The sequence below is a fragment of the Neoactinobaculum massilliense genome (assembly GCF_900604955.1).
GTDB classification, from domain to species: domain Bacteria; phylum Actinomycetota; class Actinomycetes; order Actinomycetales; family Actinomycetaceae; genus Neoactinobaculum; species Neoactinobaculum massilliense.
Map to the genome: position 1 here is coordinate 57,672 of NZ_UWPE01000002.1, position 57,671 is coordinate 115,342.

Sequence of the window (57,671 nt, forward strand, 5' to 3'; positions counted from 1 at the left end):
ACCGGCTTCACCGGCAGCGCCATCGCGATGGACGCGCTCAGCCGCGGCTGGGAAGTCCAGGGTGTTGCCCGCCACGACGCGGGCATCTCGGGCGCCACCACCATCGTCGGTTCCGTCGAGGACACCGCGGTTCTGGACCGGGCAATCGCGGGAGCAGACGTCGTCGTCGGTGCGCTGTCCATCCTGGGTGGCATGCGCGGAAAGCTGACCGCCGTGTACCAGCATGTTGCGGACACCATCCAGGGCAGTGACACGCGGTTCATCCTGGTGGCCGGCCACATGAGCCTCAAGGATGCGGACGGCAACTATCTCGCGGATTTGGCCCGCGAGCAGAACATGGATGCGCCCTGGGCTTACGAGGCGCTGGAGAACGTCCGGATGCTGCTGGCTACCTCGGGCGTGCAGTACACCATCGTTGCGCCGCCGGTCACGTATGGCGCCATGGCTCCCGCACTGCCGGCCACCGGTCGCTACGTGATTTCGAACGACGTCGCCAAGGATCAGCCGGAGTCCATCTCCGGCGCGGATTTCGCAAAGGCGGTCAATGACATCGCCTCCAGCGGATCGCACCCCGGCGAGATCGTGGGCATCCTCGCGGCGGAGTAGCCCCTACTCGCCACGTACTCCGGGAACCAGCTCCTCAATGGTGCGCGCAACGCCGTCGTCCATGTTGGTAGGGGCAATGCGATCCGCGGACGCTTTAATTGCGGCGGACGCGCTGGCCATCGCCACACCGATGCCGGCCGCGCGGATCATCGGCACATCATTGAGGCCGTCCCCGAACGCCAGCACGTTGGCCTGGCTGGCACCGAAGGACTCCGCGTACCACGTGACGGCGGCGGCCTTTGTGGAGGTGGCGGGCGAAATCTCCACCACCCCACCGCCGGATTCGGACACCGCATAGTCCGGGCCCAGCACGTCTGCCACCGGTGCCACCAAACCCAGCGGATTCGTATTGTGGCGCGCCAGCACTAGCTGGTGGACGCCGTCGGCGGGGAATTCGCGGGCGGCGCCCATGTCCGTGTCGCGCAGTACGCGTGGATCCTGCGCAATCTCATTGAATGCGGCATCACCCTCGAAGTGATCACCGAGTTCCCAACCGAAACCGGCGTCCGGGAACACGCCACGAAGCGAGCTAATGACCCGGGTGGCCTCCGCCGGATCCAGTAGATCCTCGTGGAGCGCAGCACCCGTGGCCGCGTCCAACACCACCGCCCCATTGGATACCACCATGACGTCCAGTACGTCCCGCAGGTGTCCCACGGCCGCGAGCGCCAACCGTGCCGGCCGCGCCGTCGCTATGCCTACGCGCACGCCGGCCGCCCGCGCCGCCTGTAGCGTGGTACGCGTTCGTGCTGAAACCGTCTTGTCGTCGCGGAGCAGCGTGCCGTCCAGGTCGCTCATAATCAGTCGAATGGTCACCCGCGCAATTTTAGGGGCATGCGGGTGGGCCGTGAGTGAGCGTGTCAACGCGGGGCGCTACTACGTTGGCTGGCGATAATACCGGCTTCTGCCGGCGGTGGCATACCGGGCTTCTGTCAGCGGTGGGGCGGGCTGCTACCGGTGGTAAAGCGGGCCGCCGGTGGGCGTGCTAGGTTCAGCAAGCAGGGGCCGCCACCTCCACCCAAGTGTCTTGTCACCTATCTTGACACGTTGTACGCTCACCCTGACGCCGGTCCCACCGCAAGGACGCGGACGGCGGCCGCACTACAAGGAGGCAGCATGATCGATCCCGCCACACTCAAGCTGGATATGGAGCCGCGCATTCTCGCGGCCCTCCGCGAGGACATCAACGGTGGCGACGTCTCCACCAATGCCGTCCTCCCCACCGCGCAACCCGGCACGGCCACGCTGCTCGCCAAACAGCGCGGCGTCGTCGCCGGCCTCCAGGTGTTTGAGCGTACGTTCCAGCTCCTGGACCCCGCCACACGTGTGACGTTCTTTGTGGACGACGCCGACGTGGTGGCACCTGGGGACACGCTCGCCACGGTGAGCGGAGATTTACGCGTCATCCTGTCCGGGGAGCGCACGGCCCTGAATTTTCTGCAGCGCATGAGCGGCACGGCCACGCTGGCCCACGCGATGGTGGAAACGCTTGCCGGCACGGGTATCCGGCTGGTGGATACCCGCAAAACCACGCCGAATCAGCGGGTGTTTGATAAGTACGCGGTGCGCGTGGGCGGGGCGGGGAATCATCGCTATAACCTTTCGGACGGCGTACTCCTCAAGGACAATCACATCGCCGCTGCCGGCGGCATCACCGCCGCCATTCAGGCCGCCCGGGCCTACGCGCCATTCGTGCGCAAAATCGAGGTGGAAACGGAAACACTTGCGCAGGTGCGCGAGGCCGTTGCGGCCGGCGCGGACATCATCATGCTGGACAACATGGACCGCTCCACGCTCGAGGCGGCCATCGCTGAGATCGCGGGGCGCGCAGAAATCGAGGTATCCGGCAATGTCACCGCCGCTTCCGTTGCGGCGCTACGCGGACTCAAAATTGACTACATCTCCTCCGGCGCGCTCACGCATTCGGCGGGCATCCTTGACCTCTCGCTCAAAGTGGCGCCGGTGGAACACGAGGCCGAAGAATGAGTGCCACGCATGGCGGCCGGGAGCGGCGCGCGGTTATTCTCCATACGCTCAAGCGCGCCTCCACGCCGATGTCCGCCACACGGTTGGCTGCGCAGTGCGGGGTTTCGCGCCAGGTGATTGTGCAGGACGTGGCGCTACTGCGCGCCGCCGGTCATGAGGTTCTATCAACCAATCGCGGCTATCTCCTCGCGCCCACGTCCAAGCCGCGCCTCGCGGCTGTGCAGGTGTTCAAGTGCCACCACACCTCGGAACAAATCCGGGACGAACTGTACGCGGTGGTGGACAACGGCGGCGTCGTCGAGGACGTATTTATTTACCACCGCGCCTACGGTACGGTGCGGGCAGAAATGAATGTGGCGAGCCGGCGGGACGCGGACGCGCTGGTGGCGGCGCTGGCCACCGGCGCCTCGAAGCCACTCATGCTCGCGACGGGCGGCTACCACTACCACACGGTGAGCGCCGGTACCGAACCGGCCCTCGCCGCCATTGAACAGCGGCTGCGCGAGCTGGGATTCCTGGCGCCGCTGCGCGAATTTGAACCCGACGCCCTGCGTGGCGAGGTGTACCCACTCCACGCAGACCTCCCGCCGCACCACCCCGAGGGAGAATCCCACAAATGAATGCCGCAGAAATTCTGGTGGCCGCGGCCATCGTGGTCTCGATCGGCCTGGGGTATGCGCTCAAACTTAACGTGGGCCTCATCGCGATGAGCTTCGCCTACCTTATCGGCGCCTTCGTCATGGGGATCAAGCCGGCAGACGTAATCGCCTCCTGGCCCGTTTCCCTGTTTTTCGTCATCTTCGCCGTGGGCCTGTTCTACAACTTCGCGGTGGTCAACGGCACCATGGATGCGCTGGCAAACATCCTGCTCTACCGCTTCCGTCGCTTCCCGAACGCCATCTACATCGTGCTTTTCCTCATCGCCGTGATCCTGGCGGGCACCGGCGCCGGGTTCTTCACCACGATGGCCGCGTTCTGCCCGATTGCCGTGCGCGTCACGCAGAAAATGGGCAAGAACATCCTCATCGGCGCACAGGCGGCGAACTGGGGTGCATGCGCGGGCGCGAATCTCATGACCTCCGGCGACGGCGTGGTGTTCCAGCGCCTCATCGCCACCTCTGGGTTTGCCGGACGCGAATTCTCCCTCGGCATCCCGATTTTCCTGTTCACCCTCATTTATCCGCTGCTTGCGCTGTGTTTCCTGTGGGTGTGGGAGCATCTGCGGTCCCGGCGCTTGACCGTTCAGCACGGTACCGCGGGTTCCGCTTCTTTCGCACCTCTGTACGACGCCGCATCCACGCGCGCACAAGCTCTCCTAGCTGCGGGGCCGAGTAGCACCCCAACCGAACCGGCGGGAGCGAACGGCGTCGTACTCACACGCGGCCGCGCGAGCGCTTCACAACCGGACCGGGTGAGCACCGCACCGCCGGCGCCGCTCACGCGGAAGCAAAAACAAACCCTTGGGCTCATCGCGCTCACGTTCGTCCTGGTGCTGATTTTCCCGCTCCTAGCGCTGTGGCTGCCCAGGGTGTCCGTCATCGAGGCGGTGAACGCGAATATCAATATTGGGCTGATCTGTGTGCTCATGTCCGTGGTGGCGCTGCTTATGGGGCTGGGCGAGCAGAAGGAGGTGATCGCCCGGGTCCCATGGAACACGATCATCATGATTTGCGGCATGGGCATGCTCATTGATGTGGCCACGAAGGCGGGGCTGGTGGATACCCTCTCCGGTTTTCTGGGCGGCGCAATTCCGGACTTTTGGCTGCCGGTGGCGTTCTGTCTTGTTGCGGGAATCATGAGTTTCTTCAGTTCCACACTCTCGGTGGTGACACCCACACTGTTCCCGGTGGTCGGTGCACTGTGTGCAGCGAATCCGGCGCTCAACCCGGCGCTGCTGTTTACGGCCGTGGCGGCTGGCTCGCTCTCCACCAACATTTCACCGTTCTCCAGCGCCGGCTCGCTCATGCAGGTGAGCTTCCCGGCCGAGCGGCGCCTCGACATGTTCAATAAGCAGATTTTCGCCGGCCTGCCGGTCACCTTCGCCCTCGCGCTGGTGAGCGTGCTGATCCTGACCGTGGTTGGGTAGGGGTAGGCCGTATGCTGACACCATGAGTTTCGATGACGTGATGCACGATCTCAATGATTTCTATGACGAGCGAGAGTGGGATCAGTTCCACTCCGAAGCGAATCTGGCAAAATCAATTTCTATCGAAGCAGGAGAACTACTCGAGTGCTTCCAGTGGTCAGATACCTTTGACGCTCACGAAGTGATTGAAGAACTGGCTGATGTGCTCACCTACGCCTACACTCTCGCAGCCAAGTTAAAAGTTGACCCCGAAGCAATCATACGGGAGAAGCTTGAGGTCACGCGAAAAAAGTATCCGGTCGAAAAAGCGCGGGGAACGGCGACAAAATATACGAAACTCTAGCGAGCTCCGAGCCGAATACACACATTAGGCGCACCAGCCTCAACGTTTGATCACGGTAAAACATGGCCTACGTGCGATCAATCAATTCGACGAGCCCGTCCCTCTACGGTCCGCCTTCAGAAGAACGTCACGGAGGGCCGGATCCACGGCATAGATGTATAGGCCATGAACCCCTCGGGTCAACAGCACGTTCAGATCGTTCTCCAACAATTCCTCGGCGTGAGAGACCTTGTTACCATCCTCGTGCTTACGTCTGTTCGTAGCCCAATGGTTCTGCGACTTACTCTCGTCAATCACCACATGCCCATCACGGTATGTGATGGAGGGGCCCAAAATGACTCCGGCGTAGTTTAGATCAAAGCCCTGGATGGTATTGGTTGATCCAACCTCGTTGATCGTTTGCGGCTGTTCTGCCCACGGCAAGTTCTTGATAACACGAAGGTCGGTTCTGTTACCAGAAGCAATGCTACCGGGGCGTTGCCGGAGATTCTCCCCATTCCACGGCAATTTCAGACCATCCGCATTCACAAACCAGATGCCCTCAGGATCATTACTGTTTGCGCTCTTACCCGAGTACTTCCAGTCGTAGGTCGCAAGAAGTCGAGACAATCCTCTATTGATGTCACTCGCAGATTCAATATCTCCCAGGGAATTCCAATTCTCATCATTCTTGCGCGCCTTAGCGCCCAAATTGTTCTTTCTTTTAATCGCGGCATACATCTCACGCACCGAGGAGAAAATTCGGAGGTCATAGCGACGATCAGTTGGAACTTGTTTCACGACGCGTTGATTGACAAAATCATGAACCCACGAGATTGTGGGCTCCTCAGCATCCATTCGCATCTGATTCTTGAGAAGAATCGTAGTCTTATGCGACCCAATGTAAGAATCGACTTCTCTGCGGATACGAGGCTCAACCACTTGGTTATAGTCCCTAGTCTGATTCTCGTCATACACAGCTACTACAACACGTGCTCGCTTAAGTAAATCAAGCCACTGATTGTTTCCTTGATACGACTGCTTGCCGGTGGTGAGTAGCAAGTGAGCCTCGTCAACCAGTACTACATCCACTTTGCTATTCTCTGCATGCTTCTTAATGAAAGGCGTCGGCTTCCATACGCGACACTCACCACGCTTCAGCAACCCGAGTTTCCTAATAACCCCCTGATACACTTTCAATTGATCGTTCTGATTCACAAGAATGTGGGCGTCTAGCGACGCATCGTCTGATTCCGCAGGTAGGTCTTGAGCAGATTCCTCATCATCCTTAGCCTTCCTGCTGCCATCCGCCCCCATCTGCAAGAGATCAAGGAACAGCGTACTCAGGAGAACAGTTTTTCCACTTCCAGCTTCTCCCTTAACAAGGATTAAATGCCCCGATTCATCCGACTCAAGCGCCTCTTGAATACTCTCGAGTATCCGTTGTCGGGCGTCCAGCTGTTCTTCCGTAAGCTTGTGAAATGGCGACGCCTTGAATAGGGCCGAATCACGGATTAGCTGCTCAGACGGAAACAACTTCGGATTAAGCGAACCCAGCTTCTGCCAGATTTTCGCGAAAATCTCATCAAGCTCATCTCGCGTGTAGTAGTTTCCCTGCGGATTTAGCCTACGGTTGTTGAGGCTGGCTACGGCATCATCCGCAAACAGATAGAGGATCAGCCTATTTTCTATGTCCAGGGTTAACGACTTGTTGAAGTGCGGATTGGCGATCACATGCATCTTTGTATCCGCTGCCTCTAGGAAGGCACGCCAGTATTCCTTGTTTGGTGACTTGGGATCGTTTTTAAGATGCTGCTTAGTACGGGAATAAATATCGCTGGTCTCTCCTACATACACAGAATATTTCGGTGACCTCCGATGGTTCGCGCCCCTGTTAAAACCACCATCATCTTCCCTTGCAATCACATAAACGGTCGGGTAGTCGAATATGTACTTTCGCCGGCCTTCGCGAGGTTCCCGCTGCTTTTCCCTAAGCCCAATAAGCCCAATAAGCCCAATAAGCCCATCCTTATCGAAGGGCACCTCCACAATTTGCGACCTAGGAATTCGCGATGTGCCTCGTGTCATTTCTGCTCCCGTCCACACTTTTACCCATTATGCGGTCCCCAGCCCACGCATTACTAACACATCCAGCCAGCGGACGGCTGCCGGCTCCTACCCCGCCAATGCGCACATACGCCTCGCGATCACCCACGTCCTCAGGACTTCCCCTTATTACTACGCGCACTGACGCCATACCAAGGCGGCGTCGCACACGGGGGTCGAAAAACTCACAAAAGATTGGATGCCAGTGAACGAGCATCAAAACGCGGATGCCTGGCCTGGAGACATTGAGTATTTCCGAATGCCGTGGATGAATTGGCGCCTCGGTCCCCAAGCATGCTTCCTATTGCACGGATCCATGAATCGCTCGACTATTCCACCGGACCAGCCCGCACACAGTAGGTCCGTTAGATCCTCCCACACTCGCGACTCGGCTACCTCGACCCGACAGAGTAAAATCGAGGATGTACGCAGCTGTCAGACGATGTGGAATCGACCTCCAGGCGAAGTTGAGCTTCCCCGTGCAAAAGCCACCTATTCACAACCCGCCCGCAAAACAATAGTTGCGACGCGAGAAGCACGTGTAGCTCAACCGGGCACAAAAGAATGACCGGGGAGATCCCCGGCCACTCGTCAGCATTCCTTACCACCCGCAGCGCCTTTCGGAAGCCGCGAGCGGGTGCCTATCAGCGGAACACCATGCCACCGTCGGTGAGGATCGTCTGACCCGTAATGTAGTCAGAATCCTCGGACGCCAGGAAAGACACGAGAGCGGCCACGTCCTCAGGCTGCTGCGGGCGGCCCGCCAAAATACCAGCCGTGAATTCCTCCCACGCCTGCTTCGGCTTGTAGCCCTTGTGCTCAACGAAGGCGGCGTCGATACGCTCCCACATCGGGGTGTCCGCCACGCCCGGACAGTACGCATTCACGCGAATGTTGTACTTAGCGAGCTCCTTGGCCGTCGAATGCGTGAACGAACGCACCGCATGCTTCGTGGCCGAGTACAGGCTGAGCATCTCGTAGGACTCGTGACCAGCAATCGAGCAGGCGTTGATGATCTTGCCAATCGAATCCTGCTTTTTCATCTGGTCCGCTGCCGCCTGCGTACCCCACACGAGACCCTTGACGTTGATGTTAAACAGGCGATCGAATTCGTCCTCGCGGATGCTTTCAAACGTGCCGACGGACTCCACGCCCGCGTTGTTGACCCACACGTCGATCCGGCCGAAGGCCTCCACGGCCTTCTTTGCCGTGTTGAACTGGCTCTCGCGGCTGGACACGTCGCCGACCACCGCGATCGTTTCGTATCCGGCGGCGTCGAACTCCTTCTTCGTTTCGTTCAAGCGATCCTCCACGACATCGTGAAGAACAACCTTGAAACCATCTTTAGCGAGCCGGACGGCAATCCCCTTACCAAGTCCACCTGCCGAGCCGGTGACAACTGCAACCTTGCCGTTTGCCATAAGAACCTCTTCTCGTAACAGTGTCGGGAAACTCCCATATTCAATTTTACTGACACCATGTCACGGACCTGCCCCGAACGTCCCTATCCGCTCCATGCCGCAGTGCCATGCGGACAGGCAGGCGACCGCACCGGACAACTCCCGGCAACTTCCCGGCCGCCCGCGTCCCCGCTTCTAGCCTGAAAGGGTAGTTTCCGGGGCTGGACCCGCGGTGCCACACGGCGTCGTATCCACACCCGGGCCGATTCCGGGCCGAGCGCATGGCGCCCACGGCCCCACAGAAGCAAGGATGCTAATGAGCGAGAATCAGAACGCGGGCACGAAGCCTGAAACGTCGAGCGCTTCCGAGCGCCCCTGGATGAACACGTCCCTCAGCCCCCGCGAGCGCGCCGAAGCGCTGGTGGCGGCAATGACGCCGGAGCAGAAGGCAAACCAGCTGGGCGGCGCCATGGAGACCATCAATATTTACGATCTGGACATTAATGATCCGGAAACCCAGAACCTGCACATGTGGCGTCACGCAGATGCCGTGGAAAAACTGGGCATTCCGCGTTTCAACGTGACCAACGGTCCGGTGGGCGTGGGCCAGGGTGACGGTACGCCGTCGCCGGCAGCCACCGCGCTTCCCGCCACCATGGGCCTGGCGGCCACCTTTGACCGTGACCTCGCCTACCGCTACGGCGAACTGGCCGGCAAAGAATCCCGCGCACTCGGCCAGCATCTGCTTGAGGCGCCGGGCATGTGCCTGGCACGCGTCCCCGTGGGCGGCCGTAACTTTGAGTACTTCTCCAAGGATCCCTACCTCTCCGGCGTGATGGGCGTGGAGGTCACCAAGGGTGTCCAGGATCAGGGCGTCATTGCCGAAGCCAAGCACTTCGTCCTCAATGATCAGGAGAAGGAGCGCTTCCGCTACGATTCGCGCGCGGACGAGTTCGTGATGCGCGAGCTGTACATGCTCCCGTTCGAGATGACGGTTAAGCAGGCCGCGGTGGGCTGCATCATGGCCGCCTATCAGCGCCTGAACGGCACCTACGCCGCCGAATCTTACTGGCTACTCACCCACGTGCTGCGCGAGCAGTGGGGCTACGAGGGCTACGTCCAGTCCGACTTCTGGGCCACCCGCTCCACCGCCGGCGCGCTCAATGCGGGCCTTGACCATGAGATGCCGGATCACAAGTGGACCAACAAGGCCGCCCTCGATCACGCCATCGCCGAGCGCATCCTCGAGCCGGCCACGATCGACCGCGCACTGGTGCGCCGCTACACGCAGATGTTCAAGTTCGGTCAGTTCGACGAGGACCGCACGGCCACCGGGATTGAGGTGGAGGCTGGCGGCAAGTTCGCACGCGAAGCTGCGGCGCGCGTAATCGTCCTGTTAAAGAACGACGACGTCGTGGCGGGCAAGGCTGGAACCGCAGCTGGTGAGGGCGCGGCGAGTAACGCCGGGGCACCGCTCCTGCCGCTCGATGCAGCGGGCGCCGGGCGCATCCTCATTGTTGGCCTGGACCAGTTCGCCAACCACATTGCCAATTGTGGCGGTGGTTCCTCCCAGGTGATCCCCACCTACGAGGTGGCTCCGAAGCCGGGCATGGAGGATGTTATTAAGGAGCTGGGTGGCTCCGCGAGCGTGGACGTGTTCACGGTGGCGGCTGATCTTTCCAACCTGGACGAGGCACGTGAGGCCGCCCGGCAGGCGGATACCGTGGTGGTCATGGCCGGCCTCATCACCACCGAGGGTGAGGATCAGGAAGGCGTGGATCTGCCGTTCCGTCAGAATGAGATGCTGGACGCCGTGCTGGATGCAAACCCGCGCACGGTGCTGGTGCTCAAGGATGGCGACCCGGTGGCAATGCCGTGGCGCGGTAAGGTCTCGGCCATTCTTGAGGCCTTCAACCAGGGCCAGGAGGATGGTCACGCGGTGGCGGATGTGCTGTTCGGGCGCGTCACCCCCTCCGCGAAGCTGCCGCTGTCCTACCCGGAGAGCTGGGATGACACCTGCGTGGCGGGCCACGAGGACCGCTACCCGGGCGTCAACGAGGGCGCCGGCTACCCGGTGATGCACTACTCCGAGGGCCTGGAGATGGGCTACCGCTGGCACCAGGCGCAGGGGATTGCGCCAATGTTCCCGTTCGGCTTTGGCCTCTCCTACACCACGTTCGAGCTCTCGGATGTGAGCGTGGATACCAGCGGTATCACCGCCGGCGCGGAGGCCGGCACGCTGACCGTGCACGTCACCGTGACGAACACGGGCGAGCGTCAGGGCGCCGAAGTGGTGCAGGTGTACGCCGGCGTTCCGGCGAAGCATGAGCCGCCGAAGCGTCTCATTGATTTTGCGCGCGTGGAGCTGGAGCCGGGCGAATCCCGCCAGGTGGAGATTGCCATTCCGGTGGATTCGGCTTTGCACCCGCTCGGCGTGTGGGACGCAAACGAGCAGTCCTTCGTGGTGCCCGCGGGTGACTTCCGCATCTTCGTGGGTACCAGCTCCGAGGACACCCCGTTCGAGTCCGAGGTGACCGTCAAGTAGCCACCCGGTCGCGGCCGCTTAGTCGGCAACCGCCTAATGCGCGGACCAACCGTCTAGTCAGTGACCGACCGCCCAGTCAGCGGCCATAATTCGGAGCGTGTGCCCGGGGAACCCTGGGCACACGCTCATATACGGGCTCGCGGGCTCTATTACCGCTTGGAGCAGACACTCGTGCCCAGGCACCGGGCGCCCCGCTACGCGGCCAAGCCCGAACCCTGCCCTATCGCGCTCCTTGTGGCACGGGCTCGATGTCGATCATCCCGGGGATGCTGGTACGCGAAACGGTGCCCGTGCGCGCGAAATCCGTCCATATTTTCCGCAGCGGCGCGCCGATCTGCTTTACCTTCGCCGGCGGCAAACCCATGAGTGCTGCCGCGTCCGGTTGCACTTTCCCTGCGTCAAACAGCAGCACCGTATCCAGCGCGTGGCATGCACCGAACGCGGATTCGGCGTCGTACCAAGAAAATACGTAACGAAACACCGTGCCACCGTGCGAACGGTAGTCCCGCGCGAAGCGGCGCGTCCCGGTGCCGAAGATTCGCTCGCCGTAGCCGCGCAGGACACGTTCGAACAGCGGACGGGTCAGCGGGAAGCGATCGAGCGCGATAAGGGCCGGCCTGCCCGCGATGTACGCGGCCAGCTCGCGCGTGTTGGAACCGATGAGGAGTTCGTGCGCGGGGGCAACCTCGTCCCAGCGCGCCGATACGTCTGCAGCGGCAGGTAGTGGGTCCACGCCAAGGTGCGGGCCAAACACCATGTGACGCGCAATCGACTTTTCGGGTACATGCGCAATGATGTCCGCCTGGGCGCGGCGGAGTTCCGCCACACTGGCATCCACAGGCACCCGATTGAAGCGTTCCAGGACTTCGCGGTCCATATGCTCCCGGCCCGTCATGAGGCCCAGCGGGTCACTCTCCATGATGGCGCGGCGATACAGGTGATCCGTGCCGCGTGCGAGCATGAGGCTGCGAACGGCGTCGGCCCCGGCGGACTGTCCAAAGATGGTCACATTCTCCGGGTCGCCTCCGAAGGCGACGATGTTCGCGCGGATCCAATGCATGGCCGCGATGAGGTCAAGCAGGCCCAGGTTGGCAAGGTTTCCTGCGCGGTCTCGGACGAAGCCCAGTACGCCCAGGCGGTAGTTGGCGCCCACCACGATCACGCGTCCCTCAGACACCAGCGGCATGCGGCCGTACTGGTCGCACCCGCCGTCCCGATAGGAGCCGCCGTGGATCCAGAGCATGACGGGAAGCCGTTCCCCGGGCCGCACGTCAGCCGGCACCGTGAGCGAAAGGTACTGGCAGCTCTCCTCCTGCGCTACCTTCGAGTAGCCGGTACCCAGCAGTGCCGCCACCGTAGGGGAGGGCGCCTGAATGGCCATGGGTGCCGGCACGGTCATGGCGTGCACGCCCGCCGGATAGGTGTAGGGAACGGGCGGCTGGTAGCGGGGCGCGGCGGCGTAGCGGATCCCCAGTAGATGGATCACGTTTCCCTCGACGACGCCGGTGAACCGGCCCGCGTTACACTTCCAGACCCGTGTATCACTCATCGTGTGTCCTCCTGTGGGCGTGGCATGCTTTCTCTGGCTGTCAGCCGGGACGGCCGCCGGCTAAGAAAGCGCGCCGCCTATCGGAGACATCCTGAGCTTCACTAACCTGCCGCCTGTTATTTCATGCTCACCAGGATCTTTACCTCCGACGGGTTACCACGGAGGCGCTCGAAGCCATCCTCCACAATGCGGTCCGCGGTGATCTTTCCGGTGACGAAAGGCGCCACATCCACCTCGCCACTCTGGATGAGGCGAATGGATTCTTCGTGGTCATGCGCATAGCCAACGCAGGATCCAATAATGTGATCACCCAGCGTTAGCTGAGCCAGAATATCGAGCGGATATGACGCACCATGGAGCGCAACTACTTCGATACGTCCGCCCGGGCCCAGCACGCTGAACAACTGATCAACCACCGCGCTGACGCCTGCAGCATCAATGGCAATGTCTGCCATGAAGCCGTTGGTGGCCTTCCGCACCACCTCGACCAGATCTTCCTTCGCGGGATTGACGGCGATCTCCGCAACGCCGGTGTCCAGTGCCTTCTGGCGGCGTACATCTGCCAGCTCGGAGATGATCACCCGCACGCCGTATGCCTTGAGAACGGCCGCTGCGGTGAGGCCGATTGGTCCGGCACCACCCACCACCGCAACCTTGCCTTCGCCGTCGTCCCTGCTGCGGATGCCCGCGTGACGAATGGCGTGGACACTGACGGACAGCGGCTCAACCAGTGCGGCCTGATCGAGCGGAATGTTGCCGACGGGGTGGGCGAACGCCTCGCGGATGACCATGTGTTCGGAGAGGCCGCCACCGCCGCCCGAGATACCGATGAAACCCATCTTCTCGCACAGGTTGTACTTGCCGGCGCGGCAGGCCGGGCACTCGTCGCACACCAGCAGCGGTTCAACGGCCACGTGGTCACCCACGGCCACACGCGTGACGCCCTCACCCACTTTTTCCACCACGCCGGAGAACTCGTGGCCGAACACCACCGGAAGCGTCTCGCCTGAGAGCGGGTGCGGCTCCGTGGTGAATGGGGCGGGCGGAATCGGTCCGTCGAAGTACAGGTGCAGATCGGAACCGCAGATGCCATTCCACGCGGGCGCAACCTTCACCTGACCGGGGCCCACCTCCGGCTCCGGGGTGTCGTCGAGGCGCACGTCCTCTTTTCCGTAGTAGCGAACAGCCTTCATCATCAACCTCCTTGTTGTGAGTAGCTACTTCGGAGTCTATCGGCGGGCTCCGACAGGTTTTCTGGGCTCTCTGGGTGGTGTGTTACGGGAGGAGGCGCTGGGCACAAGCGCTGTAAGTGCTCAGTGGCGCGCTTGCGACGCCCGCGGGTGCCGCAAGCGACGCGCCACCCGCGTGGGGGTGCGTCGGCAATCGAGTCAGAAGCCCACCTCAAACCTGAAAACCACCCTCAGCTAACTTGCGTTGAAGCCGCATTTTTCCAATAAGCGCACCGGAATTTCACGCGTATTGGAAAGATCCGCCGGCGGAGTACAGTTAGCGCACCGGATTGTGAGGTGAAAATGCCAGATTCGCAGTACCAAGCCGATGCGCCTACCAACGCCGCACCCACTCCGGCCGACGGCGTCGGCACATCCGCCGCGCACTACTCCCCCAGCCACGTACCAATAGCGCCCACCGGCGTCGTTCGTACCTCAGAGCCGTACGAATTCCTCAGGAAACTACGCTACGTGGATGCGGACGGCGGCAAAGCCGCCTACGAGCGGCGGATCGGGGCGCCTGGTACTCGGCGGATCAAGATACCGGGCCACTCCATGTTCTACGTGCCCCTCCCGCAAACCGAGGCGGCGGTGGAGGAGATTTACGCCCGCGAGCGCACTATTAACGCCACGTGGCGCACGCTGCCGCCGGTGGCCACCACCAGTTTTATTCAGAGCCTCATTATCCATGAGGTGATCTCCACCAACAACATCGAGGGTGTGCACTCCACGCGCCGTGAAGTGCAGGAGGCGCTGGCGAAACCGAACGTGCGGCTGTCGTCGTTCGTGCGGCTGTTCCTTGAGCTCACCGGTGATCACCCCGCGCGCATCGCCACGCTGGAGGATATTCGCGCCGTCTACAACCGGGTAACCGAGGGCGAAATCTCCCGCGACGACCTCCCCGATGGCCAGCTGTTCCGGAAAGAACCGGTGCTTATCACCACGGGTTCGCAGAAGATTGTGCATCGCGGCGTGTATCCGGAAGCTAATATTCGCGCTGGTTTGGAGACGATGCTGGGGCTGTGGAAGCGGCCGATCAGCTCGCGCCTGGTGGCTGCAACGCTCTCGCATCTGCTGTTCGAAATGATCCACCCGTTCTATGACGGCAACGGCCGCACAGGACGGTACCTGCTGGCGCACGCGCTGCGGCAGACACTCTCGATCTCCACGGCGCTGGCGGTCTCGCCGCAGATCAGCGACGACAAAGAGGCCTACTACCGCGCTTTCATCGAGGTGGAGGACGCACGCAATCGCGGCGAGTGCACGCAATTCGTCACCACCATGCTCGATTTCATCGGCCGCGCGCAGCGCTGGGTGCTAGGCACAATCGGACCGAAGAGCACATCGCTAGCCCGCGCGCACGAGCTGCTCCAGCACCTCGCGCCCACCATCCGTTCCAAGGCCGAACGCAATACGCTGTTCGTCCTCGCGCAGGCCTACCTCTTCGCCGAGGACCACGCCACGGATCTGGACACGTTCGTCGCCACCTATGGCTCGTCTCGCCGCACATTCCGCGACGCCTTGCGCGAGCTCGAGGAGCAGGGCCGCGTGGTGACCGTTCGCCGGCGGCCGCTTCGGTTCGCGCTGTCCACCGCGGAGGCGGAGCGGCTCACCCTCGACGTCGATTAGTACGACGCCGCTGGGGTAGCCGGATAGCACGCGCCGATTGGTACGACGCCGCCACGCGCGTACCTGCACAGGCAAGGTGGAGGTGTTGCGATGGAAGTGGAATGGCCGCGAATGAAGCGGGAGCACACGCCTACTTGAGGCGCGTCTCAGCTTCGACGACGCTGAAGGGTGCGGACTGCGAGCTCACGGCCACAGTACCCGGCACCTGGTAGGTGGTACCCATGGCCGTGAACGACGCTGACCAGGTGACGGTCAGGCCCACACTAACCCCGGTGGTTGGGTGCGCGTAGGTGTGGCTGATGGTGCCATTAGGCCAGGCGCCGCCCGGGCTGGTGGAGGTGAAGGACGCCGAGCCGTCGCCCGGACTCCACGTGTAGATGACCGGCGTGAGGTGAACTGTGACCGGCACACCCAGGACGGTGAGCTCAGCGTTATGGGCTGTGGCGTCAGTGGAGTAGTAGACGGGTTTATTGATGAGGACCTCTGCGCGGGCGGGCGAAATGCTGATAGTTCCCCGCTGGGCGGCTAGCTGCGCGACATCGCGTTGGGTGATAAGCGTGGCAGGATCCGGCGCCTGGGGTGCTGACGCCGCCGGTGCTGGTGCGGAAGCAGCCGGCTGTGCCTGGCCCGGAACGCCGAGAGTCATGATGCGACGTCCGTTTTGGTCAAAATAGATGAGTTCGTTTTCGCCATCGAACTGCACGGATGGCGGAGCATCACTGGCAGCACCGCCCACGCCGTGGGAAGCCCCGCGCCCGCGCGCGGTCCCGCTGGAATGCCCGCCGGTGGCAGTGCCGGCCTGACCAGTCACTCCGGAACCCGTATCCTTCCCTGATACTTCTCCAGAGATATTGAAACTTACACCTGATACAGACCCACCCCAGGAAAATGTGGAAGATCCAGGGAGCGCCGTACTATCCAGCCGAATCGCTCCGGCGGCCACCGCCAAAAGTACCGCTGAACTTGAGAGCATGACTTACTCCGTCGCTTCTGGACTGGCATTTTCATCAGCTTGAATCGCGCCATCAAGCATCTGCCACCCGCCAGATTCTTGCGCTGCATCAAAACCGATCACAGCGTCTTGAGAGCCAATCGGTCCGCGAATTCCCTGCGGGTCAATCACCTCTGCCTCACCACGCCTGACAGTTAATTCCACATGGAACGCACCGTCGTGCTGCTCGCTGGGGAATACATGCGTATCAAGTACATCAACATCCGGGATTTCAAGCCACTGACCACGATTCTCATCGTGAACACGATCCACAAAATACTGGCATGGCTTGCAGCCCGGCCCCGACATAGCTTGAAGCTCCGAGTCATCGCCTGTCGCCTCGGCGTAGAGGCTCTGGCGGATGTAGTAGGCGACCGCCGCCGCGGCTCCCTCTTCCGTGTTGTTATCCATGACCGCCGGCCGTTCAGGCGGCGCCGCACTAATCCGCCCGGCAGCGCTCGCCGATGCACTCGGCGTGGCCGCCTCGCTCTCACTGGAGGATTCGGACGCACCCGGACTCGCGTGGCCGCTGCAACCGGCCAACATCATGACGGCCGCAGTAGCGGCCACACCCCATCTCCTCATAAGGCAAAAATACGGGACCGGGGCGCCCAGCCGCAGACCACATCCACACCCTGTGGAAAACCCGCTCCGCTCATGAACTGCGCACCGCTGCGCGCGTAGTACTGGGATTAATGGCCATTAGACCCAGTGGGGGATGGGCGGCCGGGCGATTCCACGTTCGCAGGTGATTAGGGTCGTTCGAAGGTGCACTCACCACCTACCAAGTGCATTAAAGGCCATTAAACCCGGCCAGTGGGAGAGTGGCCTGCACCTCCCGCGCTGGTTCGCAGGTAATTAGTGCTGTTGCCAGGTGTATAGACCACCTGCAAAAAGCTTTAAAGGCCATCAAACCGCAGAAGAGCGGGGCGGACACAATTGCCCATCCCGGCTCAAAGGTGGTTAGTGCCGTTCACTGGTGTACAAGACACCTCCAAACGGCATTAAAGGCCATTAAAACCGAGGGCGGGTGGTCGGCCCCTCCACTCGGGCAGTCACGCTTGCTATGCCGCGGCCCGATTCTGCATTCGCAGGTGATTAGGGTCGTTTAGAGGTGTATAGACCACCCGCAAACAGCTTTAAAGACCATTAAACCGCAGAGGGGAGGGGTGGCCATTAAAGCCGGCAGGGAGAGCCAACAGTTAGCCGAACCGACCAACGCAGGTAAGCCGAGGCCGGTAGCCCGCCGCCCCGGCCGGGTAGCCGGGCCGGCGTGATAACCTTCCCCGGCCCGGAACACCGCCAGCCTAAATCCCGAACCACCGGATCTCGCTGGCGTCCAGATCCAGCGGGAAGCTGGAGCCGTCGCCCCGGTACACGGTGGTGGATTGCGGCTCGTACGTATTGTTCACCACGCAGTACTTACCGCTCTCCAGGTAGGCATGCACCTCCACGTTGACGTTGGTGGAGAACCAGGTGTGAAGCTCATTTTCAGCGCCCGCGGCCCACAGAATCGCCCGGTACAGCACCCGGCTATTCAACGCGCTGTAAGGCAGTCCGGAAATGTACACGCCGCGCCCACGCCCGTACTGGTTCGCGGCCATCTGCACTTCGCGGTCCTTCTGTATGAGCACATCGGTGCCCTCCAGCGCATAAATGGACTTCTTGCCCTCGCCGAAGTTCACCCCGCCGGCAACAACCTGAGGCCCGAAATCACCAACGGCACCGGCACCGCCGTCAGCCCCAGCTGCGCTCGCACCAACCGTCGTGTCCGAACCATCCCCACCCTGGCAATCCGCCAGAATGAAGTGGTCCCGGTGCTCCTCCCAGTTGTACTTGTCGTAATTGAGGGTGAACCCGGTTTCCTTCTCCACCCCCAGCGGCGCCGCGAGTTGCAGGAACCGCCCCTGGTACTGGTGTCCGCCGGGTTCGCCCACGCCAATCAGTCCGCCCCCGTTGTGAACGAACCGCTTAATGGCCGAGGACACCGCCGGATCCTCCCACACCGCACCACCTGTGTGAGCCGTGTCGGCATCCCCAACGTTGATGATCACATCCACGTCCTCCAGGGCGGACGGGGAGGCTACGACGTCGTCGAAACTAATGAAGCGCACATCAAACGGCGCACCACTGAGCGCCTCAATCACGCCGGCGTAAGAATAGTTCTGCTTCTGGTAGAGCGCGTGATGGACCATGTGCGCACCCCAGGACCGCATCTTGCCCCAAGAATTGAGCACCGCCACCCGCTTGAAGCTGAAGGGCTTAGCCCCCTTGATGTTCGCGTAGAGCTCGCGGAACTCGCCGGCCACGCTCTCCACGTACGCCACGAAGTCCGGGAACTCGTAAGCCAGCTTGAGGTAGCCGCCATAGCCGATGCGGTCGATGGGGCTACGTAGAATGGCGCGCCGCGCGGTCACCCAGTTTTCCCGGGCTTCCTTCACCGGATCCGCGCCCTTGTAGAAGGAGTCGGGGAAGAAGTAGGGCAGGAAGCGCCCCTCCGTGTACTTGACGCCCTTGATGTCGGAGATGAGGCGCAGTGTGGAGCCGTTCCCCACGCTCCCCACGATCGCGTCCACCCCGGACTGGCGGAATTCCTCCATGTACGGCTCGGTACCAATCCAGTGGTCGCCGAGGAACATCATGGCTTCCTTGCCGTACTCGTGGCAGATGTCGGTCATTTCGCGCACCAGCTTGGCCACCTCGCGCCGCTGGAACGCCTGGAAATCCTGGTACTCCTTCGAGGGCACGCGGTACTGATTATTGTAGTAGCCCTGATCAATGATGAATTCGGGGCGGAAGCGATAGCCCACCTCGGACTCGAACTGATCCAGAATGTAGGGGCTCACGGAGGAGGAGTAGCCGTACCAGTCCACGTATTTTTCCCGCCGCAACTCGTCGAATACCAGGGTGAACTGGTGGAAGAATGTGGTAAACCGCAGCACGTCCACGTGCGGATTGTCCTCGATGAACTTGCGGAGCCGCTTCAGGGACCAGGCGTGAGTTTTGGGCTGACGCACATCGAAGGTGATCTGGTGCTCCACGCCGGTCCAGTTGTTCACCACGGCGTTGTACATGTGCACGGGGTCCCAGATGAGGTAGGCCAGGAAGCTCACGGTGTATTCGTGGTAGGGCGCGGGCTTCGGAATCACGACGACGCCGTCTTCCGCCCGGTACTCCCATTCCGCCGGATCGAGGGGCTCCCCTGTAGTACGGTCCACCACCTCCCACCAGCGTTTGATGTCATCGTGCGTATTGGGCTTCATGAGTTCGGGGCTGATGCCCTTCATGAGCGGAATGGCCAGGGGCTCCTCGGTGGCCGTGTGGAATGCGGTCATGATGTAGCTCTGCTGCACCTCGTCCGGATTCGCCTTGGCCCACTCGTTGTCCTTGCGGGTGGTGTAGTACGTCTTGTAAATCTTGGCGTCCACACCCCGTAGTTCCTTGGGGAATTCCGCGCCATCGCAGTCGCGGATGGCATCGGCTCCCCAGCGCTTCATCAGCTCCAGGGTTTCGGGAACAACGTCAAGATCAGTGGGGATGGTGAGGCGGCCGCGCATGAAAGTTCCTTCGTCATTGATGGGACAAGCTGGCCCGGGGAGCGGCCCCGGGGTACTGCTAGCCCGGATATGTCCGGGGTACTGCTAGCCCGGAGGCCACGCGGCTCCCGGGGTATACCAACCCGGAGTCCCGGCCTCACGGAAACCGCTCGGCATGCAGCACGCCCGGGTCACTACCCGCCCGGCCTGCGCCGGCATGGGTATGCCGAAAGTGTAGCGCGGAAATTACAGGCATCTTGTCCCATTGTCAGACATGCGATGGCATTACCATGGGACCTAGCGGCCTAACGCACAATGAAAGTGAGAGTCATGTCGCGAACCACAGAAGAAATCCATAGCCAGCCTGAACTTTGGCGCCGTGTTGCCAGCGTAGACACCTCGGCGCTTCCGGCCCCCGACCAGCGTATTGCCGTGATCGGATGCGGCACGTCCTGGTTCATGGCGCAGGCCTACTGCTCCATGCGTACCGCCGTCACCGGCGCCCCCTCCTACGCCTACACGGCCACGGAGTTCCCCTACTCAGACGTGGATACGGTTGTGTGCCTGTCCCGTTCCGGCACCACCACGGAAGTGGTGGATGTCCTCAAGAAAACGCGCGAGGCCGGCATCCCGAACCTCCTCATCACGGCCGTCTCCCCCGGCCCGGGCACGCCCTTCGCGGATAAGGAAATTGTCCTCGATTTCGCCGACGAGCAGTCCGTTGTTCAGACGCGCTTCGCCACCACCGCACTCGCATTCCTCCTCGGTTCTCTGGGGTTCGACGTCGAAGCTGCCGCCTCGGATTGCGAGCGGGCACTGGCCACCGAAATTCCGGAGCGCTGGGCGAAGGCCGAGCAGATTACCTTCCTGGGAACGGGGTGGACCATTGGGCTGGCCAACGAGGCGGCGCTCAAGTGCCGCGAGGCCTCCCAGTCCTGGACGGAGGCCTACCCGGCCATGGAGTACCGTCACGGCCCCATTTCGATCGCGCAGCCCGGCCGGCTCACGTGGGTATTCGGCAAGGTGCCCGAGGGCATGGCGGACCAGATCGCGGCCACCGGTGCCGAGCTGGTTACCTCCGATCTCAACCCGCTCGCCCAGTTGGTACTCGCCCAGCGCGTGGCTGTTGCACGCGCTGAGGATCGCGGGCTCAATCCGGATACGCCGCGTCACCTGACGCGGTCCGTCATTCTCAAGTAGCATGCGTGCCATCGCCGTGGACGTGGGGGGCACGTCCATCAAGGGTATTGTTGCCTCCGATACGGGAGAGATCCTGGCGCGAGCCCGCCTGTCCACGCCGGGTGCCGGAAGTCCGGCGACGCCGGGAACTGCGACGACGTCGGAGCCGCACGTAACGCCCCCGGTCACGGAAGTGGGTATGGGCTCTGACGAGCCCGCACGTACCCGCGCCGCTTCTTCGGAATCTGACGGGAATGCCGCTTCTTTGAAACCCGCCGGGAATCACGGCGTCGCCATGCCCGGAGCTGACGTGGCGGCCGCTATCGCCTCGGTGGTGGAGCAACTTCGCGCTACGGATGCCGGGCGGAACGTAGACACCGAGGCCGTGGGTGTGGCCGTCCCCGGCATCGTGGATGATGCCGCCGGCCGCGTGGTGCTGGCCGTAAATCTCGGGTGGGAGAATGTGCCGTTACGTGCTCTCATCGAGGAGGAGTTGGGCGGACCCGTGGCCCTCAGCCAGGATCTCCGTTCCGGCGCCCGTGGTGAAGCACGCTGGGGCGTGGGCCTCTCCGATTTCATTTACCTGGCCGCGGGAACGGGCCTGGCCTCCACCGTTGTATTGGATGGTGAGCCGTTCGCACCGAACCCGTGGGCGGGGGAAATTGGTCAGTTGCCCTATCCCACCCGGGAGGGCACGGTACGGCTGGAGGAGCTTGGCTCGGCGCGGGCCGTCGGCGCGCTCTACACGCGTCGGCACCCGGATAATCCGTTGGATACCGCGGCCGTGGTGCGTGCGGCGCTCGATGGGGACCCGGCCGCGCTGGATACGCTGACCACCTCGCTTACCGCCCTCGGTTACGCCATTGACGCCGTGCGCCACACGGTGGGCGCGCTTCCCGTGGTGATCGGCGGAGGCCTCATGAACGCTGGGCCGCGGCTGCTGGACATGCTCGCCCGAATCATGGCGGACTCGCCCTCGCCCATGCCGGCGCCGATTCTTCACGCCGCGGCCCTGGGGGACCAGAGCCAGGCACTGGGAGCGGCGGCGCTGGTTATGCCGGCCGGCTAGCCGGCCGGCCCCGCGATCGTCACCACCGTTGACGTCTCCGGGGTCCCCACACCCCGCCACCGTTGACCGTCCGCGACCATGTCCGTCCCCGGCCAGGTCTGTCCCCGGCCAGTCCCCGGACCTTCTCCGCACTTGTGCGCCGTTAAGGCTTGTTGCGGGCCGCTAAGCGGTCCGCAACGGTGCATAACGGCGCACAAACACCGACCACCGGCACCCCGCCGAACCACCCAGCCCACATCCCGGCCGAACCACCCAGCCCACCAACACCGGTCACCGACACCAAGCCGAATCACCCGGCCTATCAACCATCCGCCGTCCCCGAACGGCGTCGAAAAGGAGTGCATCATGATCTGGACGCTGACACCAAATCCCGCCATCGACACCACCTACCAGGTGCCCACCCTCACCGTGGGTGGCGTGCACCGTGCGGCGCCCCCGCGCGTCGTCGCCGGTGGAAAGGGGATGAACGTGGCCTCGGTGCTGGCTCAGCTGGGCGTTCCCACCACGGTCACCGGCTTTCTGGGCGGCGCGGCGGGGCGCGAGTTTCTCGCCCTGCTGCAGGCGATGCCGGGCGCGGACCTCATGACACCGCGCTTCGTGCACACGGGCGCCACCACCCGCCGTACCATCTCCATCACGGATTCGCACGGCGGCACGATCATCAATGAAACCGGGGCGCCCGTAGCCGTGCAGGATTGGGATGCGCTCACGGAGGTGTTCAACGACGTTCGTGCCGGCGACGTCGTAGCCATCTGTGGCTCATTTCCGCCGGAAACTGCACCCGGCCGGCTCACGGCGCTCATTGCCGCGATCCATGAGCGGGGTGGCACCGTGCTGGTGGATACCTCGGGCGCGCCGCTGACGGAGGCGGCCCACGCCGGTGCGGACGTACTCAAGCCGAATGAGGCGGAGTTGGCGGCCGTAACCGGCACGGATGATGTGAATGCCGGGATGGCGCAGCTGCTGGCCGGCGGGACGGGGCTGGTGGTGTGCTCGCGCGGCGAGGACGGCCTCATGGCGCAGCTCGCCGGGCAGGAGCCGCTGACGGTGCCCGCACTGACACGTACCGCTGGTAATCCCACCGGCGCCGGGGATTCCCTGGTAGCCGGGCTGGTGCGCGGCATCAGCCCGGACGGACTCGCGGCGGCCAAAAATCCGGACCAGCTGCGCGCATGGCTGCGAGACGGGCAGGCGCTGGCCGCCGCCACCGTCGCCTCCCCGATTGCCGGGCGGTTCGACGCCGATGTGTACGCCCGCCTGCGTGCCTAGCGGCGGCTGACCCGGGGCTGGCCGGATGGCGGCCGGCCCCACGCAGGCCTGCTCGCCGACCGGCGTCACGCAGGCCCACTCGCCATTCGGCCCCCGCAGGCCCACACTCACTATCCGATTCCCCGTTCGCAGGCGCCTAGTGCACCGGCCCCCGTTCGCAGGCGGTTAGTGCACTTGAAAGGTGGCTAATACACCTCCAAACAACATCAAAGGCCTTTAAAGCAATATGGAGCCTCCTTAATGGCCATTAAACCGGTGGGGGAACTGCATTAACGGCCATTAAAGCAACCATAGGAACACCGAACCGGCGAACTACTGGACTACACCGGCGTCGTACGGAAACAATGGAATAAAAGAAAGGACAGCAATGCTTGCAGATACTGCTGAGCTCGCCCGCAAAGCTGCGGCGAAGCGCGAAGGGCTCGGGGCGTTCAACGTGGTGCTCCTCGAGTTCGCAGAAGCATTTGTGGACGCCGCCGAAGCCGCCGGACGCCCGATCATTTTCCAACTCTCCCAGAACGCAATCGCCTATCACGGCGGCCGGCTAGAACCGCTGGGGAAGGCGCTGCTGGATCTGGGCGCCTCGGCGCACGTGCCCGTCGGCGTGCACCTCGACCACGCGGAGAGCGTGGACCTGTGCCATCGCGCCGTGGACATGGGCTTCACCTCCATCATGTATGACGGCTCCAAGCTGCCGGATGCGGAGAACCGCGCCACCACCGCGGCCGTCGCCGACTACGCGCACGCGGCCGGTGTGTCCGTGGAAGCAGAGTTGGGCGAGGTGGGCGGCAAAAACGGCGTGCACAACCCCACCGCCCGCACGGATCCGCAGGATGCGGCGAAGTTTGTGGCGGACACGGGCGTGGATCTGCTGGCCGTGGCGGTGGGTTCCTCGCACGCCATGGCCACACGCGACGCCGTTTTGGACACCGGGCTCATCTCCCGCATCAAGGCGGCCGTCCCCGTCCCGCTGGTGCTGCACGGCTCCTCCGGCGTGCCCGACGCCGGCATGGTGGACGCCATTCACGCCGGCATGACCAAGATCAACGTGTCCACGCACCTCAACGTGCTCTACACGGCCGAGGTGCGCCGAGTGCTCGCGGCCGATCCCGCCGTGGTGGATCCGCGTAAGTACGGGAAGCCGGGGAATGCTGCCGTGCGCGCGGAGGTGGAGCGGTTGCTGCGGCTCTACGCCGGGGAATAGCAGGGGTCAGGGTGCCCGGGAGCAACACTTCGTTCAGCGCTGGGGCTCCCAGGGCGCACGACGCCGTTCGGGCCCCGCACTAGGGTCCGGGAAAGCTCGGCGGCGGCTCAGAGAGGCCCGCAAAACGCGGGCCTCTCTTTGCTCTCACCCGAGCCGGCCATCACCTACGACTGTCCTAACCGGGGTCCTCCCAGCCGGGGTCCTCCCAGTCACTCCTTAGCCCAGTCGCTCCATGCGGATCGGGATGCCGGCAGGCGCGTGTACGCCGCCATTCGCGTCCAGTTCGAGCGCGCTGAGTGCCGCCCGAATCACCACGGATATCTGTCCGGCCCCGCCATTTGGTACAGCCTCACAGTTCGATCCGCCGTCACGGGTTGTTCCGTCCTCACGGCCCGGTATGTCCCTGCCGTTTCGCGCGTCGCCGCCAGCATCACCCACTACCGTCGCGGTCCACTTCTGGCAGTTGTCCTCAAAAATGGCGCGTTCCTCCGGCCGGATCACCTGATTCCAGGGCAGGTCACCCTGATCCTCCTCACCGGCAAGGTTGAGATCACGGCGGAACCCGCGCGCCGCCCGGACGGCCGCAGGATCCGGGCCATCCGCCAGTTCTGGCCGCCCGTCCTCATCCATAATGACGCCCAGCGAATTCCGGCCGCGCCGCAGCGAAAGATACCGCCCCGACCGAGCTTCCCGCAGCTTGATGTAGTGGTCCTCGGTCTCCTCCAGACACCAGGCATCCCCCAGCGCCGCGAGCGCGGGAATGCGCCAAAGTGCCGCCTGCCCCACCGGCGCCCCAGCCGTCGCGGCCAATCCGCTACCGGGTGCCGCCTGCGCAGCCAACTGCGCGGAGGCCAGCCCCGCGGAGGCTGGCGCGTCGGACACCAACCCCGCCGACACCAACCCCGCCGGAGCCCGCACGGCCGGACGGGCCGGTACCTCGCGGTCCAGCATCTCCCTTACCTCCGCCCAGGTGTGCCACGGATGCGTGTGGCTCCAGCCGGCCTGTGCGGTGACGGCGAGGCCATCTCGCACCTCGTCGGCCACCTGATTTTCCGTCTCCATCCACGCTCGATCCGGCCAGATGGAGCACCGGAGTCCGGCGACTCCCGCTTCTCGGTAGGTTTCCCCGTCGTCGAAACGGTCCTCCAGCCGCTCCTCGTAGATAGCACGCGCATCCACCGCAAACGGTTCCGAGCGGGACCAGTAATACTGGATCCCCGTGTTCATTACGTGGAATCCGGCCTGGAGCAGGGCTCCCGGCGCAAGCGTCTTGTAATACCAGTACTCGATGGTGATATCCCGGTCCAGCTCCACAATGTTGGGGACCACCACGCCGTCGTTCCAGATGCGCAGGTGCTTCCCACGCGCCTTCATGCCGTGAGCTACCTGGTTAATGAAATCGAAGAACATGTCCCGCGGCTGGGCGCTCGGCCCGAATTTACGCCGCGCCGCCTCCCCGATCTGCGGGAAATCCGCGTAGGTAAGATTCGCGTATTCGAACTCGTCGGCCCCCATGTGCCACCACGACGAAGCAAATACATCCGCGTAGGTGTCCACGATGGACAGGTAGAAATCGGCCGCGTCCTCCCGCGTGAAGTCCAGCCGCTCGAGGTCCGGTTCACCATCCCCGCCGCGCCGCAATGCCCGGTCCGGGTGGGCGGCCAGGAACGGGCGCATGTGCGATGGAGCGTTCACCTCCGGGACGACGTCGATGTGCGCACTCCGGGCCGCTTTCACAATCGCGGCAATTTGGTCCCGGCGCCAGTATGGCCAGGGGGAGCCCGGCTCGGCGATATTCGCTTCCAGGAGTAACTCATTGAGCCGGAGCTTGCGCATGCGGGCAAGTAGCTGCGAAATGAACGGCTCACTGTAGGTGAGCGTGGAGGCGGAAAGCGTCACGCCGCGGTGGGCGAAATGTGGCGCCGCCGCGACCCGCCCACACTCGAGGGAACTCCGCCCCGCCGCCCGTGCTTCGCGCTCCAGCATGCCAAGCGCATCCACGCCGTACATTAGACCGGTCGGATCCGCCGCCGTCACCGTTGCCACATCCGGCGTGATCGTCAATACGAACGCTTCAACGGCCCGATCCCCGAGGTCCCGACGTTGCCCCGCGCCCCCGGCCGCCGCGCCCTCACTATCGGAGCTCTCTCGAACGCGGGCACCGGCGTCGAACTCCCCAAGCAGGGTGCCGCGGTCCACCAGCTCGGTACGCATGCGGCCGCCCACCTCCCATTCGCCGTCCCACCGTTCTTCCGGGGGCAAACTGGGGATAATGAGCGGCCACATATGTACGCCTTTCGGGACTATTTAACTGCTACTGCTTAACCGATTGCCGCGGTACCAAGCGGGCCGCGGCGGCGTCGGAAAAACCCGGCCCCTATTGCTTCACCGAACCCGCAGCCAGACCGGCCTGCCAGTACCGCTGCAGGAAGACGAAGATGAGGATCAACGGGATCACACCGAACAGGGCACCCATCATGAGCACGCCACGTTCGTTGAAGGTGGCCAGCGACACCATGCCGTACAGACCTAGCGTGATGGGCTTGAGGGAGTCCGAGGAAATCATCATGAGGGGCAGCAGGAAGTTATTCCACGTGGCCACGAACATGAACAGGAAAATTGTTACCAGCGCCGGCGCCAGGATGCGCAGCACAATGGTGAAGAAAATCCGGGACTCAGAGGCACCATCAATACGCGCGGCCTCAAGCAGCTCCGTGGGCACCGACGTTTCGGCATACACGCGCCCCAGGAAGAAGCCGAATGGGGACACGCAGCACGGGATAATCATCGAAGCCATCGTGTTATCCAGCCCAACGGACTGGAAAATCGCGTACTGCGGGATGGTCATCAGGGCCGCGGGCATGAGCAGCGCCGCCATCACGATGCCGATGGCCACGCCCTTGCCGCGGAACCTGAATTTCGCCGTGGCGTAACCCGCCATCACCGAGGTAATGGTGCCGATTGTGGCCGCCACCGTGGAGTAGAGCACCGAGTTCCCTACCCACTGCCAGAAGTATCCGCGCGTCTGGTTGAGCAGCTCCTGATAGTTGCGGGCAATCGAATCACCCAGCTGATCCAACGGAACCGCGAACCAGAGGCCGGAGGAGGACACCATCTCGCCCGGGGTTTTCGTGGAGGAAATGAGCACCCAGTAGATGGGGAAGAGGAAGTAGATGAGGGCCAGCACCATGATGCAGATGGTGAGAGCCCGGATGCCCGCGGAAGCCCGCATGGACTTGGGCTGCTCCGGAGCCGCGTTCGCGGCGCGCTTGAGAGCCCGCTGCCGACGCCGCTCGGCACGCCTGCTGCGTGTGCTTGCGTTCTTTGCGACACCCGTGGCGCCCTTTACCGCGCCGTTCGCTACGTTTTCCGTGACGCCCCCTGCCGTGTGCTTACCGCTGTTCTCCATTGCCACACTCATGCCTTATTCACCTTCCGATCAGCCAAGAAGTAGGCCACGGCCAGAATGCCGGCGATAATGGCCATCACGATGGAGATGGCGGAAGCCGGGCCGGCGCCCTGCGGAGACATGGACCCCTTCATCGTGTTGAGCGCCATCATCATGGGCGTGAAGTACTTCGGGATGCCCGGATCAGCCGTCTGCATGATCTGGGGCTCGTTGAACAGCTGGATGGTGCCCACGATGGAGAGGAGCATGGCCAGCAGCGCCGCGCCGCGCACGTTCGGGATCTTGATCTTCGTGGCAATTTGGAATCCCGTGCAGCCGTCCAGGCGGGCGGCCTCATAGAGGTCATGCGGGATGGCCTGGAGCGCAGCCAGGAAGATCAGCATGTTGTAACCCGTGAATGTCCACGTGGTGATGTTTGCCATGGAGAGCAAATTCCATCCGTCCGCGAAGAAGTTCACGTCCCACCCGAGCGCCTTCAATCCCTTGACGATGGGGGAAAGCTGCGGGTTATAGAGGTACACCCACACGATTGCGGCCACCACGCCGGGAATGGCGTAGGGGAGGAAGTAGGAGAGTCGATAGAAAGAAACGTGCTTGACGATGAAGGAATCAATAAGCAACGCGAACAGCAGTGCCAGCCCAATCATGATGGGCACCTGGAACAGCGTGTAGAGAATTACCCGTCCGATGCCCGTCCAGAATTCGGAGGACGTGAGCACGTACTGATAGTTCGCGAATCCGGCGAATACGGTTTTCAGCTCGCCGCCGCCGTACGCGCCTCCAGAGGACTGCTGCTTAAAGAATGAGGAGTAGATGGCGTAGAAAATGGGGAATAGGAACACCACCGCGAACAGAATCATGAACGGCGCCATGAATGTCCAGCCGGTACGTGCTTCCTTACGCGCGCGCCGAGAGCGTGAGTTTTTCTGGGCCTGGGTGAGTTGCGCTCCGCTCCCCGAGTCCTTATTTTTTCTAGCCATGCGTCAACCTCTATTGATGGGTGAGGGCCGGCGGCGCACGGCGCCGCCGGCTCAATCAACTTAAGTAGCTCTAGTCAGCCACTAGTTTGCTACCTGGAGGCCAAGATCCTTCAGCGTGGTCTTGGCCTGATCGCCAGCGGAACTGAACACGTCCGCTACCTTGGCCGAACCATCAATGGCCGCGTTCGCCTTATCAGTCATCACCGGGGTGACCGAGGACCAGCCGGGCATGAAGATGAACTTCGAGGACATGTTGGCGGATGCCTTGGAGAACACCGTCATCGGATCCTCGCCGGCGGCGAAGAACGGGCCGTAGGAATCCGGCGTTGCGGGAACGCTGGTGGAAGCAGCGGTCACAAGGCCCTGGGTGGCCAGGTCATCCACCTGGGTGTTGAACCAGTTGTTGAACTCCATGGCCTCAGCCGGGTACTGGCAACCCTTCATGACGGCCACACCGGAACCGCCATCCGGGCCGGTGGCACCGTCTGCATTACCGAACCAGTTCGGCAGTTCAGCCACGGCCCACTTGCCGGCATCCGCGCTATTCGCGCCGTCACCTGCGATGAGCGGAGCCTCCCAGGCGGCACCGATGGTGCCGATGAGGGAGCCGTCAGCAACGGCGGCGCTCCAGGATGCGTCCCACCGCGGCTTGGTGAACACAGCCTTGTTATCCAGCAGGTTCTGCCACACGTCGGCCACGGCCGTGGAGCCGGTGCCCGTGGTGTTTACCTTCCAGGCATCTCCATCCAGCGTGAACCAGGAATCGCCGGCTGCGGCCGCCTGAGCGGTGAGCGCGTTGCCGGCTTCATCAGCCTGGAAGGAGAGGATGTACTTGCCCTGGGCGGCAGCCTTCTTGGCCGCAGCCTCAAGTTCCTCGGCATTTGTGGGTACCTCGATACCCAGCTGCTTGAATGCCTCCGTGTCATAGAAGTACACGAGCGGGCCGGTATCCTGCGGCAGGCCGAAGATCTTGCCGTCCACGCCCATTAGGTTGTATTCACCTTCGGAGAAGTTGTCCTTGTACTTCTCGGCGTACTGGGTGACGTCCTCCAGCAGGCCCTTGGTGTAGACCTCGGGTACTTCGGCGTAGCCCACCTGCGCCAGGCAGGCCGCGTTGCCGGCCTTAACATCCGTCTCCAGCTTCTGGATCATGTCCTGGGCGGCGCCGTCAAACTTGACCGTCTTCACCTGGATATTCGGATGCTCCTTGTTCCAGCGAGACACGATATCCGCCACCTTGGTCATGCCCTCGGCATCCTGGAGACGGTGCATGTAGGTGAGTTCCACAACCTGGCCGTCGCTCGTGGTTGCTTCGGCAGCGCCCGTTGCCTCCTTACTGCTTCCGCCTGACGAGCATCCCGCCAGTGCGAAGGCGGCGGCAGCGAGCATCGCGCCGGCGCCCATGAGGCGCTTCTTGTGCGTAGTCATTCGAATACCTCTCCCTTGAGGTCCCAGAGACTGGGATTTGAATCGAAATATGCGAAAAACATCTGATATTTGATGTCTTACGCATGCATTGTACGGTGCGCTTCCTCACGTTCCTAGGACCCTTTTAAGAATCCGAGGCACGCTCCGCAGGTGCATCGACTATCGTCCCACATCAGTTTCCGGCAGAGTCTGGGGCTTCCCGTCAGGTTCCGCCGAATCGTGAGACAGAATACATTTTTGAGAGAATGTTCACACTCGCGGTTGTGTTCATTCCCGCCGCGCGATGACGACGTCGTTCCGCCCCGACACCCCGAGGCGCCCGCTCTACCGGGGATTCCGAAGTACCCACACGGGCGACCGCACCACTACGTATGATGTTCTTAAGCATATTGGACGTCCGTCTCCACGGCGGGCGTCGCTCATTCGTGCATTAGGAGACGAGGAAGTCCATGACGAAGAGCACAGACGCGCAAAGCGTGAAGTCATACTTTGCCCGCGCGTATGGGCGTAGCCCGGACCGTATCTGGGCCGCGCCGGGACGCGTCAATCTGCTCGGTGACCACACGGATTACAACGGAGGGCTGGCGCTTCCGTTCGCGCTGGCCCAACGCGCCTACGTCGCCCTCGGCTGGCGCGAAGATACCGCTGTTCACCTCAACTCCGCCGGTTTCGAACCCTGGGCCGGCACCCTGGACCACATCGGTCCCGGCATGCCCGCCTCCTGGGCCCAGTACGCTGCCGGCACGGCGTGGGCGCTGGGGATAACGCGGGGGTTCGACGCCGCCATACTCTCCGATGTTCCCCTTTCGGCGGGGCTCTCCTCCTCGGCCGCCATTGGCTGCGCCATGGGTGGCGCGCTGGCCAATCCGGAAACAGTCGGGGAACGGCACAACGTGGTCAACGCATGCGTGCGCGCGGAAAACCAGGTGGCCGGTGCACCCACCGGCGGCATGGACCAAACGGCCTCCATGTTCGCCGCCGCCGGCCACGCCCTTCTCATCGATTTTGGGCGGGACTCCATGATGCACGTACCGCTCGATCTGTCCCCGCGAGGGCTCGCCATCCTCATTATTAATACGCGTGTCACCCACGCGTTGGCGGATGGACAGTACGGCCGACGGCGCGCTGAATGTCAGGAGGCCGCCCGACAGCTGGGCGTTACCGCCCTGGCGCAGGCCACCCCGGAAGACGCCGAGCGCCTGGACGGCATTCTCGCGCGACGCACTCGTCACGTCACAACGGAAACTGAACGCGTGCGCACCGCCGTCGGCCTTCTAAATGCCGGCACCCCCGAGAAACTGGGGCCCGTACTACTCGCCTCCCACACCTCCCTCCGTGACGACTATGAGGTATCCTGCCCCGAACTCGATACGGCGGTGGAGGCGGCCATGGAGGCCGGTGCTCTCGGCGCACGCATGACGGGTGGCGGATTTGGCGGCTCCGCCCTGGCCCTCATCCGGGAGGCAGACCGCCCAGCCATCACGGAAGCCATTAGGATCGCCTTTGCCCGGCACGGATTCACCGCACCGGAAATGTTTACTGCCGTTCCGTCCCAGAGCGCAGAAAGGATTTCACTATGACCGCCCTCGAGGAGTGCCTAGAAAAGTTGCGCGGCGACGGTGCCAGCCCGTTGGCCATCAGAAAATTCACCCACTACTGGCATCAGGTACAGAGCGGGGCCACCGGGCTTATTCCAGAGGACACGATCGAGCCCATCGAAAGTGTGGAATCACTGGGTGATACGCACTTTGACGAGGCCGAGGTGCGCGACGCGCTGGGTAAGACGGCCTTCCTCAAGCTCAACGGTGGGCTGGGCACGTCCATGGGTTTGGACCGCGCCAAGTCCCTCATTCCCGTCCGCGATGGTCTTCGTTTTATTGACATCATCATGCGGCAGGTGGAGTACGCGCGCGCCACCACCGGCGTGAATATTCCGCTGCTGCTCATGGACTCGTTCCGCACCGCCCGGGATATGCACGAAATTATCCCGGATGATTTCAACGGCGATGTTGATTTCGAACTGATGCAGGGGCGCGAGCCGAAGATTCTCGCGGACACCCTGGCACCCGCCACGTGGGAGAAGGATCCCGCCCTTGAATGGTGCCCGCCGGGACACGGCGATATTTACACGGCCATGTGGGACACAGGCCTGCTGGACAAGCTGCTGGAGGCCGGCTACCGCTACCTCAACACGTCCAACGCGGATAATTTGGGGGCCTTCCCCAGCGGGGAAATTGCCGCCTGGTTCGCCGCGAGCGGTGCCGATTACTGCCCGGAGGTGTGCGTGCGCACGCTGGCGGACGTCAAGGGTGGACACCTGGCGCGGCGCAAAGCGGATGGACGCGTCATCCTCCGCGATACGGCACAAACCCCGCCGGAGGACATGGATTACTTCACGGATCTTCATCGCCATCCGTATTTCCACACGAATAATCTGTGGTTCAACCTGGAGTCTCTCCGGGATCTGCTCAAGCGCAACGACGGTTTCATTGACCTGCCGCTTATCCGCAACCACAAGACGGTGGATCCCCGGGATCCTGAATCCCCCGCCGTGGTGCAGATCGAATGCGCGATGGGCGCGATCGTGGAATTCTTCCCCACGGCAATCCCACTCAATGTGCCGCGTTCCCGCTTCCTCCCGGTGAAAACCACCAATGATCTGCTGCCTCTCCGCTCGGACGCCTACCGTTTCTCCCCGCATTCCTCCCTGGATTTGCTGGCTGAGGAGCCGCCGGTGGTGTTCCTCGACAAGCACTACTTCAAGAACATTGCGGATTTTGAGGACCGCATCCCCACCGTCCCCTCGCTGCGCGAATGCCACACGCTGACGGTGACGGGTGACTGGCGTTTCGAGCAGCCGTCCACCTTCCGCGGCGACGTCACCATCACGGGAAACGGCGTGATTTAACCATGTTTGCCCCGCCTTCCGTCCCCAGCATCCCATCGCACACCACGGGCGCCACGGCGCCCTCACCCACAGAAAGGCAATCATGAAGGTTCTAGTTTCGGGCGGGGCCGGCTATATCGGTTCCCACACCGTTGTGCAGCTGGCGGAGGCGGGGCATGAACCCGTCATTGTGGACAATTTCTCCAACTCCAAGCCCACCGTCATTGATCGGGTAGAGCAGATTATCGGCCATCACGTGACCTGGTATCGCGCGGATCTCACGGATCGCGCCGTCACCGAGCGCATTTTTCTCCGCGAGCGCCCGGACGCCGTTATCCACTTTGCCGGATTTAAGGCCGTGGGCGAATCCGTGGCCGAGCCACTCAAGTACTACGAGAACAATCTGAACACCACGTTCTCACTCATCCACGGCATGCAGGCCTCCGGCTGCCGACTGTTCGCTTTCTCCTCCTCCGCCACCGTGTATGGCATGGCGCCGCTCCCCTTTACAGAGGAGGAAACGGACCTGTCCGCGCTGTCGCCCTACGGCTACACGAAGCTGGCCGGCGAGCGCATTCTCACGGACATTGCCGCCGCCACCGACATCAGGGTGGCACTGCTGCGCTACTTCAACCCGGTGGGCGCGCATCCCTCGGGCCTGATCGGTGAGAATCCGCTGGGTATCCCCAATAACCTCATGCCGGCCATCGCGAATGTGGCCACCGGCCGGCAGGATATGCTCCACGTGTTCGGCAACGATTACCCCACCCCGGACGGTACGTGCGTGCGCGATTATCTGCACGTGGTGGACCTTGCGGACGCTCACATTGCGGCCGTGGAGTGGCTCTCGGAGCACGACGTCGCCACCCGGATTTGGAACCTGGGTACGGGACGCGGCACTTCCGTACTAGAACTGGTGCACGCGTTTGAGCGTGCCTGCGGGCACAAGCTGCCGGTAGAGTTTGCGCCGCGGCGCCCCGGCGACCGCGACGCCTACTGGGCCTCCGCCGAGCGGGCCCGCGACGAACTCGGGTGGGTAGCCAAGCGCAGCGTGGACGACATGTGCGCGGACACCTGGCACTGTCAGCAGGGGAACCCGGACGGTTTCCCCAACGGAGAACCGGCCTCGCAGCCCTCGCAGGCATAGCTAAAGGCGGGCCGGTAGCCGTCCTGCTCCCGGCCCAACCGCTCCGGCTCGGTGCGCGTCTTGGACGCGCACCTTTTGCCGCGCCTGTGGGCCCAGCGGAATCCATTCCGGCCTGCCTACTCCGGGATGCTCCGCCTATTCCGGGCCACTCCCAAGCTTATCCAGCGTCCGGTGCCACGCCTCCTATCGCCTCGCGAGCCCTAGGTGGTCACGCACCTAGGACGCTCCCCGGGACGGGTGGAGGCGGCGTCGACTTACTTCTGTGCCTCGCTTAGCGTGCGAATCGCGTCCAGTACCAGGCCCCAGAACCGCTCACGGTCCAGTTTCGTGGCCACGCGGGAGCGGCACCCGGCCGGGGCGGGCTGGCGCATATCCACCACCGTGCGGCCCATGGTGAGCGCACCCTGCGTTTCCACATCCACCGGCGCGGCCACGGTTTCCACAACGGTCGGGTCGATGAGGTAGGCAACGGTGCAGGGATCATGCACCGGCGGATCGGTGAAGCCCTGGTTGTCCGCGTAGGACTTGCGGAAGTAGTTCATGAGGCCGATGAAGAAGTTGGCCAGCGGGCTGCCGATCTCGCGCGCTTTCTCCTCCTCCGCGGCCGTGACCAGCGCCTGGTGGGTAAGGTCCAGCCCCACCATCACCGTGTCCCATTCCTGGGCGAACACGATCTTGGCGGCTTCCGGATCCACCCAGATGTTGAATTCCGCCGACGCCGTCCAGTTGCCCTGGCCGTAGGCGCCACCCATCACCACCACCTGCTGGGCGCGCTCCACAATGCGCGGCTCCTTGCGCACCGCGAGCGCCACATTGGTGAGCGGGCCCGTGGCCACCAGCGTGACCGTACCAGCCGGCTCGCTCATGAGCGTGTCGATAATGAAGTCCACTCCGTGCTTATCCCGGACAGGAACGGTGGGCTCGGGCAGCTCCACGCCGTCCAGCCCGGATTCGCCGTGAATCTGCGGTGCCACCTCCACCTGGTGCACCAGCGGGTGGGAGGCGCCCGGATACACCGGCACATCCTCGCGTCCGCACATCACCAGCACGCTCTGAGCATTGCGGGTGACCTTCTCTAGCGTCTGGTTGCCACCCACGGTGGAAATGCCCAGCAGTTCGATGGCTGGGCTCCCCAGTGCAAGCATGATGGCGACGGCGTCATCATGCCCCGGATCGCAATCAAGAATGATCCTCTTTGGCGTCATCATTCACCTTTCGTTGCGGGACGTTACCCATCCCTATTATGACGGGACGTTGCCGGCCCCTACTGACAGCTACTCCGACCGGCCCGGCCCCTACTGACGGAACCCGTCGCCCTCGGCCAGCCCCGCTCTCTTGCCGTTTCATCCTAGACGCACGCTCCGACAAAACGCGGGTCCGCGGCGGCCCGTGCGGGACGCCGCGGAGCACCCAATGCCCGGCGCCCAACCCTATCTAGGCGAATCCGCGCCGAAAGCGGCAGGAGCGCCAGGCACGCGGGCAGCGTCGTACCAACGGAACGGTCCTCTACCAACACCGAACTGCCGGCGCACCTGAACGGCGTCGTACCCAACGGACCTACCGGCCTAGCTGTCCCATCAACGTACCCAACCGGCGTCGTACCAATATCCACGAAACGACACACGTTCCTACCGGACCGCTCACGCCGATACACTCTCCGTTGTGTATGCGATCATCACAACCACGGGCGCCGATCACCCGGGCATCGTAGCGGCTCTCACCACCGCGCTCGCTGAACACGGCGCCAACATTCTGGACATTTCGCAAAGCATCATGGGGGACTTTTTCACCATGATCCTCCGGGTGAGCTTCGATGAGCACGCCCATCCCATTGCTGACCTTCAGGCCGCCGCGGAAACAGTGGCCACGGCGCAGCACCTGGTAGTGCGCGTGCAGTCTGAACAGCTGTTCACCGCTATGACGCAGATTTGAGGCTCGGATGAAACCCAATGCGCAGGCGGTGCTGGACACCGTGGAGATGATTGAGCGCTACCGGCTGGATATCCGCACGGTAACGCTGGGGATTTCGCTGCTGGAATGCCGCCGTTCCACTATGGGCGAAACATGCGAGGCTGTTTTTCAGCGCGTCACCCGCCTGGCCGAGCATCAGGTTGCCGTGTGCGAGGGCATCGAGCGGGAACTCGGCATCCCCATCGTCAATAAGCGCATCTCGGTCACCCCGATTGCCGTTATCGCCGCCGGGTTGGACGGTTCACCCGTGGAACTGGCGCGCACACTGGATCGCGCCGCAAAAACCGTGGGCGTCAACTTTATCGGCGGCTACTCGGCGCTGGTGCAGAAGGGCGCCACCGCGTCCGATCGCGCGCTCATCGCCTCCATCCCCGAGGCGCTCGCCACCACGGATGTGGTGTGCAGTTCGGTTAACGTGGGCTCCTCCCGCACCGGCATCAACATGGACGCCGTGGCGGCCATGGGCCATGCCTTCACCGAGGCGGCCCGTCTCACGGCAGATCGCGGCGCCATCGCGTGCGCCAAGCTGGTCACCTTCTGCAATGCCGTCTCCGACAACCCGTTCATGGCGGGCGCGTTCCACGGCGTCGAGGAACCGGACGTAGAGGTGAACGTTGGCGTGTCCGGCCCCGGCGTGGTGGCCCGCGCCATCGAAGGTATGGAGGGCGCACCCCTCAACGAAATTGCCGAGGCCATCAAAAAAGCCGCGTTCTCGATCACGCGTGCCGGACAGCTAGTCGGCAATCTGGCCGCCGAACGTCTGGGTGTGCCTTTCGGCATCGTGGACCTATCCCTCGCCCCCACCGCCGAAGTGGGCGATTCCGTGGCCGCCGTACTCGAGGCCATGGGGCTGGAGCAAGTGGGGACGCACGGCACCACCGCCGCTCTCGCGCTTCTCAACGACGCCGTCAAGAAAGGCGGCATGATGGCCTGCTCCCGCGTGGGCGGACTATCCGGCTCGTTCATTCCCGTCTCCGAGGATCACGGCATGATCGCCGCGGCCGCCGCCGGCACTATCACGCTGGGCAAGCTCGAAGCCATGACGGCCATCTGCTCGGTGGGTCTGGACATGATCGCGGTACCCGGTGATACACCCGCGGAAACGATCGCCGCCATCATCGCGGATGAATCTGCCATCGGCATGATGAACCACAAGACCACCGCGGTGCGCGTGATTCCGGTGCCCGGCGCCACCGTTGGGGACGACGTCGACTTCGGTGGCCTACTAGGGCACGCCCCGGTGATGCCGGTCAAGCGGCAGAGCAGTGCGGACTTCGTCCATCGAGGTGGCTTCATCCCCGCCCCGATCCACGGCTTCCGCAACTAGCGGCATGGCCCAGGTTCGCGGGTGATTAGTGCCTGCCCGAGCCAGTTCGCAGGTCAGTAGGGCCGCCCTAGCCAGTTTGCAGGCCATTAGCGTACCGGCCGCACCGGTTCAATGGCCTTCAATGCACCACCCCACCGGGTTCAATGGCCATTAATACTGTTTGAAGGCCATCAAGGCAGATCAAAATCAGTTCGCAGGCCGTTAGTGCACTTGGAAGGTGTCTAAACCACCTGCAAACAACACCAACGGCCATCTAACCGGGAAGCACCCCGCACCCACAGCGGCGTCGTGCCTTTACAAATGTGCAATCTAGGATCATAGTCCGCACCATTTCCCACACAGAACATAGAATGGGACCTGTCGTGTAACCAAGACAACTAAATTAGGAGGATCCAATGTCGGATCTCAAGGTTTTCGGTAGTCCATCACGTTACGTTCAAGGAAAGAACGCTCTCGCATCCCTGGGTGAGTATCTTGCTCACCTGGGGAAGAATCCGATTCTGCTTGCCGACGACACCGTTTGGGGAATCGTCGGGAAAACAGTCACGGACAGCCTCGAAAAGGCCGGCCTGCCGGTCAAACGAGTCCGCTTCATCAAGTTTGCCACCCCGGAATCGGTGGACGAACTGAGCGAAGAAATCAAGAAGGGCGGTCACGATGTAGTGGCCGGCATCGGCGGCGGCTCAACAATCGACGTTGCGAAGGCCGCCGGCGTTGCAACCGACATCTACTTCGCAAGCGTTCCAACGGCCGCATCTTCCGATGCGCCCACATCCGCTCTCTCCCTTATTTACAACGACCACGGCGAATTCCTCGAGTACCGTTTCCTGCCACGCAATCCTGACCTGGTGCTGATTGACACGCAGGTGGTAGCTAACGCCCCGATCCGCTTCCTCCGCGGAGGCATTGGCGACGCGCTCGCCACCTGGATTGAGGCTCGTGCGGTGGGTCGCGGCACCGGCGTCACGATGATGGGCGGCCGTCCCACCCGTAGCGCGCAGGCACTCGCCAAACTGTGCTGGGACACGATTCACGAGAACGCGTTCCTTGCCCTGGACGCCGTCAAGGCGCACACGGTCACCCCGGCGCTCGACGCCGAGGTTGAGGCGAACACGCTGCTCTCCGGTCTAGGCTTCGAGTCCAGTGGCCTGGCCGCCGCCCACGCCATTCATGATGGTTTGACCCAGGCACCGCAGACCCACGGCCTCATTCACGGCGAGAAGGTGACCATTGGTACCCTCACACAGCTGATCATGGAGGCTGCTCCTGAGAAGGAGATTGAGGACTTCATCGTGTTCACCACGAAGGTGGGCCTACCGAACACGCTGACCGAGATTGGCCTCACGCGCGACAACGAGAAAGAACTGCGTGGCATCTGCACGGCTGCCACGGCCGAAAACGAGACCATCCACGCCATGCCGTTCCCGGTAGACGCGCAGTTGGTCTACGAGTCTCTCGTTGCTATCGAGGACGTGTCTCGCCGCGTCCGCGCCGAGCACGGTCTCCCCGAACCCGTCTTCTACAAGGCTCCGGAGGCCTAGGGATCTCGTCCCGGCGGCTGGAAGCTCACACCGGCCGCCTCGAGTTCCGAAGCACGAAAAAGCCCCGCTTAGCGGGGCTTTTTCGATTAACGATGCTGCGTCCTAGGCCTGCGTATCCGCAGCCTGCGGATCCTCGGAGGCCGGAACAGTTGCGCTACCCGCCAGGTCCACGGCGGTAGCACCGGCAACCGCCGTGCCCGCATCCGCTACGCCAGCGGCAGCCGGCTCACTAGAGAGGATCGGAGCCGGGGCATCGGCGTCGAACTCATCGTCCTGGAGGCCGGATTCGTGAGTAATGCGGAGCAGATCAATCTCCGCTGTACGAGCATTGAGGTACCGGGTAAGGGCAGTACCAATAAAAATGATGACAACGGCGGCCACAAGGAAGAACAGCGGCTGGCCGATCGCGGACAGAACGCCAAGGACAATCTGCCAAGCTGAAGTGGTCTGCATTAAAACTCCTCAATAGGATCTCGGGCCCATTGGTCCATAACACAGTAAGCCTACGGCAACAGTCTGAATAAACCCTGCGATTTCAGTGCGTGAACAGGACGTCCGCGCTAGCAGCGCCCAGCGCGCACCTTTCCCCGCACCCACGCAGCACCGACCTGCGCCTCCCCACACTCACGCTACCCGTACAGCGTCGACCGGGTCCTACTCGTCCGCTGTGAGTCCACTCCTCACCGGGCCCACTCCTCACCGGGCCCAACCATCCGCCCGGGTCCCACTAGTCCACCGTAAAGCCACTCCTCACCCACTCAAGCAGCTGTGAAACAATGGTGAGCGGTGCGGCGTCGTAGAACGGACATCTCGGGTCACCGTGCGAACGCCGGAAAGGGGCAACGATGGCGGAACCGCTGAAGCTTGTCAGCTCGGTGCAGGCAATCAACTGGAACAAGATCGAGGATGAGAAGGACCTGGAGGTGTGGGATCGCCTCACCGGGAACTTCTGGCTGCCGGAGAAGGTGCCGCTGTCCAATGACATCAAGTCCTGGAAGACGCTCAACGAAGCCGAGCAAACCATGACCACCCGCGTGTTCACGGGCCTCACGCTGCTGGATACGATCCAGGGCACCGTCGGCGCGGTAAGCCTCATTCCGGACGCTATCACCCCGCACGAGGAAGCGGTATACACGAACATCGCATTCATGGAGTCGGTACACGCGAAGAGTTACTCCTCCATTTTCTCCACGCTCATTTCCTCAGAGCAGATTGAAGAGACCTTCCGGTGGTCGGAGAACAACCAGTACCTGCAGAAGAAGGCCGCGATCGTGCTGGATTACTACCGCGGTGACGATCCGGAAAAGCGCAAGGTAGCCTCCACGCTGTTGGAGAGCTTCCTGTTCTACTCCGGCTTCTACGCGCCCATGTACTGGTCCGCGCACGCCAAGCTGACGAACACGGCGGACCTCATTCGCCTCATTATTCGCGACGAGGCGGTGCACGGCTACTACATCGGCTACAAGTACCAGAAGGCGCTGGAGAAGGCGGATCAGAAGCGGCGCGACGAGCTCAAGGAGTACACCTTCGATCTGCTCCAGGACCTCTATGAGAACGAGGCCGAGTACACCGCCACCCTCTACGATCCGCTGGGGCTCACGCCGGATGTCAAGAAGTTCCTACGCTACAACGCAAACAAGGCGCTCATGAACCTCGGCTATGAAGCCCTGTTCTCCGCGGACCAGACTGACGTGAACCCGGCTATTCTCGCGGCGCTGTCCCCGAACGCGGATGAGAATCACGATTTCTTCTCCGGGTCCGGCAGTTCCTACGTGATCGGCGAGGTTGAGGACACCACCGACGACGACTGGGATTTCTAGAAGCTGACCTGCCCGGGCGTGGGTGGCGGGACTGCTGGAACTGTGCGATGGCCGCGTACTCGAGCCGACCTGCGTGAGCGTGGGTACCCGGGTTGCGGGCGTGGGTGCCGGGGTTGCGGGCGCCGGCACGTTTCGGCCTGGGCCGTGTCGGGTAGCCGCAGTCCCGCGTTCGGTTCCTGACGACGACGCCGAAGCGCGGCTGGTAAATAGCACGGTCAGGTTTCCGAGTATGAAGTAGAGGGACGGACCCATACTGAACTGTTCCTTGTTTGTTGGACTGAGTAATTTGGTTCTGATGAGCGGGGAGCAGTTTCGTGAGGAATGGTTCGTTGAGTATGGCCCAGCGTGAGGTGCTGCTGGGATTCTTTGAGCAGGGGCTGGAGGTGTCGCCCTATTGGCGCGAACGATGGTGAGCACAGCCTGCGGCTGGCCGAGCCGCACTCCCTCTCTTTTCAAGAGAGACTGGGAGCACCACTCGTCTTGGTGAGCTGTTAGGGTTTTCAATCTCCTGGACAATCATCTCTGCGGCCCGTCGCGCCTTCAAGGGAAGATCCTGATGCACCGTAGTCAAACTTGGCGTCACTTCAGTTGCGATCGGGAGATCATCAAACCCGATTACTGAGGCGTCCGCCGGGATACGGACGCCCGATTCTTGAAGCCCCTTCATAACTCCAGCAGCTAAGCTGTCGGCGGTGCAGAACAAGGCGGTTGGCGCTTCACCGGCCGGAAACGAGTGATACCAATCACAGACTGCGCGCCCCTGCCCGAAGATTGATTCAACCTCATAGAGGAATCGCCGGTCGTAAGCATCACGATCGCTACCAATTCCGTCAAGAAATCCGGCGAATCGCGTAGCAACAACACCCTCACTTCCGAATTTGGGTGCTACAAAGGCCACCCGCTCGTGCCCAAGCGACTTCAAATACGAGCCAGCTAAATAACCTCCCCGTCTATCGTCACTCACTACCGTCGGTAGCGGCACCGAACTGCCGTAATTGTCGATAAATATTATTGGCGTTTCATACGTACCCCGAAAGTTTGCAACTTCATCCGCAAAAGTGCCGTAAAGAACAGTTCCAGCCACATTCCAGGACTTCATCTGAAGAGCAGCCGCAAAAATGTCATCTGCAGCATACAGAATAAGAAGATAGCCCAAGTCATCTAATGCAACCTGAAGATCACCAACAAGAATTGCATCATGTGTGTTAACTAATGGCGATTCTCGATACTTTGGATATACAAACGACACAAGATTGGTACCTCTGACGGACAAGGCTCGCGCCGGGGCACTTCGAACATATCCAAGTTCCTTCACGGCTGCCAACACCCGCTGCCTCGTCCGTTCTGACACGCGGGCGTTCTTTCCGTTCAGTACATTTGACACAGTCATCTTGGAAACACCAACTCTGTTCGCAACGTCCTGGAGAGTCACCATTGCTCACCCCGCGATCCGACCGTGATTGACTTCGCGAGTCTACACAAGTATTCTGACACCATCGGTATACCGATAAACCTCTGTTTAACTAAAGCGAGCTTGTAATGCGCTTTTAAGACAGTTCTGATGACAAGGAAGTCAACATGAACAAGTTGCAGAAGCGGGCCGGCAAGTGGCTCGGAATCCTGGGGGCATTTTCGCTAGCCCTAGCAGGTTGCTCCTCTTCAAGCGGGAGCGTTGGCGACGCAAAAACCGACACCAACGCGGACAAAGGTCTCCCTATCGCGGGACAAGCAGTGCAGTACGACCCAAATACTCTCGTCAACGACGGTAAACCAATTCAGTTACAGTGGTGGGCCTGGCAGGATGTAGAGCAATATCAGCAAATCGCAGACGATTACCAGAAGATTCACCCGAACGTCGATATCCAAGTAGTTAACCAACCATGGGATGACTATTGGACGAAATTACCCCTAGAGCTAAAGGGAAGTAACGGGTCAACCCTGTTCAACATCCACAATTCTCAGCACAACAACATCAAGTCATTTCTGGAACCCTATGACATCCCCGTTGACAAACTTAAGGCTGACTACGAAGGAGTCGCAACCCACATAGATGAGAACGGAACCGTACCCTACATAGACCTTGGCTTTATGTCGGGAGCGATCTATTACAACACAGACATGTGGAACGCAGCCGGTCTCACCGAGAAGGACATTCCTACAACGTGGAGCGAACTTCGTACTGTTGCGAAGAAGCTTACGGAGCGTGATAGCTCCGGAAATCTCACTCGCGCCGGATTCTCATTTAATGACGAAGGCAGCGCCTTCCAGATGGGACTCGCATACCAACGCGGTCAAAACCTGTTCAAATCAGACCTGAAGACACCAGACGTTGACAATTCTGCCAATCGAGATGTCATCACCACCATGCTCGCCATTTATGAGGATGGCTCCGGGGATAAGGACTTTGGCGCATCGGGCACTGACTCCTTCGGTCAAGGCCAGGCGGCCATGACCTACGCCTGGGGCTGGTTCTCAGGCACACTGCGGAACGATTACCCCGACATTAATTGGTCAGCATTCCCAACCCCGGTCCCGGACGACACCGATACCCCATACGCGTACGATCGTTATAACGGAGAGTCCACTTTCGGCATTAACGCAAATGCGTCGGACGAGCAGAAAGCCGTCGCACAAGACTTCCTTCGTTACTTCTTAACCAACAAGGAAGCCCTGCTGCAGCTCTCCAAGGATTATTCAGTCTTCCCCTCATACAAGCCCATCGCCGATGACCCATCCCTACAGGAAGATCCGGCAATTGCCGCATTCAGAGGCCTTGATCGTTACATCTGGCCAGGAAACATCCCAGCCACGTTTGAGACCAATTACGGTCAGATGTGGCAGGACATCCTCTACAACGGTGTTACACCAGCCGACGGCCTCACATCCGCCCAGAAGAACATCGAAACAGATCTGAAAAGCACAGAATTCACCTCTGTTGAGAATCGCTATGAGCACTACCAACAGAAGTAGTTAAGTCCAGATTTAAGAGAAAGTGAGTACGGTGGCCCGCCTCGTCGGGCCACCGAAGCTACATAATGCTGACGAAGAAAACCAAGGATGTAGAGGTTGCACCCAATCCTCGGCCCAAAGTGCCACCAAGCGAACGTCGCTTCAGAAATATCGTCGTCGGGCTAATCATGACCGGTATTCTGCTATTCACTTTCATTCCGATCGTTATCGCCATAGCTGGTTCGTTCCACAATTGGAATCCTCTTAACGGCACGTGGCAGGCTTCCGGACTCGAGAACTATACAAGGCTGTTTCACGATCCCGTCGTAAAGACGTCTATCTGGAATACATTAATCTTCTGCGTTGTCGCTATTGTTGGTCGAGTCGTCCTCGGTCTCGGACTTGCATATGCGCTCTACTCGAAAATGGTTCGTTTTCGCGGATTCTTCCGTGCAGTCTTCTACATGCCAACCATTACGCCGATCGTGGCCGTCGCCTACGTCTGGCAACTCATGTACCATCCCCAATTCGGAGCAATCGACAACATATTTAACCTAGACATTAATTGGCTCCGAGACCCGAAATATGCACTTGCCTCCATCATTTTCATGACCATTTGGAAGGATTTTGGCTACGCCGTAATACTTTTCTTGGCCGGCTTGTACTCAATTCCCGAAGATGTTCTGGAGGCCGCCCACGTCGATGGCGCCAACGCATGGAGAACTTTCCGGCATGTCACTCTTCCCCTCCTGCGGCCAACAACCATTTTCGTGGTGATCACGTCACTAATCGCATATCTACAGGCGTACGTACAGATCATGGTCCTGACAGAAGGTGGACCAGGGACGTCAACTTATACCCTCTCGTACCTCATATACGAGGAAGCATTCGAAAACTACAACTTTGGATATGCATCCGCAATCGCATTGGTGCTCCTCGTGATCACAGCACTACTTACGGCGCTCTCCTGGAAGATACAAGACGACAGCGGCATGCCGCGCAAGGCTAGGCGTAGGAATCGGACACAGGCCACCGCCGCGAAAGCCGGCGTCGCACCAAAGACATCAAAGCAAAGCATGGTTGTCCAATGAAACCCACAACATATCGAATCAATCGATTCATTCTACATATCGGTCTCATCGCGCTGGGAATCATCACCGTATTCCCGTTCATTTGGATGCTTCTTTCATCCTTCAAGCCCAATTCTGAGATCGTCTCCGCTAATCCATCACTGCTTCCACATGTATGGACTCTCGAGAATTACCTGTCCATCAGCGATAAGTTCAATTTCTTCAGGCTATTTGGCAACTCTCTCTTCCTAGCTCTAATAATCACCGCGCTCGTCATTTATACAAGCCTCCTAGGTGGTTACGTATTCGCCAAGTACAGTTTTCGCGGTCGTGGAACACTCTTTGCAGTAGTCCTATCCACAATGATGATCACGTGGGCCGTTGTGATCATTCCTCGCTACACCATGTTCGAGTCAGCTGGCCTGCGCGGGTCCTACTTGTCGATTATCCTTCCAGCGGCCTTCTCTGGTTTCGGAATCTTCATGATGAGGCAATCTATAAGCACCATTCCAAACGAACTCCTCGAAGCAGCACGAATCGACGGTGCATCAGAGTCCCTAATCTTTCATCGGATAATCGTTCCCCTGAGCGCTAACAGCATTTCCGCGTTAGCGATCTTTCAGTTCCTATGGGTCTGGGAGGATTATCTCTGGCCCTACCTCATGATTACAGACCAAGACAAGCAGGTTCTCTCCGTCGGCCTTACGACCTTTAGCGGTCAATACAGCACCGATTACGGAGGCCTGTTCGCTGCAACATCCATTTCAATCATTCCGGTGCTTCTCGTTTATGTCATTTTCCAGAGCCGGTTCGTCGCGGGCGCTTCTAGCGCCGCAGTGAAGGGATAAGTTCGTGGCCACAAACATCCATCCAAGTCCTGAATCCGTCATTCAAGGTGATACATGGCGCATCTCTATACTGACGGACCGACTCATTCGAATTGAATGGAATCCGACAGGAGCATTCGTTGATTCACCAACACAAGTCGTCGTCAACCGGTCCTTTCCTAAACCTCGTTTTAGCCTCATAGACCGTCCTGACGGGCTCCAGCTCGATACCGCATTTGTAAGCCTCTTCTATAACAAAAAGCCATTTACACCGGCTGGTTTGCGCTACGCCCTCAAAAAGGGAAGTAGCCGTCCCTATGGCTCGACGTGGACCTATGGTGAACAGCCCACACTGAATCGAGCCTCAGGCAACCTCGGAGGTACAGCACGAACACTCGATGGGGCAGATGGAGCGGTTGATCTCGAACCTGGACTCCTCGCCCGGAACGGAATATTTGTAATTGATGATTCAAAATCACTCCTAGTGGACCCCGACGGATGGGTCACCCCGCGGGCTACGAGCAGCAAGGACCTTTATCTATTCGGCTACGGAGATGACTATCAGCAAGAACTCCGCGACTACTTCATGCTTACCGGCTCCTCGCCAATTATCCCCAGGTATGCACTTGGGAACTGGTGGTCCCGTTTTTGGCCATATACGGCCGACGAGTACCTCAACCTCATGGATAGTTTCTCTCACCGTGGCATTCCGCTATCAGTAAGTGTCGTAGACATTGACTGGCATCTCACTGACATAGACCCCTCAATCGGTACAGGGTGGACAGGCTACACGTGGAATCGCACTTTATTCCCAGACCCAGGAGCATTTCTGTCGGCCCTCCACGATCGTCATCTGAAGGTGAGCCTCAATGTCCACCCAGCGGCTGGCATACGCAGACATGAAGAGCAGTATCCAGAAGTCGCTCAAGCACTAGGTGTCGACCCAGAAAGCGGCGTTCCGATTGAATTTGATGTTACCTCTCGCTCCTTCATGCATGCATACTTTGATCTCGTTCATCATCCACTCGAAGATGAAGGCGTGGACTTTTGGTGGATAGATTGGCAGCAGGGCAACACTTCAAAGGTACCCGGTCTCGATCCTCTCTGGATGCTCAATCATCTGCACACCTATGACGCACACAAACGGCACGGGAGCGACGCGATCATCTTCTCCCGGTATGCCGGTCTTGGATCACACCGCTTCCCACTGGGCTTCTCTGGCGACTCGGTTGTCTCATGGAAGTCACTAGCATTTCAGCCTTACTTCACGGCTACGGCCGCGAACGTCGGATACTACTGGTGGAGCCACGATATTGGTGGCCACATGCTGGGCACGTCCGATCCTGAACTCGAGACACGTTGGGTGCAGTTCGGTGTATTCTCACCAATCAATCGACTTTATTCCTCCCGGTCTGAGTTCTTCAACAAGGAACCTTGGCATTACGACGAACCACACGCCTCAGTTCAGGCAGCCTTCCTAAGGCTTCGTCATGCGCTGATTCCAATGCTCTATACGGCTATGTGGAACAGTCATCTTCACGGTAAGGGCCCCGTGCGCCCTATTTATCACGATTATTCCGGTCGAAACGAAGCCTACGAGTTCGAGAACACGTACTTCTTTGGAGATCTCTTCGCAGCCCCGATTACTAGCCCGGTGGACAAGACCACCCGGCTCGCCACCTCAGGCGTATGGCTACCGCCAGGGCGCTGGACGGATGTCTTCACTGGGACCTCCTACCTTGGTAACAGCGAATTGACGCTTCATCGTTCCCTGGATAGCATTCCCGTCCTCGCCCGTTCGGGGAGCATCATTCCCCTCGCATCCCGGCAGGCTCTTGACGATCAGCCCAGCCACATGATTCTGGCGGTGACAGAAGGATCTGGAACCGGTGAACTCATTGAACTTGATGCCAGCGGCACTCCGTACCGAATCAAGTTCTTCCTTAACTGGATCGGCTGCTCTCTATCTCTCACATCCCGTACCAGATATCTTGGCGCCGCAACGGACGCCGATTTCTCCCGGATCGCACAGGTTTCGATAGAACTCGTAGGTATACGGGCCAATTCGACAACGTCGATACGAGGTGCATACAAGCCTAGTGGAGATCCTTCCTATCATTCGCCCTGGCAGCAGGTCACGCTCGGTACCGTCGACTTGACCTCCCTTAATGTTCATCTTGATCATCTCCCGAGCGATCCTAACCGCGCAGCTGACCGCGTGTTTCATCTGCTCGACCAAGCAAACGTTAAGTTCGAAGCGAAAGATCGAGCTTGGAATATCTTGAAGCCACTGCTAACTGCGAGACCGGCAGATGAAGAAAGGAACTCACGAAGTTCAATTAACGCAAATCAGCACAGCAACTCTTCATCACTATTGGCAGTTCAATCCCTTGCAACGCTGGGTCTCCCTACCGGACTAGTCGCTGCAATCGCGGAGGAGCTTGCCGGCTAACGCATCTTCTAGATGGCCATTGCTTCCTCCTGTGTGCATGTTTACTCCAAAGCCGCCGGAAATCTTCCAATGGAGGTCGGGGGCGCGATGGGGCGACGCACCACCAACCGCCATCGCCCCACAACCGCCCCAATTGCAACGAATTGCGAGATTGCCCGCAGTTGTCGCCCTCGGCCACGGCGGGCATATCATGAAACGATGGCCAGCAGGATTGAACAGCAGATACGGCGGCTCTCGCCGGAGGAATTGACGTACCTATTTGGGGAGCAAACACTGGAGCGAGGCCGCACGTTGGCTCGCACCGGCCACGTGGGCAAAGTGGAGGAGGATGAGGGCACTCTCCGCTCCTCGGTGATGGGCACCGGCACCACCTATACCCAGCACCTCACCAAGATTGATCCGCTCACCGGCTACTGCTCCTGCCCTGTGCACTTCTCCTGCAAGCACATCGCGGCCGTACTCGTGTCCCTCGGCGCAGGCGCGCAGCAGTCCGCCTGGCGCACCATTCTGGAAACGATCGCCCCGCGTGACGACGCCACGGATGCCGAAAACCTCGGCCTCCTACTGGATCGTGGCGGCTCTTCTTTCGTATTCAAGCCTCTTCATGAGGTGGCCGGGCGTCCGGCAGGTCGCAAGGAGGATCGCCGGCACCGCCACACCCGCTCCGCCCATCACCGTGACCGCGGCTGGACGCCGCACGGCATTGGCTGGCAGGACATCATGCACTCCTCCCGCAATCGCCTGGCCACGCGCTTCTACCCGGCTCAGTTGGAGGCCATGCGCTCCTTCTACCAGGCCACCGCGCACGTGGAGGGCTTCCAAACGGTTCAGGCGATCGACGTCGAAACGGCCGGGCCGTCCCTCTACACGGAATTGAATCGTCTGGCCGGGGCGGGTGTGCGCCTGTTCTTCGATGACCCGTCCACGCCACTGGTTCTCTCCCGCCTGCCGTGGGATATCCAGGCGAATATTCGTATTCAGCGCTCCGGTGATCTGGCCGTGCTGTTTGTGCCGGAAGCCCCCAACGGTTCGCGCGCCGAGGCACTCCCCGGCACCGATCCGCTGCTCGCCGTCGGCCTGCTCCCGGACGGCACGGATCTCAACGCATTCGGGGTGGACGGAACCACCCTGCCCGCAACGGAACCGTCCGCCACGGAGGCGAGTGGGTTCGGGCGCGGCGGCGTCGTCGAATCGCATCAGGCTAAAGCGTTCGTGCTGGGGCGCGTCAACGCGTCCGTACCGGCAGAAGTGATCCGCATGGCCGGCGCCCACGATTCCTTCGAGGTGCCCGCCGCCGAACAGCTTGAGTTCGAGGCCTCATTCCTCCCCGCGCTGGGCGGGGCCGTGAAGGTGGACAGCTCGGACCGCACATTCACGCCGCATAGGGTGGGCCCGGCGCGCCTCCACCTCTCCGTCACGCGCGAGGGGGACGGACTCACGCTCACGTGGCGCGAGGCGCGGGAAATGGAAGGCCAGGAGAAGCCGATTCTCACGCCGTTGCTGGCTGTTTCTCACGTGTCCGACGACGTCGCTGCCGCCCGGCACGCCTGGAAGCGCGCGCGAATGGGGGTGCCACTTTCGTTTGCAATTCCCACCGGGCTGGATTTGAGCCTCTATGGCAAGCTGCGCACGGAGTTTCTGCCGGCGCTGGAGAAGGCCGGGATCGGGGTGGATTTCGCGGCGGACGCGGATATCGACGTGCTCACGGCGGCACCCGTCATCACCACGATTGCCACGGATAATCATGACTGGCTGGACCTTGAGGTTGTGGTGGAGGTGGAGGGGCGCCAGATCGCGCTCTCGGACCTCTACCGCGCGCTGATGGAGGGAAAGGATTTTGTCACCGTCGGCGAGGTGGCCGTACATCTCGGGCCTCAATTCGACAAGCTGCGCCAGCTCCTCAAGGATGCGGCAGCACTGGGCGAGGTGAAGGCGGATTCAATTTCCGTGCCCACGCTTCGCGCCCACGCGCTGGAGCTGGAGAATCTGCAGGCGTCGGCGGAGCTCCGGGCGAAGCTGCACGAACTCGATTCGCTGGGCGAGGAGCTGGCCGAACCGGAGCACTTTGACGGAAAACTGCGCCCCTACCAGGTGACAGGTTATTCGTGGCTCACCCACCTGGCACGCGCCCAGTTCGGCGGACTGCTGGCGGATGATATGGGCCTGGGCAAAACGGTTCAGCTGCTCGCCATGATTCAGCACCTCAAGGAGGCGGATCAGCTGGATGCGCCGGTGCTCATCGTGGCACCCACATCCGTGATTTCCACGTGGAAGAGCGAGGCGGAGCGGTTCACGCCGAAACTGCGCGTGGCCACCATTTCCGGCACCTCCAAGAAGCGGAACCGGTCCATCTCCAACCTGGCCGAGCGTACGGACATCATTGTCACCTCTTACACGCTGGTACGCCTGGACGCACGCGAGTACCGCACGGTGAAGTGGGGCGGCATTGTGGCCGACGAGGCGCAGAACATTAAGAACCCGTCCACCGTGGGCTATCGGGCTATTTCTGAACTGGAGCGGCCATGGACTTTCGCCGTAACCGGTACCCCGGTGGAGAATTCGCTCGACGATTTGGCGGCGCTGCTCTATTTGACGTCGCCGGGGCTGCTGCCCACGCACGCCGGGTTCGCGGAGAAGTTCCGCAACCCGATCGAACGCTCCGGGGATAAGAGCGCCGCCGATCTGCTCACGCGCCTCATCCACCCGTTCATGATGCGCCGCCGCAAGAGCGAAGTGGCCCGCGAGCTGCCGGAGAAGATGGAATCCGTGGTGTCCATCGAGCTTGCACCGCAGCATGCCCGCCGCTACCGCGAGCAGTTGGAGCGGGAGCGGCAGGAAGTGCTGGGTCTGCTGGACAATGTCAGCAAGAATCGGATTTCCATTCTTGCTTCGCTCACGCGGTTGCGGCGTCTGGCCATCGATCCGGCTCTCATTACCACCGACGACGAGCGGGCCGCGCTCACCGTGGACGTTCCATCAGCAGAAAAAACCGATTTTTTGGTGGATTCGCTGGAGCAGCTGCTGCCCGCCGGCCACCAGGTGCTGGTGTTCAGTCAGTTCACCACGTATCTGCACCGGATCGAGGTGGAATTGCATCGGCGCGGCATCGGGTTCGCGTATCTGGACGGTTCCACACGGGATCGCGACCATCAAATCGCCCAATTCAAGTCCGGCGACAAGCCCGTGTTCCTTATTTCCCTCAAGGCAGGCGGTGTGGGCCTCACGCTCACCGAAGCGGACTACGTGTACATCATGGATCCGTGGTGGAACCCGGCTGCCGAAGAGCAGGCCATTGACCGTGCGCACCGCATCGGCCAGGACAAGCCGGTAAACGTGTACCGGCTCGTGTCCGAGGGCACCATCGAGGAGAAGGTCATCAAGTTGCAGGAGAAGAAGCGCGCGCTGGCCGGCATCGTCGACGCCGGTGCGGGCGTCCCGATTACGGGCGCGGACCTGCGCGATCTGTTCAAGTAAAGCGCCAGGCATGGAGGAGGGGCCAGTTCATTCGAACTGGCCCCTCCTACTTACCTACTACCCGTGCACCGAGCTCTTCGGGCGGCAATACGGCGGCGTCGTACCCACTTCGTGCGCGGGCAGGGCGCTGAGCTACGGCGTCGTCGAAACATACTGCGCAGAGCGCCGGTTCCTAAATCCCGCACGCATCGCGAACACCCCTACAGCATGCAGGAGACGCAGCCCTCCACCTCGGTACCCTCAAGCGCCTGCTGGCGGATACGCATGTAATAGAGGCTCTTGATGCCCTTGCGCCACGCGTAAATGTAATTCCGGTTGACGTCACGCGTGGTGACCGAATCCGGGTAGAACAGCGTGAGCGAGAGGCCCTGATCCACGTGCTGCGTGGCCACCGCATAGGTGTCGATGATGGCACGCGGGCCGATCTCGTAGGCGTCCTGGAAGTACTCCAGATTGTCGTTCGTCATGTAGGGCGCCGGATAGTACACGCGGCCCAGCTTGCCCTCCTTGCGAATTTCGATCTTAGAGACGATCGGGTGGATGGAGGAGGTGGAGTTGTTGATGTAGGAAATCGACCCCGTGGGCGGCACGGCCTGCAGGTTCTGGTTGTACATGCCGAACTCTGCCACGTCAGCCGCGAGCTGCTTCCAGTCCTCCTGCGTGGGAATGTGGTGCTTCGCGAACAACTGGGCCACCCGCTCCGTTTGCGGCTTCCACTCCCGCTCAATGTACTTGGTGAAGTACTCGCCGCTCGCGTACTTGGAATCCTCGAAGCCGGCGAACTTCACGCCGCGTTCCTTCGCCAATTCCATGGACGCATCTATGGCGTGGTAGGCCACGGTGTAGAAGTAGATATTGGTGAAATCCAGCGCTTCCTCGGAGCCGTAGTAAATGTGCTCGCGGCCGAGGAACCCGTGCAGGTTCATTTCGCCCAGGCCCACCGCATGGCTCATGTCATTGCCGCGTTCAATCGACGGCACCGAGGAAATATGGGTCTGATCCGAAACGGAGGTGAGCGCGCGAATCGCCGTATTAACCGTGTAGCCAAGCGAAGGAGAATCCATCGTCTTGGCGATATTTAGCGAGCCCAGGTTGCAGGAAATGTCCTTGCCCACGTGCTTGTAGCTGAGGTCCGCGTTGTAGGTGGAGGCCTCGGACACCTGGAGGATCTCCGAGCACAGGTTGGACATCGAAATGCGACCCTTAATCGGGTTTGCACGGTTCACGGTGTCCTCGAAAAGAATGTACGGATAGCCGGATTCGAACTGAATTTCGGCAAGAGTCTGGAAGAAGTGGCGCGCATCCAGCCAGGACTTGCGGATATTCGGATTATCCACCATCTCCTGGTACTTCTCGGTCACGGAAATCTCCGTGAACGGCACACCGTATACCCGCTCCACATCGTAGGGGGAGAACAGCGCCATCTTTTCCTTGCGCTTAGCCAGTTCGAAGGTGATATCCGGAATCACCACACCAAGCGACAGCGTTTTAATACGAATCTTCTCATCCGCATTTTCGCGCTTGGTATCCAGGAACCGCATGATGTCCGGGTGGTGCGCATTGAGGTACACCGCGCCGGCACCCTGGCGTGCACCCAGCTGGTTCGCATAGCTGAAGGAATCCTCCAGCAGCTTCATCACCGGGTTCACGCCGGACGACTGGTTTTCGATGCGCTTAATGGGTGCGCCCTGCTCGCGCAGGTTCGTGAGGTTAAGTGCCACGCCACCGCCACGCTTGGACAGCTGCAGGGCGGAATTAATGCCACGCGCGATGGACTCCATGTTGTCCTCAATGCGAATGAGGAAGCAGGACACCAGTTCACCACGTGCCTTCTTACCCGCATTGAGGAACGTGGGCGTTGCCGGCTGGAAGCGGCCGGTAATGGTCTCCTCCATGAGATCCGTGGCCAGCTGCTCATCACCATTACCGAGCGCCAGGGCCACCATGCACACGCGATCTTCAAAGCGCTCGAGATACCTGGTGCCATCAAACGACTTCAGCGTGTAGGAGGTGTAGTACTTAAACGCGCCCAGGAACGTGGAAAAGCGGAAATGATGCGCGTAGGCACGCTGGTACAAGCTCTTAATAAATTCGGGGCTGTACTTTTCCAGCACCTCACCCTCGTAATAACCCTTCTCCACCAGGGTGTGCAGCTTTTCCTCCAGCGAGTCAAAGCGCACCGTATTCGGGATGACATGCTGCAGGAAGTATTGGCGCACGGCCTGCTTGTCCGCGTCGAACTGGATCTTGCCATCGGCGTCGTACAAATTCAGCTGCGCGTTAAGCGAGTGGTAGTCGAGGTCCGGGTTGAGGGCCGCCGTTTCCTCCGCCGGGACGGACGACGTCGTGTTCTCCGGGTTCAGCGCCGCACCGTTTAATGCTTCGGTAGTGTTTTCCAAAACTCCTCCAAGCCTTTCTGGCACGCCTCCACGTCCGCCGGGAGGCCCAGTAGTTCAAACCGATAGAGCACGGGCACGTGGCATTTTGCCGCCACCACGTCACCCGCAAGGCCGTATGCCTGCCCAAAATTCGTGTTGCCGCCCGCAATGACGCCACGGATGAGTGAGCGGTTGTGGGGATCGTTGAGGAAATGGATGACAGGCCGCGGCACCGCACCCGCCGGATGTCCACCGCCGTACGTGGGCACCACCAGCACGTAGTCCTCGTTTACCGTGAGAGGGCCATCCGCCTTATGAATAGGAATACGCTGCGCGGGGAACCCGAGTTTCTCCACGAACCGCTTCGTGTTGCCGGTTTGCGAGGAGAAATAGACGATGTGGACCACGGCGCGCCTACGCAAGCACGCTGGCTGGTTCTTCGGCCTGAGTGGACTCCTCGGCTACAGCCTTGATGAGTGCCTTGAGTTCATCCGGACGATACCCGGACCAGCTACGACCGTTCGCCACCACCACGGGAGCCTGCTTGAAGCCCATCGCTTTGACGGCCGCGAGCGCCTCAGCATCCTGGGTCATGTCCACTTCCGCATACGCAACGCCAGCCTTCTTGAGCGAACGCTTCGTAGCATTGCACTGCACACATGCGGGCTTCGTGTAAACGGTGACCTTCATTTCTCTCCTCTGTGGACATCAGCTTCCGCTGAGACTGGCCTACTGGCCGCCCGAGCGAGGATACCGCAGATCACCGCCCAGGGACGTAGATCCACACTACATGTTGTGGTTACGTGGTAAAAGGATCCCAACATTTTGTGGTGGACAAGTTTGTCACACGCCCCGTTTTTCGCGCCCTGGTGCGGTTTCATTCTTCCTTTCGACGACGCCGTGGCGTGCCCACTTGCATCATCGCTTTCGTAGTGGGTGGGAGGGCGTTAGGCGTAAGAAAGGATCGAATGCTGCCTGCCGCTGGGCCGGATCCGCGCAACAGGAAGCGCCACCTACCCTTCCCTATTCTCCTCTACCCATACGGGAAACAGCTCCGGCCCACCCTTTGGGACGAGCGTGGCGGTTTCTCCCCTCCTCGCACGAAAAACAACCTACAAACAATATTGTTTTGGCGGAATAGCAACGAAAACTACGGATTTCAAACAACTAGTTGTTTGCACATTGTTTGCAACAATATTGTTTGCTTCCGTCTCTATAGCCACGACAGTTACCTCGCCACACACCAAGCAACCACTACTGTGCGCAGGTGAACGACGTCGTGCAGAGCGGCTATAGGTTACGGCTCCGTGCTCAGCACTCAACAACGTTGACGGCCAGGCCACCCTCCGAGGTTTCCTTGTACTTCGAGAGCATGTCCACACCCACCTGCCGCATGGTTTCCACCACCGTATCGAAACTGACCGTATGGGAACCATTGCCCCACAGCGCCATGTACGCCGCGTTAATGGCCTTGACCGATGCCATCGCATTACGTTCGATGCATGGGATCTGGACCAGGCCGGCCACTGGATCGCAGGTGAGGCCGAGGGAATGCTCCATGGCCATCTCCGCTGCGTTCTCCACCTGGTGCGGGCTGCCGCCCAGCGCCTCGGCCAGTCCGGCGGCAGCCATCGCGGAGGCGCTCCCTACCTCGCCCTGGCAGCCCACCTCGGCGCCGGCGATGGATGCGTTCCGCTTGATAATGCCGCCAATTGCGGCCGCAGCCAGCATGAAGCATTCGAGGCCACGGCTCGTCGCACCCGGAATGTGCCGCATGTAGTACGTGCTCACGGCCGGAATAATGCCCGCCGCACCGTTCGTGGGCGCCGTGACAATACGGTGGCCGGCCGCGTTTTCCTCATTCACTGCGAGCGCGTAAAGGTTCACGTAGGCCAGATCGCGCAGGCCGCCCGGAAGCCCCGCGCCCGGGGCTGTGCCTGGATTCGCACCTCGACCGGCAGCACGTGAACCGGCCAGCCCAGAAACAGCGTCCCCCGTATCCGAACCCGCTTCTTCACCCGGAGTGGTGGCTGCGACGTCGTCCAAAACGCTTCCACCGTGCGCCAGCTGCGCCGCCAGTCCCGGGGCGCGGCGCTGCACGTGAAGCACCCCCGGCAGTACGCCCTCCGTGTGCGTACCGGCCTCAATCGCACCCTCCATAACGCGGTAAACCGTGTGAATGTGGGATAGCACGGCCGCCCGCGAGTGCACGGACTCTTCGTTCGCCAGTGCCACCTGCGCAATGCTCATGCCCGTGCGGTCGCAGATTTCCAGTAGTTGTGCCGCATTCTGGTAGGGGTACGGTGCCGCGGCCGCCTCCGGACCGCCAGTGGTAGCGCCGGATGTTTCCGACGCCGCCGGGAGCGCCTCGGTACCTGCCCCTGCAGCCGGGGCAGCCGAAGCGTCCGGACGTGGGGCATCCACACCTGAAGCATCCGAATCCGAAGCATCCAGCACCGCGGTCTCAATCGCGACGGGCCGCGGATGGTCCGGTGTGAAGGTCTCCTCCATGACGAAACCGCCGCCCACCGAATAATAGGTATGGGCAAACTCAGGTTCGCCGCCCCGCATGGCCGTAATGGTGAGCGCGTTGACGTGGTACGGCTTAATTTCGCGTGGGAGGAAGCGAATGTCGCGAGCGCGGGAGAATGGCACGGGACCATATCCGGCCACGTTGAGCGCTCCGTCCCTATCCACGGCCGCTTCAAATCCGTCCACCACCGGGATATCCACCGTTTCCGGCGCATATCCGGCTATCCCCAGCATGACGGCCCGGTCCGTATTGTGTCCGCGCCCGGTGGCGCCCAGCGAGCCGAACAGCTCAATACTCAGCCCATCCACGTCCGCCCCGGTGGCGCGCAGGTGCTTCGCTAACAGACCGGCAAAGTGGCGTCCCGCTCGCATTGGCCCCACCGTATGCGACGACGACGGACCAATACCCACCTGCAGCATGTCCATCACGCCCAGCGGGCGATCCGGAGTTACCGGCGCCTCAGAAGCGGACGAGGCCGAGCTACCAGACGCGACGGAGCCGGTAGCCGGCACGGACAAAGTTCCGGAGCGTCCGGATGCGGCCGGGACAGGTACGCCATGGATGCCGTGGGTGCCGGACGGCGCTGAGGACCCACGTTTGCCGTGGGTGCCATCCACCTCTTCCTGCCAGGAAGCTGAATCACCGGTCAGTTCTATGTGACGCATCGCGTCTCCTCTCGTGGCCGGCGCGGACCTCACTTTGCACCGATGCCCCAAGCATAAGGCCACGCGAGTGCACCGGTACATGTCGCGGCGAGCGGCGTGCGTCGCCG

General features: G+C 61.4%; 42 protein-coding genes (1 of these 42 only partly in view). 23 read left to right on the forward strand and 19 right to left on the reverse strand.

Going from position 1 to position 57,671, the window contains the following annotated elements:
- Positions 1-606 carry the 3' portion of an NAD(P)-dependent oxidoreductase gene (locus EIH27_RS06645; protein ID WP_124040220.1) on the forward strand. It extends 24 nt beyond the left edge of the window, so the window shows 606 of its 630 coding nt (coding positions 25-630); its start codon lies off the left edge, out of view; its stop codon occupies positions 604-606.
- 3 nt (positions 607-609) lie between these two features.
- On the opposite strand, the gene EIH27_RS06650 is transcribed toward EIH27_RS06645, so the two are convergent.
- Positions 610-1,422: an HAD-IIB family hydrolase gene (locus EIH27_RS06650; RefSeq protein ID WP_124040221.1), complete on the reverse strand. Its 813-nt coding sequence runs from the start codon at positions 1,420-1,422 to the stop codon at positions 610-612.
- A 300-nt stretch (positions 1,423-1,722) separates the two neighbouring features.
- On the opposite strand from EIH27_RS06650, the gene nadC reads away from it, so the two are divergent.
- Genes nadC through EIH27_RS06670 form a run of 4 tightly spaced genes read left to right on the forward strand, consistent with a single transcriptional unit; the run spans position 1,723 to position 5,021 of the window.
- A complete protein-coding gene (nadC, locus tag EIH27_RS06655) occupies positions 1,723-2,592 on the forward strand; it encodes a carboxylating nicotinate-nucleotide diphosphorylase (protein WP_124040222.1) in 870 nt (289 codons plus the stop codon).
- A complete protein-coding gene (locus EIH27_RS06660; protein WP_124040223.1) occupies positions 2,589-3,212 on the forward strand; it encodes a transcription repressor NadR in 624 nt (207 codons plus the stop codon). Before nadC ends, EIH27_RS06660 begins: the two co-directional genes overlap by 4 nt.
- Positions 3,209-4,678, forward strand: a complete 1,470-nt coding sequence (locus EIH27_RS06665) for an SLC13 family permease (protein ID WP_124040224.1) — start codon at positions 3,209-3,211, stop codon at positions 4,676-4,678. Before EIH27_RS06660 ends, EIH27_RS06665 begins: the two co-directional genes overlap by 4 nt.
- Before the next feature lie 22 nt (positions 4,679-4,700).
- The gene (locus EIH27_RS06670; RefSeq protein ID WP_124040225.1) at positions 4,701-5,021 is read left to right on the forward strand and encodes a nucleotide pyrophosphohydrolase; all 321 of its coding nucleotides are present in this window, start codon (positions 4,701-4,703) and stop codon (positions 5,019-5,021) included.
- A gap of 81 nt (positions 5,022-5,102) precedes the next feature.
- Here the strand turns inward: EIH27_RS06670 and EIH27_RS06675 are convergent, their stop codons facing one another.
- Positions 5,103-7,043 carry a DUF2075 domain-containing protein gene (locus tag EIH27_RS06675; protein ID WP_164461633.1) on the reverse strand — a complete coding sequence of 647 codons (1,941 nt, stop codon included), beginning with the start codon at positions 7,041-7,043 and terminating at the stop codon, positions 5,103-5,105.
- Between the two features lie 707 nt (positions 7,044-7,750).
- Complete coding sequence (locus tag EIH27_RS06680; RefSeq protein WP_124040227.1) at positions 7,751-8,527, reverse strand: acetoin reductase; 777 nt, start codon at positions 8,525-8,527, stop codon at positions 7,751-7,753.
- Positions 8,528-8,822: 295 nt separating this feature from the next.
- Here EIH27_RS06680 and EIH27_RS06685 point away from each other — a divergent pair, with 295 nt between their 5' ends.
- Positions 8,823-11,051, forward strand: a complete 2,229-nt coding sequence (locus EIH27_RS06685) for a beta-glucosidase (RefSeq protein ID WP_124040228.1) — start codon at positions 8,823-8,825, stop codon at positions 11,049-11,051.
- Between the two features lie 220 nt (positions 11,052-11,271).
- Here the strand turns inward: EIH27_RS06685 and EIH27_RS06690 are convergent, their stop codons facing one another.
- Positions 11,272-12,600, reverse strand: coding sequence for a carboxylesterase family protein (locus EIH27_RS06690; RefSeq protein ID WP_124040229.1), 1,329 nt, complete (start codon positions 12,598-12,600; stop codon positions 11,272-11,274).
- 116 nt (positions 12,601-12,716) lie between these two features.
- Entirely contained in the window at positions 12,717-13,796 is a 1,080-nt protein-coding gene (locus EIH27_RS06695; protein WP_277424098.1) for a 2,3-butanediol dehydrogenase, read from the reverse strand.
- A gap of 336 nt (positions 13,797-14,132) precedes the next feature.
- On the opposite strand from EIH27_RS06695, the gene EIH27_RS06700 reads away from it, so the two are divergent.
- Positions 14,133-15,458, forward strand: a complete 1,326-nt coding sequence (locus EIH27_RS06700; RefSeq protein ID WP_124040230.1) for a Fic family protein — start codon at positions 14,133-14,135, stop codon at positions 15,456-15,458.
- Positions 15,459-15,588: 130 nt separating this feature from the next.
- Here EIH27_RS06700 and EIH27_RS06705 read toward each other — a convergent pair whose 3' ends face one another.
- The 3 genes from EIH27_RS06705 to gnpA form a co-directional block, all read right to left on the reverse strand.
- Complete coding sequence (locus EIH27_RS06705) at positions 15,589-16,269, reverse strand: hypothetical protein (protein WP_124040231.1); 681 nt, start codon at positions 16,267-16,269, stop codon at positions 15,589-15,591.
- A gap of 165 nt (positions 16,270-16,434) precedes the next feature.
- Positions 16,435-17,034, reverse strand: coding sequence for a DUF6318 family protein (locus tag EIH27_RS06710; RefSeq protein WP_338133972.1), 600 nt, complete (start codon positions 17,032-17,034; stop codon positions 16,435-16,437).
- Between the two features lie 722 nt (positions 17,035-17,756).
- Positions 17,757-20,006 carry a 1,3-beta-galactosyl-N-acetylhexosamine phosphorylase gene (gene gnpA / locus EIH27_RS06715; RefSeq protein ID WP_124040233.1) on the reverse strand — a complete coding sequence of 750 codons (2,250 nt, stop codon included), beginning with the start codon at positions 20,004-20,006 and terminating at the stop codon, positions 17,757-17,759.
- 309 nt (positions 20,007-20,315) lie between these two features.
- On the opposite strand from gnpA, the gene EIH27_RS06720 reads away from it, so the two are divergent.
- The 4 genes from EIH27_RS06720 to EIH27_RS06735 all read left to right on the forward strand — a co-directional run bounded on the left by EIH27_RS06720 (position 20,316) and on the right by EIH27_RS06735 (position 24,706).
- The gene (locus EIH27_RS06720) at positions 20,316-21,185 is read left to right on the forward strand and encodes an SIS domain-containing protein (RefSeq protein WP_124040234.1); all 870 of its coding nucleotides are present in this window, start codon (positions 20,316-20,318) and stop codon (positions 21,183-21,185) included.
- 1 nt (position 21,186) lies between these two features.
- Positions 21,187-22,233, forward strand: a complete 1,047-nt coding sequence (locus EIH27_RS06725; protein ID WP_124040235.1) for an ROK family protein — start codon at positions 21,187-21,189, stop codon at positions 22,231-22,233.
- Between the two features lie 345 nt (positions 22,234-22,578).
- The gene (locus tag EIH27_RS06730) at positions 22,579-23,502 is read left to right on the forward strand and encodes a 1-phosphofructokinase family hexose kinase (protein WP_164461634.1); all 924 of its coding nucleotides are present in this window, start codon (positions 22,579-22,581) and stop codon (positions 23,500-23,502) included.
- A gap of 367 nt (positions 23,503-23,869) precedes the next feature.
- Entirely contained in the window at positions 23,870-24,706 is an 837-nt protein-coding gene (locus EIH27_RS06735; RefSeq protein ID WP_124040237.1) for a class II fructose-bisphosphate aldolase, read from the forward strand.
- Between the two features lie 216 nt (positions 24,707-24,922).
- Here the strand turns inward: EIH27_RS06735 and EIH27_RS06740 are convergent, their stop codons facing one another.
- The 4 genes from EIH27_RS06740 to EIH27_RS06755 form a co-directional block, all read right to left on the reverse strand.
- Complete coding sequence (locus tag EIH27_RS06740) at positions 24,923-26,992, reverse strand: family 20 glycosylhydrolase (RefSeq protein WP_124040238.1); 2,070 nt, start codon at positions 26,990-26,992, stop codon at positions 24,923-24,925.
- A gap of 91 nt (positions 26,993-27,083) precedes the next feature.
- Positions 27,084-27,938 (reverse strand): carbohydrate ABC transporter permease, encoded by an 855-nt coding sequence (locus EIH27_RS06745; RefSeq protein WP_206424922.1) that lies wholly within the window; start codon positions 27,936-27,938, stop codon positions 27,084-27,086.
- 185 nt (positions 27,939-28,123) lie between these two features.
- A complete protein-coding gene (locus tag EIH27_RS06750) occupies positions 28,124-29,095 on the reverse strand; it encodes a carbohydrate ABC transporter permease (protein ID WP_124040239.1) in 972 nt (323 codons plus the stop codon).
- 81 nt (positions 29,096-29,176) lie between these two features.
- A complete protein-coding gene (locus EIH27_RS06755; RefSeq protein WP_124040240.1) occupies positions 29,177-30,523 on the reverse strand; it encodes an ABC transporter substrate-binding protein in 1,347 nt (448 codons plus the stop codon).
- Positions 30,524-30,972: 449 nt separating this feature from the next.
- Here EIH27_RS06755 and galK point away from each other — a divergent pair, with 449 nt between their 5' ends.
- From galK to galE, 3 genes are all read left to right on the forward strand, one after another.
- Positions 30,973-32,103, forward strand: coding sequence for a galactokinase (galK, locus tag EIH27_RS06760; RefSeq protein WP_124040241.1), 1,131 nt, complete (start codon positions 30,973-30,975; stop codon positions 32,101-32,103).
- A complete protein-coding gene (locus EIH27_RS06765; RefSeq protein ID WP_124040242.1) occupies positions 32,100-33,431 on the forward strand; it encodes a UTP--glucose-1-phosphate uridylyltransferase in 1,332 nt (443 codons plus the stop codon). Before galK ends, EIH27_RS06765 begins: the two co-directional genes overlap by 4 nt.
- Before the next feature lie 82 nt (positions 33,432-33,513).
- The gene (gene galE / locus EIH27_RS06770) at positions 33,514-34,557 is read left to right on the forward strand and encodes a UDP-glucose 4-epimerase GalE (RefSeq protein ID WP_124040243.1); all 1,044 of its coding nucleotides are present in this window, start codon (positions 33,514-33,516) and stop codon (positions 34,555-34,557) included.
- Positions 34,558-34,811: 254 nt separating this feature from the next.
- Here the strand turns inward: galE and uriH are convergent, their stop codons facing one another.
- Positions 34,812-35,765 carry a uridine-preferring nucleoside hydrolase UriH gene (gene uriH, locus EIH27_RS06775; protein ID WP_124040244.1) on the reverse strand — a complete coding sequence of 318 codons (954 nt, stop codon included), beginning with the start codon at positions 35,763-35,765 and terminating at the stop codon, positions 34,812-34,814.
- A 454-nt stretch (positions 35,766-36,219) separates the two neighbouring features.
- On the opposite strand from uriH, the gene EIH27_RS06780 reads away from it, so the two are divergent.
- The 3 genes from EIH27_RS06780 (at position 36,220) to EIH27_RS06790 (ending at position 39,396) form a co-directional block, all read left to right on the forward strand.
- Positions 36,220-36,489 carry an ACT domain-containing protein gene (locus tag EIH27_RS06780; RefSeq protein ID WP_124040245.1) on the forward strand — a complete coding sequence of 90 codons (270 nt, stop codon included), beginning with the start codon at positions 36,220-36,222 and terminating at the stop codon, positions 36,487-36,489.
- A 7-nt stretch (positions 36,490-36,496) separates the two neighbouring features.
- The gene (locus EIH27_RS06785; protein ID WP_124040246.1) at positions 36,497-37,855 is read left to right on the forward strand and encodes a PFL family protein; all 1,359 of its coding nucleotides are present in this window, start codon (positions 36,497-36,499) and stop codon (positions 37,853-37,855) included.
- 395 nt (positions 37,856-38,250) lie between these two features.
- Positions 38,251-39,396, forward strand: a complete 1,146-nt coding sequence (locus tag EIH27_RS06790) for a glycerol dehydrogenase (RefSeq protein ID WP_124040247.1) — start codon at positions 38,251-38,253, stop codon at positions 39,394-39,396.
- A 102-nt stretch (positions 39,397-39,498) separates the two neighbouring features.
- Here EIH27_RS06790 and EIH27_RS06795 read toward each other — a convergent pair whose 3' ends face one another.
- Positions 39,499-39,849, reverse strand: coding sequence for a hypothetical protein (locus tag EIH27_RS06795; protein WP_124040248.1), 351 nt, complete (start codon positions 39,847-39,849; stop codon positions 39,499-39,501).
- A 392-nt stretch (positions 39,850-40,241) separates the two neighbouring features.
- Between EIH27_RS06795 and nrdF the strand changes: the two genes are divergently transcribed.
- Complete coding sequence (nrdF, locus tag EIH27_RS06800; protein WP_124040249.1) at positions 40,242-41,216, forward strand: class 1b ribonucleoside-diphosphate reductase subunit beta; 975 nt, start codon at positions 40,242-40,244, stop codon at positions 41,214-41,216.
- 391 nt (positions 41,217-41,607) lie between these two features.
- Here the strand turns inward: nrdF and EIH27_RS06805 are convergent, their stop codons facing one another.
- Positions 41,608-42,651, reverse strand: coding sequence for a LacI family DNA-binding transcriptional regulator (locus tag EIH27_RS06805; protein ID WP_124040250.1), 1,044 nt, complete (start codon positions 42,649-42,651; stop codon positions 41,608-41,610).
- 143 nt (positions 42,652-42,794) lie between these two features.
- On the opposite strand from EIH27_RS06805, the gene EIH27_RS06810 reads away from it, so the two are divergent.
- The 5 genes from EIH27_RS06810 to EIH27_RS06830 all read left to right on the forward strand — a co-directional run bounded on the left by EIH27_RS06810 (position 42,795) and on the right by EIH27_RS06830 (position 51,988).
- Positions 42,795-44,186, forward strand: coding sequence for an extracellular solute-binding protein (locus tag EIH27_RS06810; protein WP_124040251.1), 1,392 nt, complete (start codon positions 42,795-42,797; stop codon positions 44,184-44,186).
- A 65-nt stretch (positions 44,187-44,251) separates the two neighbouring features.
- Positions 44,252-45,256: a carbohydrate ABC transporter permease gene (locus EIH27_RS06815; RefSeq protein WP_124040252.1), complete on the forward strand. Its 1,005-nt coding sequence runs from the start codon at positions 44,252-44,254 to the stop codon at positions 45,254-45,256.
- On the forward strand, positions 45,253-46,083 hold the full coding sequence (locus EIH27_RS06820) for a carbohydrate ABC transporter permease (protein ID WP_124040253.1): 831 nt from the start codon (positions 45,253-45,255) through the stop codon (positions 46,081-46,083). The genes EIH27_RS06815 and EIH27_RS06820 overlap by 4 nt, the downstream gene beginning before the upstream one ends.
- A gap of 4 nt (positions 46,084-46,087) precedes the next feature.
- On the forward strand, positions 46,088-48,514 hold the full coding sequence (locus EIH27_RS06825; RefSeq protein ID WP_124040254.1) for a glycoside hydrolase family 31 protein: 2,427 nt from the start codon (positions 46,088-46,090) through the stop codon (positions 48,512-48,514).
- A gap of 198 nt (positions 48,515-48,712) precedes the next feature.
- Complete coding sequence (locus tag EIH27_RS06830; RefSeq protein ID WP_164461635.1) at positions 48,713-51,988, forward strand: DEAD/DEAH box helicase; 3,276 nt, start codon at positions 48,713-48,715, stop codon at positions 51,986-51,988.
- Between the two features lie 200 nt (positions 51,989-52,188).
- Here EIH27_RS06830 and nrdE read toward each other — a convergent pair whose 3' ends face one another.
- The 4 genes from nrdE to EIH27_RS06850 all read right to left on the reverse strand — a co-directional run bounded on the left by nrdE (position 52,189) and on the right by EIH27_RS06850 (position 57,564).
- Complete coding sequence (gene nrdE, locus EIH27_RS06835) at positions 52,189-54,351, reverse strand: class 1b ribonucleoside-diphosphate reductase subunit alpha (RefSeq protein ID WP_124040419.1); 2,163 nt, start codon at positions 54,349-54,351, stop codon at positions 52,189-52,191.
- 11 nt (positions 54,352-54,362) lie between these two features.
- Positions 54,363-54,773, reverse strand: coding sequence for a class Ib ribonucleoside-diphosphate reductase assembly flavoprotein NrdI (gene nrdI / locus EIH27_RS06840; RefSeq protein ID WP_124040256.1), 411 nt, complete (start codon positions 54,771-54,773; stop codon positions 54,363-54,365).
- A 7-nt stretch (positions 54,774-54,780) separates the two neighbouring features.
- Complete coding sequence (nrdH, locus tag EIH27_RS06845; RefSeq protein ID WP_124040257.1) at positions 54,781-55,056, reverse strand: glutaredoxin-like protein NrdH; 276 nt, start codon at positions 55,054-55,056, stop codon at positions 54,781-54,783.
- Between the two features lie 621 nt (positions 55,057-55,677).
- Positions 55,678-57,564: an L-serine ammonia-lyase, iron-sulfur-dependent, subunit alpha gene (locus EIH27_RS06850; protein WP_241153016.1), complete on the reverse strand. Its 1,887-nt coding sequence runs from the start codon at positions 57,562-57,564 to the stop codon at positions 55,678-55,680.
- Between the last annotated feature and the right edge of the window lie 107 nt (positions 57,565-57,671).

Excerpts from the sequence above, each read along its gene's own strand:
- EIH27_RS06750 (WP_124040239.1), bottom strand. The coding sequence starts at position 29,095 with ATGGCTAGAAAAAATAAGGACTCGGGGAGCGGAGCGCAACTCACCCAG.
- EIH27_RS06660 (WP_124040223.1), top strand. The coding sequence starts at position 2,589 with ATGAGTGCCACGCATGGCGGCCGGGAGCGGCGCGCGGTTATTCTCCAT.
- EIH27_RS06805 (WP_124040250.1), bottom strand. The coding sequence starts at position 42,651 with ATGGTGACTCTCCAGGACGTTGCGAACAGAGTTGGTGTTTCCAAGATG.
- EIH27_RS06790 (WP_124040247.1), top strand. The coding sequence starts at position 38,251 with ATGTCGGATCTCAAGGTTTTCGGTAGTCCATCACGTTACGTTCAAGGA.
- EIH27_RS06730 (WP_164461634.1), top strand. The coding sequence starts at position 22,579 with ATGATCTGGACGCTGACACCAAATCCCGCCATCGACACCACCTACCAG.
- EIH27_RS06820 (WP_124040253.1), top strand. The coding sequence starts at position 45,253 with ATGAAACCCACAACATATCGAATCAATCGATTCATTCTACATATCGGT.
- EIH27_RS06850 (WP_241153016.1), bottom strand. The coding sequence starts at position 57,564 with ATGCGTCACATAGAACTGACCGGTGATTCAGCTTCCTGGCAGGAAGAG.
- EIH27_RS06665 (WP_124040224.1), top strand. The coding sequence starts at position 3,209 with ATGAATGCCGCAGAAATTCTGGTGGCCGCGGCCATCGTGGTCTCGATC.
- nrdH (WP_124040257.1), bottom strand. The coding sequence starts at position 55,056 with ATGAAGGTCACCGTTTACACGAAGCCCGCATGTGTGCAGTGCAATGCT.
- EIH27_RS06765 (WP_124040242.1), top strand. The coding sequence starts at position 32,100 with ATGACCGCCCTCGAGGAGTGCCTAGAAAAGTTGCGCGGCGACGGTGCC.
- galK (WP_124040241.1), top strand. The coding sequence starts at position 30,973 with ATGACGAAGAGCACAGACGCGCAAAGCGTGAAGTCATACTTTGCCCGC.
- EIH27_RS06810 (WP_124040251.1), top strand. The coding sequence starts at position 42,795 with ATGAACAAGTTGCAGAAGCGGGCCGGCAAGTGGCTCGGAATCCTGGGG.
- gnpA (WP_124040233.1), bottom strand. The coding sequence starts at position 20,006 with ATGCGCGGCCGCCTCACCATCCCCACTGATCTTGACGTTGTTCCCGAA.
- galE (WP_124040243.1), top strand. The coding sequence starts at position 33,514 with ATGAAGGTTCTAGTTTCGGGCGGGGCCGGCTATATCGGTTCCCACACC.
- EIH27_RS06700 (WP_124040230.1), top strand. The coding sequence starts at position 14,133 with ATGCCAGATTCGCAGTACCAAGCCGATGCGCCTACCAACGCCGCACCC.
- EIH27_RS06695 (WP_277424098.1), bottom strand. The coding sequence starts at position 13,796 with ATGATGAAGGCTGTTCGCTACTACGGAAAAGAGGACGTGCGCCTCGAC.
- EIH27_RS06745 (WP_206424922.1), bottom strand. The coding sequence starts at position 27,938 with ATGCGGGCTTCCGCGGGCATCCGGGCTCTCACCATCTGCATCATGGTG.
- EIH27_RS06720 (WP_124040234.1), top strand. The coding sequence starts at position 20,316 with ATGTCGCGAACCACAGAAGAAATCCATAGCCAGCCTGAACTTTGGCGC.
- uriH (WP_124040244.1), bottom strand. The coding sequence starts at position 35,765 with ATGATGACGCCAAAGAGGATCATTCTTGATTGCGATCCGGGGCATGAT.
- EIH27_RS06785 (WP_124040246.1), top strand. The coding sequence starts at position 36,497 with ATGAAACCCAATGCGCAGGCGGTGCTGGACACCGTGGAGATGATTGAG.
- EIH27_RS06815 (WP_124040252.1), top strand. The coding sequence starts at position 44,252 with ATGCTGACGAAGAAAACCAAGGATGTAGAGGTTGCACCCAATCCTCGG.
- EIH27_RS06680 (WP_124040227.1), bottom strand. The coding sequence starts at position 8,527 with ATGGCAAACGGCAAGGTTGCAGTTGTCACCGGCTCGGCAGGTGGACTT.
- EIH27_RS06830 (WP_164461635.1), top strand. The coding sequence starts at position 48,713 with ATGGCCAGCAGGATTGAACAGCAGATACGGCGGCTCTCGCCGGAGGAA.
- EIH27_RS06755 (WP_124040240.1), bottom strand. The coding sequence starts at position 30,523 with ATGACTACGCACAAGAAGCGCCTCATGGGCGCCGGCGCGATGCTCGCT.
- EIH27_RS06735 (WP_124040237.1), top strand. The coding sequence starts at position 23,870 with ATGCTTGCAGATACTGCTGAGCTCGCCCGCAAAGCTGCGGCGAAGCGC.
- EIH27_RS06795 (WP_124040248.1), bottom strand. The coding sequence starts at position 39,849 with ATGCAGACCACTTCAGCTTGGCAGATTGTCCTTGGCGTTCTGTCCGCG.
- EIH27_RS06740 (WP_124040238.1), bottom strand. The coding sequence starts at position 26,992 with ATGTGGCCGCTCATTATCCCCAGTTTGCCCCCGGAAGAACGGTGGGAC.
- EIH27_RS06725 (WP_124040235.1), top strand. The coding sequence starts at position 21,187 with ATGCGTGCCATCGCCGTGGACGTGGGGGGCACGTCCATCAAGGGTATT.
- nadC (WP_124040222.1), top strand. The coding sequence starts at position 1,723 with ATGATCGATCCCGCCACACTCAAGCTGGATATGGAGCCGCGCATTCTC.
- EIH27_RS06685 (WP_124040228.1), top strand. The coding sequence starts at position 8,823 with ATGAGCGAGAATCAGAACGCGGGCACGAAGCCTGAAACGTCGAGCGCT.
- EIH27_RS06710 (WP_338133972.1), bottom strand. The coding sequence starts at position 17,034 with ATGAGGAGATGGGGTGTGGCCGCTACTGCGGCCGTCATGATGTTGGCC.
- nrdF (WP_124040249.1), top strand. The coding sequence starts at position 40,242 with ATGGCGGAACCGCTGAAGCTTGTCAGCTCGGTGCAGGCAATCAACTGG.
- EIH27_RS06690 (WP_124040229.1), bottom strand. The coding sequence starts at position 12,600 with ATGAGTGATACACGGGTCTGGAAGTGTAACGCGGGCCGGTTCACCGGC.
- EIH27_RS06670 (WP_124040225.1), top strand. The coding sequence starts at position 4,701 with ATGAGTTTCGATGACGTGATGCACGATCTCAATGATTTCTATGACGAG.